Here is a 56,828-nt window from a genome sequence, read left to right on the forward strand (position 1 = left end):
GGGACTCGCGGGCGAGCGCGTGCAGCACCCGCGCGATCCACGCCGCGACCTGCCGCGTCTCCGCGTCCAGCGCCGGGTCGCCGGTGGCGATGCCGGCGGCGGCCTGGGACCACGGCCCGCTCTGTGCCTCCAACGGCGCGCCGAGCGCGGTGATGTCCGCTCCCAGCCGGTCCATCGCGGCCGGTTCCACCAGATATCCGTCGTGGTTCGCCATGCGCCCTCCCGGTCGGACTCCACACCCGGCCTCGACGGTAGGCGCGTTGCCGGAGGCCGGTAACGGCAGAAATACCGACAGCGGCCCTTGCCGGGCGCGACCGGGTGGGGTGGGATCGACTCCGTGCCGACCGGCTCCTGCGCGCGGCACCCGGTCGATACGCCACTGTTTCGGAGGTGCCCGTGAGGCGTCACAGGTGTCGCACTCCTCGCGGTGTCCCCGCGTGACCGGCGCGAACGGTCGAACCCTGAGGCTTGCCGCGTGTACGGCGATAGCGCTGTCCGCCGTGGCCGGTTGTGCGAGTCCGGAAGCGCAGACAGGGAAACAGTTCGAGAGTCTGGTCGTGCGCGACGGGGATGAGATCGAGGCCGACGGCGTCGTCAGGATCTCTCAGGACGGTACGGCTCGATTCTGTGCGCCGGCTCCGGTGCCCGTGAGCGGTAGGGCGTGCGCCTACTCCGTACCGGTGGACGGTGTTGACGAAAATGGTCTGGACAGCAGACACGTCGACTCGTCCGCGCGGGTGGCTGCGTCCCGCGGCCTGACCGTCACGCCGAGAGCCTGCGCGAGGGCGGCGAGCCGGTCGCGGTAGTTGCGGATGGCGCCCTCGTTCTCCAGGGTCCGGCCGGCCGCGGTCGCCCGTTCCCAGGCGCCACGGGCCTCCACGGTACGGCCGGCCGCCAGGTACGCCTCGGCCAGTCCGATGACGCCGCTGTAGAAGCTGAGCTCGTTGCCGGTCTCCTCGTCGAACCGGACCGCGAGCAGCAGGCAGTCGATGCTGTCCCGGATGCGGTCCGGGTGCGCGGCGAAGCCGCGGCCGAGCTGGTAGAAGACGAACGCGTTCTGGTATCCGCGCGGCGGCTCGCCGAGGATCGGCTCCACCCGGGTGAGCACGGCGATGCCCTCCTCGATCCGGCCCTGCCGGATCAGCCCGCCGGCGACCCCGGCCGTGCTCATCGCCTGCGGGACCCGGTTGCCGGCCTGCGCGTAGAGGCCGGCGGCGAGCCCGTAGTGCCGGGCGCTGGCCACACCGTCCCATTCGGCGGTCAGCGCGCTGTGCAGATGGCCCAGGTTCAGGTGGACGCCGGCCTGCTCGTTGGGCAGCCCCAGCCGGTCGAACAGGTCCAGCGCGGCCGCCAGGTGGAAGGCGGTGCCGTGCTCGTCGCCGGACTGGTGGAGCGCGCCGGCCAGCAGCCGGTGCAGATGCCCGGTGGCGAGGTCGTCGCCGGCCGCGACCGAGGCGGCCAGGGATTCCCGGGCGGTGGCCTCCCACTGGCGCATCCTGCCCGTCCACTGGAAGAACGGCATGGCGTGCGCGGCGACCTGCCACGGGTTGGCGCCCCGGGCGTAGGCGTGCCGCAGCACCGCCTGCAGGTTCGGCAGCTCGGCCAGGAACCAGGCGGCGGCCGCGGGGGCGTCCGGGAACTCCTCCGGCGTCACGTCCGGGCGGGGCGGCGCGTACTCCGGGGCGAACTGGATGGCGAGGTTGCGGGCGCTCGCGGTGCGCAGCGTCGCGCCGTAGTGGACGAGCACGCGCTCGAACGCGTCCGTCCGCGAGTCGTGTGCGACGGCCAGCTCCGCGGCGTACACCCGGATGAGGTCGTGCGGCGTGAAACGCCCGGCGGGACCCTCGGTGAGCAGGCCGGTGCGGGTCAGCTCGCGGACCAGGCGGGCGGTGTCGCGGCGCGGCGATCCGGCGAGGGCGGCCAGGACGGGCAGCGTGAGGTCCGGGCCGGGGAACGCGGCCAGCAGGCGGAACAGGCGGGCGGCGTCCGGGCCGAGCTGCCGGTACGACCACGACAGGGCGGTGCGGACGTCGCTGAGCGGGTCGTCGCCGTCGAACGCGTCCAGGGTGCCGTGCGTGTCACGCAGCTCCCGGATGACGTCACCGAGCCCGCCGGTGTGCCCGGCCGCGCGCGCCGCGACCACGGACAGGGCCAGCGGCAGCCGCCCGCAGTACGTCACGATCGTGTCCAGCTCCGCGTCGGTGCCGACGCCGAGCCGGTGGCGCAGCCCGGCACGGGCGTCCGCGGCCGACGGCAGCCCGAGCGCGATCAGCGCGGCGCCGGACACGGCCAGCCCGGTGAGCCGGGTGCGGGCGGTGACCAGTGTCAGGCAGCCGTCCCCGGCCGGCAGCAGCGGCCGGACCTGGGCGGCGTCACGCGCGTTGTCCAGCACGACGAGCAGCCGCCGGTCGGCGGTGAGCGTGCGCAGCAGGGCGCCGCGGGCGTCGGTGCCGGCCGGCACGTCCGGTTCGGCGACGCCGAGCGCCTGCAGGAAGTGCAGCAGCACGTCGTCCGGGTGGGCGGGGCCGGCCGGGCCGAAGCCGCGCAGGTCGGCGAAGAGCTGCCCGTCCGGGAACCGGTCCGTGACGCCGCGGGCCCAGCGCACGGCCAGCGTGGACTTCCCGGCGCCGGGCAGGCCGTCGACGGCGATGACGGCGGCGCCCCGGTCCGCGGCCTCGGTCAGCGCGTGCAGTTCGGCGTCGCGGCCGGTGAAGTGGCGCAGGTCCGGCGGCAGTTCGGCCGGGCGCCGCCCGGCCGGGGCAGGGTCGGCGCCGAGCTCGTCGCGGAGCCGCCCGTGGACGAGCGTGAGGTGCGCCCGCGCCTCGGCGGGCCGCCCGGCCGCCGCGAGCAGGCCGGCGACGCGGGCGGCGAGCGACTCGTCCAGCGGATCCAGGTCGGCGGCCGCGCGCACCAGCGGCAGCACACCGTCCGTGACGCCGCTGCGCAGCGCGGCGTCCGCGAGGTCGCGGGCCGCGTCCGCGCGTTCCCGGTCCGCGGCGGTGAACTCCGGGTGCCGGTCCGGGTCGCCGCCGTACGGGCCGGACCAGAGCGAGAGAGCGGCAACCAGGGAGGGTACGGCGTCGCCGGGCCGGTCGTCGGCGATCGCGTCACGGGCCCGGGTGACCAGGCCGCGGAACTCCAGCACGTCGGCGGTGCCGGCGTCGGCCTGCAGCAGATAGCCGCCGGGCGTGCCGGTCAGCCGGTCCCCGGTGGCGCGGGGCGGCAGGCCGGGCTCGATGACCCGGCGGATCAGGCCGATCTGCTGATGCAGGACGTTGACCGCGCTGTCCGGCGGGTCGTCGCCCCAGAGCAGCGCGAACAGGTCGTCCCGGCTGACGGTCTCGTTCGCGCGGGCCAGCAGCAGCGCGATCACCAGCTGGGTGCGGCCGGCGATCGTCACCTCGGCGCCGTCCCGGTGGGCGCGCACCGGCCCGAGCACGGTGAATCGTGTTGCCATGGTGCGGCGATCCTAGAACGGGCGCAAACCGTGCCGTACGGCGGCAGATCGGCCTGCCCGGCGCGGCTTCCCCGGTCGTACCCTCGGAGGATCTTCGCGGTGCGGACGCTCAGTGCATGCCGAGGCGGGCGATCGGCTCGACGAGTTCGTGCTCCTCGTAGGCGAGGTGGGACAGCAGGGTGTCGCTGAGCAGATCGACCGCGGCCCGCAGCCGGTCGACCGTGGACGGGTCACCGACGTAGCCGACCAGCGCCCGGTCGACCTCCTCCAGGACGCCGTGGATCGCGTGGTGCTCCTGCTCCAGCCGGGTGATCACCGGCGCCAGCCGGGGGTCGGCACGACGCAGGTGCGGGAACATAGAGGCGTCCTCGATGCCGTGGTGCATGGTGACCATGCGGCAGTAGTTCGCGCAGTACGTCGTCAGCGCCGGATCGGTCCGGCGCAGGGCCATCGCGTTGATCTCCGCCCTGGCGGCGCCGGCCTCGGTGGACCCGTCGGCGACCCGCTCGGCGAGCCGGTGGATGCGGGCCAGGTCGGCGCGCAGGTGATCGTGGATGTCGACGAGATGCCGGCCCGACATCAGCTCCCGGCGCGTGTAGGTGCGCTGCGGGTCACGTGCCGGGCCGGTGGGCCGGGTGGCCTCGTCGAGAACCCGGCGGTCGCTGCGCCGGCTCCCGTCATCGGTGGTGGCGACGACGGCGAACGGTGACATGATGAGCGCCTTCTCCCGGCGGTACGGCCCGCCCGGCACGATCGTAGTCGAGGCCGCATCGCGACGGCCCGCCCACTCAGCTCCCCGGCGCACGCCGGACGAACTCGCGCGGGGTGGCCCCGTACCGGTGCCGGAACAGGCGGGTGAAGTGGCTGGCGTCGGCGAACTGCCAGCGGGCGGCGGCCTCGGAGATGGTGAGGTCACCGCCGGTCAGCGCGTCCCGTGCCGCGTCCAGCCGCCGTCCGCGCAGCCACCCGGCCACCGACTCGCCCTCGGCCGCGAAGGCCCGCTGCAACGTGCGCACCGAGACGTTCAGCGACCGGGCCAGCAGCGCCGCGGAAAGCCCGGGATGGGTGAGTATCCGGTCCGCGAGGTCCCGGGCGGCCCTGGCCAGCGGCGGCGCGAACAGCGGTTCGACCGGATCCACACCGCCGGCCGTGACCGCGCGGACGAGCTCGACCAGGGTGTCCCGGGCGGCCAGCCGACCGGCCGGCCGCAGGTCGCCGGCCGACTCACGGACCGTCGCCGCGTGCGCGATCAGCACCCGCACCTCGGCCTGTGACACGGTCCCGGACGCGGTCCGCCACCGGGGCCCGAGCGCGGTCGCGGGCAGGACCAGCAGGTCCGTGCGAGTGCCGGGCTCCGCGGCGAAATGGGCCATCGGGCCGCCGCACACCAGCAGCCGGCCGGCGGCCACCCGGTGCTCGTCGCCGCGGGCGTCGCCGTGCGCCCACGCGCCCCGGCGGACGATCCACACCCGGACCAGGTCCCGTCTCGTGGCGAAACCGGTGGTCCGCAACCCGCTGGCCAGGTCGATGGTGTTGAAGATGATGTCGTGCAGCCGTACCGCGTCCATCCTCGCGTGGAAGCGGGACCGGGTCGCCGGGTCGAGCGCCGGCATGGCGAACCGGTCGCCGATCCGCTGCCGCCACGCCGACGCGATCTCGCCGAAACGGCCCGTCGCCCGGGTGTCCACGGAGAGGAGGCCCACGTCGTCCATCGTGTCGCGATTCTTCCATCCGGCCTGGCGCGCGCATGCAGGACCACCGGGCCCGGCCGTTCCTAGAGTCGCCGGTGATGAGTACACATACCTGGGCAGTGGTGACCGGTTCGTCGAGCGGGATCGGCCGGGCGGCGGCCCTGAAGCTCGCGGAGGACGGCCACGCGATCGTCGTGTGCGGCCGGGACCAGGACCGCGTCACGCAGACCGTGCGGCAGATCGAGGACAGCGGCGGGCGCGCGGCGGGATTCACCGCCGACCTCTCCTCGCCCGCCGCGGTGCTCGGGCTGGCGGGGCAGGTGCGGGCGGCCGTCGGCGAGGAACCGATCGAGGTCCTGGTCAACAACGCGGGCGGCGGCGGATTCTCCCCGACCGAGGACACGACCGCGGAGATGTTCGACGCCGTGTTCAACCTCAACGTCAAGGCCCCCTACCTGCTGACCGGCGCGTTCGCGCCCGCCATGGCCGCCCGCGGTCACGGCGTGATCGTCAACGTGGGCAGCCTGAGCAGCACCATGGCGGCGTCCGGCACCAGCGCGTTCCAGGCGGCGAAGGCCGCGCTGAACATGCTGACCAGATCCTGGACCGCCGAGTACGGGCCGCGCGGCGTACGGATCAACTCCGTCGATCCGGGCTACATCCTGACCAGGGTCAACGCGCACATGAGGGACATGTTCGGCGGATACCTCCAGAGCGTGCCGGCCGGCCGCGGAGGCGCACCCGAGGAGGTCGCCGAGGCGATCCGCTTCCTCGCCTCGCCGCGCGCCTCCTACATCCACGGCACCGTGCTGACCGTCGACGGCGGGAAGACGTCCGTGGTCGCGATGTGACGGCGTGCGAGGCGGCCCGGTCCGGCGGTGCCGGTACGGTCGTGAGGCGCATCGCGCCGGACCCGCCGGCCGCGGGTGCCGGATGAACACGGGGGAGCGGGATCGGTGGACGTGCGGCGGCTCGGGGAGGCGGGGGCAGGCGCTTGCCTACGCTGTCGGCGCCCGCGAGATTCTCCGGCTGCGCGAGCGGGCGCGGACGGAGCTCGGCCCGCGGTTCCGGGCAGCCGACTATCACGACCGGGTGCTGAACGCCGGCGCCGTACCGCTGCATGTTCTTGATCTTGTTGTTGACCTGTGGATCCGGGGAGATGACGCGGGCTGACCGTCAGGTGAGCACGCCGTCCAGACGGCCGGTCCAGCCGTGCAGAATCTGTGCCGGGTCGGTGCCGAGAACGCCGGTGAGCAGCGTCGCGTACACGTCGCGGAAGTCGAGGGTGTGCTTGAGGTCGCCGTCGTCGAGGTCGGTGAGGCTGGGCTGCTCGCCGTGCAGGCCGCCCCGGACACCGTCGCCGAGGAGGAAGACGTCGGAGGCGGTGCCGTGGTCGGTGCCGTCGGAGGCGTTGGCCCGCACCCGGCGGCCGAACTCCGAGTAGACCGCGACCACCACGTTCCGGCCGGTCATCCGTTCCACGAACGCGGCCAGCGGTCCGTCCAGCCGGGACAGCTGCGCCCGCTGGGTCTCCTTGCTGTCCGCGTGCAGGTCGAAACCGCCCAGCGACACGGAGTAGACGCGGGTCGCGGCGCCGGCCTCGATGCAGCGGGTGACCAGGGCGAGCTGCCGGTCGAGCGGCGGCGCGGCACCGCCGGTGCCCGTCGCGGGCGTGTCCGACTCGTCCTCGTCGTCCACCTCCGCGCCGGACTCGACCTCGGCCATCAGGTCCTGGACCCGCATCAGGTCGGCGAAGCAGGCGGCCGCGCGCGCCTGCGCCGGGGACTCGCCCGCCGCCGGGCTGCCGAAAGCCGTCATCAGGGCAGAGCCGGCGATCCTCGGCAGTGACAGCGTGCCGTCCGGCACGGTCGCGCCCGCGGAGGTGGCACCGGCCAGCAGCGGTGGCAGCACCGGTTCGAACGACACGGCCAGGCGCGGGTCACCGGAGGTGGTGTCCAGCCAGCGGCCGAGCCAGCCGGTGCTGCCGGGGCGGTCCGGCTGGGCGCTCTGCCAGATGTCCATCGACTGGAAGTGGCTGCGGTTGGGCTTCGGATAGCCGACGCCGCGGACGACGGCGAGCCGGCCGGCTCCGTACAGCCGGTGCAGTCCGGGCAGGCCGGGGTTGAGCGCGAGTCCTTCGCCGAGATCGAGGAGTTCCTCGGGCGGGTAGGTGAGGCCGGGGCGGGCGGCCTCGTAGGCCGGGTCCGTGTAGGGGATGACCGTGTTCAGTCCGTCGTTGCCGCCGTACAGCGTGATCAGGACCAGGGTCTTCGCCTGCGGGTCCCGGTCGGGTGCGGTGGCCAGGACGTCGCGCAGGCCGATCGCGGTCGCACCGGCGGCCAGGGCGGTGCCGCCGGTGATCCCGCCCGCGATCAGCAGGCGGCGTCGGGTGAGGGTGTTCATGTCCGGGCTCCTGTCAGTGGACGGCGTACTCGGGGCTGGCCAGGCCGAGCGCGAGCAGCCGGCGGGGATCCTTGACGTCGCGCAGCCCGGCGTGGGTGCGATCGGTCCAGCCGTCCACGGCCAGCAGCGTGGCCAGCGCGTCGAGGCGGTCGGCGCCGGTCAGGCGGTCCGCCGCGGCCGGGGCCAGGACGGCGAGTCGCTGGCCCGCTTGCAGCCGGGCCACGGTGGCGGAGGTGGTGAGCCAGGCCGGGCCCTCCGGCCAGCCGCCGACCGACGGCGGCGCGAAAGGCACCTGACCCAGCGATCGGAGTACGGCCTGCAGGCTGCGTTGTTCGGCTTCCGCCGAGGCGACGCCGAGCTGACGGAGTGCGCCGACGAGCCACTCCACCGGCTGCTTGACCAGGGTTCCGGCGGTGGCGGTGAACTCCGGGGACCGGCACACCGCCCGGATCATCGCGGTGGTGTTCCGCCCGGCCGCCGGCACCGACGCCGGGACCGCGGTGGGCCCGGCGTAACGGGCCCACAACCGGCCGGCCAGGAACGGCACGTGCGCGTGATGGCGGACGAGCAGGTCGGCGTACGCGTCGACGTCGAACGTGCCGGTGGCGCCGAGCAGGGTGACCGGGCGGTCGTCGTGCCGCTGCGGCACCAGCCGGGCCTCGCCGGTCCGGCGGTCGACCTGCCAGCCGGTGAGCACCTGGGCCGCGGCCTTGACGTCCGCCTCCGAGTACGCGTCCAGGCCCAGGGTGAACAGCTCCATCACCTCGCGGGCGAGGTTCTCGTTCGGTGCCTGGCGGGTGTTCTTCTGGCCGTCCAGCCAGATGATCAGGGCGGGGTCGCGGAGCATCGCCCTGACCAGCGGGGCGGTGTCGCCGGCGCCGTACCGCCGGAAGGTGCTCTGCTGGGCCAGCATCAGACGGGCGGATCGGACCTTGCGCGCGCTGGTCGCCCAGTGCCCGTGCCAGAAGAACGTGAGCTTCTCGGCGGCCCCGCCGGCGACCATCCGGGTCAGCCACCAGCGCGTCAGCGTCGAGAGCTGCTCCCGCTGCTCCTGGCGGGCGCGTTGCCGCTGCTCCCGGCCGGTGCCGGCGTCGAGCGCGGCGACCGGGTCGGGCCCGAGGTCCGGCAGCGGCACCGGGTCGGCCGGGCGGAGGAGGGCGTCGAGCGTGGCGTCGTAGCCGGCCGTCACCGCGGCGTCGATCTCGGCGGCGGTCGGCCCGAAGGTGAGCCGGCGGAGCAGGTGGGACAGCACACGACGGTCGGCCATGCCCGGCACGCTAGGCGGGCTTTGTAAGGATCAGGTAAGCGGCGGGTTCGGCTCAGACCCGGATCGCGGCAGCGTCACGGTGAACATGGCGCCGCCCTCGGGCGCGTGACCGGCCTCGATCGTGCCGTCCAGCCGGGCGACCAGGCGCGCGGCCAGCGCCAGGCCCAGCCCGCTGCCGGTCTTGCGTTCGTGCCGGTACCGCTGCTGAAGCGCCCCGCGCTGGAACGCCACCGCCAGATCCTCGTCGGTGAAGCCGGGCCCGCCGTCGCGGATCTCGACCACGCCGTCGCCGTCGCCCGGACCCGTGCGTACGGCGAGGATCAGCGGCGCCCCGGCCGGGAGCACCCGCAGCGCGTTCTCGCAGAGACCGTCGATCACCTGCCGGATCCGGGCCGGGTCGGTCCGCACCACGACCGGGCCGGCGGGCAGCTCCACCGACAGCAGCGGGCCGTCCGGGCCGCAGCGCGGCGCCCACGCCAGGCCGGTCGTCTCGACCAGCGCGACCAGGTCCACCGGTTCCGGATGCACCGGCAGATCGGCGGCCTCCAGCCGGGACAGGACCAGCAGATCCGAGATCAGCCGGTCCAGGCGGTCGGCCTCGACCCGCATGATCTCCCCGGCCGCGGGTGCGCCGTCGGCCGGCACCACCCCGTCGGCCAGCGCCTCGGCGTACCCGCGGATCGTGGCCAGCGGCGTCCGCAGCTCGTGCGAGACGGACAGCAGGAACTCGCGCTCCCGGCCCTCGCTGATCTGCAACGCGGCGCCGAGCTGGTTGAGCGCGGTCGCCAGCGCGGCGGCCTCCGCCGGTGGCCGGACCGCCAGCCGCACCGACCGGTCCCCGGCGGTCAGGCGCGCCGCCGCGAGCGCGGCCTGACGCAGCGGCCGGGCCACCACGAAGGCCAGCAGAGCCCCAGCGGCGACGCCACCGACCAGCCCGGCGAGCAACGCGATCCACACCCCGCCCAGCACACGCGGGTCGGTGGCGCGTGGTGCCGCGCGAGTCAGGACCACGCCGCTGTCGTTGCCGCTGAGCGGGCGCCCGGAGATCAGGACCGTCGTGCCCGCGACCACGCCGCGCGTGTCCACCGGGTCGTCGGCCGCGATCTGCGCGATCACCCGCTCGGGCAGTCCCGGCCGGTCCGCGACGCCACGCCGGACGAGGTAGACGTCGATGCCCTCGTCGCGCAGCCGGTCGACGATCCGGGCGCGGGCCGCCGGCCGCTCCGTGGCCAGCAGCTCGACCGCGAGCGCGGACTTCTCGGCCAGGTCCGTGCGGGCGGCCCGGTCGGCGGAGCGGATCGCGATCGGCAGCGCCACCAGCGCGGTGATGAGCACGGAGAGGACCGCGGTGGCCGCGGTGACCAGGATGGCGCGGCCGACGAACGTCCTAGGCATCGGCGGTGTATCCGACGCCGCGGACCGTCCGGATCAGGCCGGCGGCGTCACCGAGCTTCGCGCGGACCTGGGCGACGTGCACGTCGACCGTCCGGGTGCCCGCGTGCGACGACGCGTAACCCCACACGCCGGCCAGCAGCTCGTCGCGGGTGAACACCCGCCCCGGCCTGCGTAGCAGATGACCGAGCAGGTCGAACTCGGTCGACGTCAGGCTGAGCGTCCGGCCGGCCACGCTCGCCAGGCGGCGGCCCGGATCGAGCGTGACCGCCCCCAGCGTGAGCACCCGTTCGCCGTCGCCCGGACCGGCTGCGCGCCGGAGCAGCGCACGCACCCGGGCAACCAGCTCACGTGGGCTGAAGGGCTTGGTCATGTAGTCGTCGCCGCCGAGCTCGAGGCCGAGGATCCGGTCGACCTCGTCGTCCCGTGCCGTCAGGAACACCACGGGTGTCCAGTCGCCGTCCGCCCGCAACCGCCGGCAGATCTCGGTGCCGTCGATCCCGGGCAGCGCGATGTCCAGCACGCACGCGACCGGCCGCAACCGCCGGGCGGCGGCCAGCCCGGCCGCGCCGTCGTGCTCCACGTGCACCCCGAAACCGTCGCGGCTCAGGTAGAGGCGGACGAGGTCGGCGATCGGCCGCTCGTCCTCCACCACCAGGACCAGCCCCTTGTCGTTCACCGCCCCATTGTGCAGCCCTGGGGGCCGACCGGATCGGCTGAAGGCCCGCGAGCCCTGGGGTGCTGCTCGACCTCGGATGCGGCCGAGGCGTTCGCCGGGTTCCAGCCGTCCTGGCCGGAGCCCCCCGCAGTTCCGGCCGCCGGCAACCGATTCGCATAATCTGCTACATAGCCATGTAACTCTATGCGACCAATCGTCGATCATTGACACTCTAGGTAACGGTGATTGCCGCGGAGGGTTGCCGCCCGACGTGGCAGGAACCGTTGCCAGCCAACAGGCAGGGCCACCTCCAACCGAACCGCACGGTGTCGACACCTGCCGCCCCGACAGGCGAGAGGACAGCCGTGACCAGGTTCCGCCAGGGCCCCGAGGTCGTCGTGACCGACGAGGCGCTCCACGTCCGAACCCCACTCCGACGCACCTTTCCGGTGGCCGAGCTGGAAGACACGTACGTCCGGCGCGGTTCGCTGGGCGAGGAGTTCGAACGCACCCTCCACACCACGGTCAGCGCGATCGCGCTGGCGGGGTCGATATGGTCGGTCACCCAGTCGAACGCCGTGACGGTCGTCTGCCTGGCCGCCGTCGTCATCCCCTCGACAATCACATTGATCCGGAGCTACCGGTACGGTCGGCGATACGAGCTGTGGGCGATCATCCGCGACGAGGACGTGCTGCTGTATTGCAGCACCGACCGAAGGGCGTTTCACCAGGCGTTGCACGCCCTCGGGAAGGCCCGCAGCCGGGGCGCATCCTAGTGCCTTCCATCTCTTGGGACACCCATGGATCGCATACTGTCTGGAAGACCATATTCTACGATTTCTGCACCTCGCCAAGTGCGTTCACGCATTCTGCGAAGTAGCTGATCAACGCCGCCACACTCGGAGACCATAGGAGTCACGTTGCCGGTCGAACCGCCCGTCGTCGCGCGCCGTCGCGTGCGCGTGGCGCTGCGGGCGGCCCGGGAAGCCAGGGGGCTGACCCAGGGGCAAGTGGCCGAGGAGATGTCTTGGTCCGTCTCCAAGGTGGTCCGGATCGAGACCGGTGAAGTATCGATCGGTGTCAATGACCTTCGCGCGCTTCTTGCATTCCTGGGCGTAACGGACCCGTCACACGTCGCCGAACTGCTCGACGCGGCCAAACAGTCCCGCACCCGGCAGCAGTGGTCGAACCAGCCCGGCATGCAGAAGCTGCTCACCCCGGCGCTGCGCCGACTCATCGAATACGAGGCGGACGCGAAGTCCATCCACTGCTTCTACACGATCCTCGTGCCGGGCCGGCTTCAGACGAGGGCGTACGCCTACGCCTTGCTGAAGAAGTTCGCCGAGGACCTGTCTCCCGAGGAGATCGAGGCACGGCTCAGCGCCCGCATGCACCGCAGGCAGGCCCTGCTTCGGCAGACACCGCCGCCCCGCATGCGGATCATCCTCGACCAGTCGGTGCTCGATCGCGTGGTCGGCGGGCCGCAGGTGGCCGGTGAACAGTTCGACGACCTGGTGGGCACGATCCGGAGCAAGGGATTTCGGCTCAGGATCATGCCGTACGCGGTCGACGCGCCGCTGCCCTCCACCGGCTTCTACGAACTGCTCCACCTCGGCGGCCCGGACGACGAGGGCGACGGCTTCCTCTACCGCGAGCATCACACGACCGACGACATCATTGAGGATCAAGCGAAAGTCGCCGAGCATCGCAGGGTCTTCGACCAAATTTGGGATGTCTCGATCGCGGAGGACGAGTCGATAGCCCTGTTGAGACAGCGCGCCCGGGTGCTGCTGTCGACCTGACTCCGCGATGCTCCTCGGCGCACACGTCTGTCGGTGTGTGCCTTTCGCCGGTTGCGGGACAGTCCCGCGATCACGAAAGGGCAGAACCATGTCTGATGACATCTTCTCGGGTCACCGATCGATCAACCTGCCGGACGCCTTCGCCGGAACTGCGAATGCCGACTGGCGGCGGAGTACCCGGTGCGGCTCGAACGCCTGCGTCGAGATCGCCAAGGTCGGCAAGTCGTACCTGGTCCGGGACTCGAAGGACCTCGGACAAGCACCCCTGCGGTTCAGTCCGCGTGTGTGGCGGGCATTCGTCGCGGGTCTCAGCACGGGTGAGTTGAACTCCTGACGGCCGCGCGGGTGGTGGGCCCGTCGGGCCCACCACCCGCGAAGACAGACTCTTGCTGAACGGCCCGGCTCTCCGCCGGTAGGGGATCGACCGGGTCGTGCGACGACCGAGGATCATCGGGACATGACCGCACACGTCGAGGCTTTCACGCGGGCCTCCCGGGACGCTGATTCCGAGCTGGCCCTCTTCGCCGCCGTCTCGCGGCAGCTGCGCGGGCTGGTGCCGTTCGACGGGGCGGCGATGTTCGCCGCCGACCCGGCGACGCTGATGGGCACCAGCGCGGTACGCGTCGAGAACGTCGAGCACGACCTCTGCGACACGTACTGGGACCGGGAGTTCCTGGTCGAGGACGATCTGCTGTTCCGCGACGTCGCGCGCAGCACCCGCGGGGTGGGGACGCTCTACGAGAGCACCGGCGACCGGCCCGCCCGCAGCGCACGCTACCGGGAGTACCTGGCGCCGCAGGGCTACGGCGACCAGCTGCGGGCCGTCTTCCGGCTCGGCGGCACCACCTGGGGCCTGATGGACCTGTACCGGGACCGTTCCCGGGGCCCGTTCACCAGACGCGAGGGCGAACGGATCCGGCAGCTCGCCCCGGTCGTGGCGGGCGCGCTGCGCGGCTTCGCCACCAGGGCCGGGACGTCACCGGCGTCCGGCGGCCCCGGCACGGCCCTGTTCGACGACCGGGGCGTGCTGCTGTCCCTCGACGCCGGGGCCGAACGGCTGTTCGCGGAGATCGGCGGGCCGCACTGGGCGACCTTCCCCGTGGCGATGACGCCGGTGCGGTCCGTGGTCGCCCGTGCCAGGGCCGTGGCGCAGGGCGTGGACCGGGCGCCCGCGGTGCTGCGCCTACGGGCCGCGTCCGGGCGGTGGCTGGTGCTGCACGGGTCGTGCCTGCGCGGGCCGGACGGGTCGCCGGGCCCGATCGCGGTCACGGCCGCGCCGGCCCGGTCCGAGCAGATCGCGCCCATCCTGGTGCAGGCGTACTCCCTGACCCCGCGCGAGCAGCAGGTGACCCGGGCGGTGGCGCGCGGGCTGTCCAGCCAGGAGATCGCCGCCGACCTGGTCCTGTCGCCGCACACCGTCCGGGACTACCTCAAGACCATCTTCACGAAGGTCGGGGTGAGCAGCCGCGGCGAGCTCGTCGCCAAGCTGCAGGCGTCGCTGCCGCTGGAGAACGCGGAGATGGTCGAGTGGTGACCGGCCGATTCCCCGCAAACGAGGGGTACTGCGTGCGACGTGCCACCACCAGAGTGGAGGGATGAACATCGAGGACTGGACGCCGGGTCGCAGCGTGGTGCTGCGCGGCGCGAGCGTCATCACCATGGACCCCGGCACGGGCGACTTCGTCGGCGACGTGGTCATCACCGGCGACACGATCGGCGCCGTCGGCCCCGGGGCCGCCTCGACCGCGCCCGGCGACGCGCTGGTCGTCGACGCCACCGGCACCGTGATCATCCCGGGGCTGATCGACGCCCACGTGCACGCGTGGGAGGGCGCGCTGCGCGGCGTCTCCCCGGACAGCGACATCATGGCGTACCTGCACCTGACCCACACGACGCTGGCACCGCTCATGACGCCGGAGGACGTGGCGATCGGCGAGCGGGTCACCGCCGTACGCGCGCTGGAGCAGGGCGTCACGACCATCGTCGACAACAGCCACAACCTACGCAGCCTCGAACACGGCCAGGCCGTGCTCGCCACCCTGCGGGAGACCGGCCTGCGCGCGGTCCTCGCGGCCGGCACCGGGATGGGGCAACCGGACGCGCACCTGCGCGCCACCGTGCTCGCACTGCGCGACGCGGCGGCCGGCGACCCGCGCATCACCGTACGGCTGATGGAACTCGCCCCGACCGCGGACGGGCTGCGGTTCAGCGCGGAGAACGGCGTCGGGCTGGTCGCCGAGACGATCGCCGGCATGGGCGACCTGGACGCGGCCCTGACCCCGGAACTGCTCCACGACCAGGTCACCCTCGACCACGTCATCGGCCTGAGCGACGCGCACTGGCGGGCGATCGCCGAGACCGGCGCCGCGGTCGCGCTGGCACCACGCTCCGACCCGCACTACGCGCTCGCGGTCGCCAGCCCGGTCCTCTCCGCGAACCGCTTCGGCGTGCAGGAGGCGATCAGCACCGACAACGAGTTCGAGTACGGCAGCGACATCCTCGGCGAGATGCGCGCGCTGATGAGCACCCAGCGCGGCCAGGCGTTCACCGGCGGGCCGGACGCTCCCCGCCCGTACGGCGTCCGGGACGCCCTGCGCGCCGCCACGCTCGGCGGCGCCCGCGCCGCCGGCCTGACCGGCCGGATCGGCGTCCTCGCCGCCGGCGCGAAGGCGGACCTCGCCGTGATCTCCCTCGACCGGCTGCGTCCCATCGCGTCGCACCTCGGCGCGGTCGTCAGCTACGCCGAGTCCCAGGACGTCACCGCCGTCATCGTCGACGGCGTGCCCCGCAAGTGGGCCGGGAAGGTCCTCGGCGTGGACCGCGCGGACCTCGCGCACCGCGCCGAGGCCAGCCGCGACCGCATCCTCACCCAGGCCGGCGTCGACATCGACACCCTGCGCTTCGCCGGCGACCTGCGGCTGTAGACGCGGAGGACGGGACATCGCGCCGCCCGGGACGACCGTCGTCGACCCGGGCGGCGCGCCGGCGTTCGCGATCACGGTGCCGTCTCGGGCGGGGCCGGAAGCCGTCGGCCCCGCCCCGCGGCCGCCGGAAGCGTCGTCGCCGCCAGGGCGAGGGCGGCCGCGACCAGCACCACGTTCTTCACGATGTACTGGCCCTCCAGTGTCGGGGCGAAGGGCTCGTGCCACATCTCGGACGGGAAGAGCAGCAGCGGGGTGAACGTGCCGGCCATCTGGAACAGCAGCGCGGCGAGGGAGAGACGCGGGAGACGGCCGGTGAGCAGGGCGAGACCGATCGCGGTCTCCAGCAGCGCCAGCGACAGCCGGGCGACGTCGCCGTCGACGACGCCGAACGTCAGCACCGCGATCGTGCGCCCGGCCAGGTCGTCGGCGGGGCTCAGGCCGGGCGCGAACTTGAGCACACCGAACCAGAACAGCACCAGGCCGAGGCTCAGGCGCAGCAGGCGCGGGCCGTAGCGGCGGGAGATCTCGTTCATCGAATCGGTCCCTTCCGGACGGTCGGGCCGGTCTGTGCGAGCAGGGCCGTCCGTTCGGTCATCCCGGCGCGGGCGACCGCGTCCCACAACGCGTCGCGTTCGGGCGTGCCGACGCCGTGGCCGAGGCGGAGCAGCAGCGGCGTGCCGGTCGCGGACACGATCGGCAGCGCGCGGACCACCTCCGTCACGGTCAGCACGCCGTCGCGGCCGGCCAGCTCCGCGAAGCGGTCGGCGACCACCAGTAGATCGCTCATCGGATCCTCCCGAGTGAATGTCGTTCGTACCTCGATGGTCGCGGTCACAGGGCGTCAGCTCGACGGGCTGCGGCGGTATCCTCACGCTCCGCCCCGGGCGGGTGTTTCCCCTGGTCGTACCGCTGTGGTTGTAGGTCATGACGCCGCCGTGGGCGGACGCGCGCCGCCGTCTCCCGGACGACGATCAAAGGACCACACACCACACCGATCCGCCGGTACGCACGGCGGCCGCACCACACCGGGGGAAGACATGACGCAGCAGGAGACCGACCCGCACGCCACCGACCCGCACGCCACCGCCTCGCACGGGGCCACGGAGCCGCGTGGTCTGCGGCAGTTGCCGGGCTCGCGGCTCGCGCAGGGCCGGTTCGGCCGGATGTTCCCGCGCCTGCGTGCGCTGCACCTGGACGACGGGCGCCTGGCCGAGATCGCGGCCGCGATGGCGGAGACCGCACCCCGCGACGCGGACGGTGACAACGACCGGATCCCGGCCGGATACAGCTACCTCGGGCAGTTCATCGACCACGACCTGACGTTCGACCCGGTGTCCAGCCTGATCAAGAACAGTGACCCGGACGCGCTCACCGACTTCCGCACACCCCGGTTCGACCTGGACAACGTGTACGGCCGGGGACCCCGTGACCAGCCGTACCTCTACGACACCGGCGGGAGGATGCTCGTCGACCGGCACGACGACGAGCTGGACCTGCCCCGCAACTCGCGGGACGTGGCGCTGATCGGCGACCCGCGCAACGACGAGAACGTGTTCGTCAGCCAGATCCAGCTGACCATGCTGGAGTTCCACAACGCGGTGCTCGGCCGCCTGGCCGAGTTCCCGGGCGCGGTCAAGGCCGGCGAGGACGCGTTCACGGCGACGCAGCGGATCGTGCGCTGGCACTACCAGTGGATGGTGGTGCACGACTTCCTGCGCCGGATCGTCGGCGAGACCACGCTGCGCGACGTGCTGCGCCGCGAGCCGCTGGTGCCCGGCGGCGAGCCGGTCGAGCAGGTCCGGCCGCGGTTCTTCCGGTGGATGAACGAGGCGTTCATGCCGGTCGAGTTCTCGGTGGCCGCGTACCGGTTCGGGCACTCGATGATCAGGGCCGGCTACAAGCTCAACACCTTCGTGCCCGCCCGGCCGATCTTCACCTCGACACCGGCGCGGGAGGACCCGCTCGGGCACTTCGGCGGCTTCCGCAAGCTGCCGCCGTTCTGGCAGGTCGAGTGGGCGCGGTTCTTCCCGCTGCCGGGCGCGGACCCGGCCGTCCTGCAGCCGGCCCGGCGCATCGACACGCAGCTCGCGCCGCCGCTGCTGGACATGCCGCCGGAGCAGGTCGCCTCCGGCAGCCGCAACCTCGCACTGCGCAACCTCACCCGGGGGGTACGCCTCGGACTGCCGTCCGGCGAGGACGTGGCACGGGCGATGGGCGTACCCGTGCTGTCCGCCGTTGACCTGGGTCTTCCCGCGGCCGGCGGGACGCCGCTGTGGTTCTACCTGCTGCGAGAGTCGCGCGTGCGGGCCGACGGCAAGCACCTCGGCCCGACCGGCGGCCGGATCGTCGCCGAGGTCTTCCTCGGCCTGCTCGCCGCGGACCCGGGGTCCTACCTGCGCGCGGAGCCCGGCTGGCGCCCGTTCCTGCCGGCGGCGACGGCCGGCGACTTCACGATGCCGGACCTGATCGCGTTCTCCGGCTTCGGCCTCACGCCCGTCACTGGGCCGGCGTCCGCCAGCGGGCCGGTACCCGTCACCGGGCCGGCGTCCGCCAGCGGGCCGGCGCTCGTCACCGAGCCGGCGTTCGTTAGCGGGCCGGCGTCGTGACCCGCCTCGGGTGCGGCGTGGTGGGCCGCCACCCGCACGGCGTGGTGGCCCGGCGCCCGCGCGTGGGGTACTCGCGGTACCGGCGTCGCGGCGATGTCTCGCACGACGGTTTCCGGCCGCGGCGCTGGACCAGGCGGGAGCGGGAGGTGGTGGCGTTCATCGGCGCGACGACCTTGCTCTGCGGTGGTGTGATCTTCCTGCTCGGCGCGGCCGCCGGGCTTGGCTGACCTGCCTCGATCGCCCCCGGCACACCGGGCGGCACGGCTGCTGCCGTGCCGCCCGGCTCGGGTGTCCGGCTCGGGTGTCCGGTTCGGGTCAGGCGGCTTCGCCCGGGATCACCAGGCCGGCCTGGTAGGCGGCCACCACCGCCTGCGTACGGTCGCGGACCTCCAGCTTCATGATGATCCGGCAGACGTGCGTCTTGACGGTCGCGACGGCCAGGAACAGCCGGGCCGCGATCTCGTGGTTGTCCAGGCCGTGCGCCATGTGCACCAGGATCTCCCGCTCACGTGGCGTCAGCCGGTCCAGCACGCCGGCCGCCACGTGCGTCGTCGCCGGCCGGTTCACCACGTCCGCGATCACGCCGCGCGTCACGTTCGGCGCCAGGAACGCGTGCCCCTCCGCCACCGCCTCGATCGCGCGGACCAGGTCCGTCGGTGCCGCGTCCTTCAGCAGATAACCGGACGCGCCCGCGCGCAGTGCCGCACACACCTCCTCCGGCGACGACCCCAGCCCGGTCAGGATGATCACCTTGACCGTGTGGCTCGGGTCGCCCGCGAAGTCGTCGCCGGTCAGCTGCCGCGTCGCGGTCACGCCGTCCACATGCGGCATCCCCAGATCCATCACCACCACATCGGGCAGCAGCCGGCGGGCGAGCGTCACCGCCTCGCCGCCGTCGCCCGCCTCACCCACGACGGTGATGCCGGGCGCGGCGGACAGCAACATGATCAGGCCGCTGCGGATCAGCGACTGATCGTCGGCGAGCAGTACCCGGATCGGTTCGGTCATGACAAGACCCCTCTGCGGGTACGCCCGCCGCGCGCGTCTGAAGCGATTTGCCTGCTTTCTGACGATATTGTGCGGGCGGCGCGGCGGCGGGAGCGCCATCCCGGAGCGGTGGATTCCGGGGGTGCGTGTCATCCCGTAGCGGTACGCCGTTCGGCCCGCCTACCGCCGGAGCGGGCCGGGAGAAGTACCGCACCGGATGGTCGCGCGGACGATCTTGCGAACGGACAATTGGGGTATGACGACACAAACTCGATCTGTTACCCGTCCCTGTGCCGGTGTCTTCGAGATGGGCGCATCCGCGCGATGGCTCGGCAGCGCGGAGCTCCTCTTCCCGTCCGCTGTCCTGGCCCCGGCCACCGCGGCCGCGGCACGCCGCGCCGGCCTCGAGAAGTCGCCCGGCAGGTACTGGGTGGCCGCGAGACCGGCCGCCGACAAGGGCGCCTTCTTCTGCGCGCCGATCAGGGAGCTCTGCGTCGGCCAGGCGCCGGGCGCGAGCGGCGCCGGTCACCTTGCGGTCGGCCTCGACCTGGGCGGCTGGACATCACCGGACGGGCCGGTCGGTCGAAAGGCGGCGTTTAACGATCGAGTCTGCACGCCGGAGATCGCCGCCGAGATCGACGAGTGGTTCCGGACACTCGCCGACCCGGGCGACGCGTGGCGTGCCGCGGCCGTCAAGGCCATCCAGGAAGCGAGGTCCGCCACGGCCGCGCGGGCCGGGAAGGACGCACTCATCTCCGGTGTGACCCCGCGCGTCATTCCGCAGTGGGTGACACCGCCGCAGCTGGAAGCGATTGCACGGATCAAGATCAGTTGGCCGCTGGAGTTGTCGTGGCCGTGATGAGGGCCGCGTGGTTCTCCCGGCCGGATGCCGCGCGGCGCCCGGCCGGGAGCGGTCACTCGTCGTCTATGCGACCACGGCTGATCGACGGGTTGATCCTGCCCATCGGTCTGCTCTTCGAACTGCTCGCGCTCGCCGGTGCAAGGCCACCTGATCCTGTGCTGGGGTGGTCCACTCTGATCTGCGTCTTTCCTCTGTTCGGCGCGCTGTTGCTCCGCCGGCGCTGGCCCGGCCCGGTGCTGGTCGTCCACCTCTCGTGGGCGGTGGTGACGGCACTTCTGGTCGACTACAACTCGGTTGCCGGGGTGCTGATCGCCCTGTACGGGTACTCCGCGCGCAGCCGTCCACTGTGGTCAGGACTGGCGTTGTTCTCGTGCCTGACGGTCTTCGCGTTCCAGGTGATGAAGACGCGCGACGGGACCGATGCCGGCTCGTTGGTCGCCAGCATGACGCTCGCCGCCGTCGCCGCGGTCATGGCGCAGCAGTACGGTCGTGTGCGGCGGTCGAGGGAACGCGCCCACGTCCGTGCCGACCGTGAGCGTGAGCTGGCCGAACTCGAGCGCGGGAAGGCCGAGATCGAGCGGGTGAGAGCCGACCGTGAGCGTGAGAAGGCCGAACTGGCCGTCGCCGACGCGCTGCGACTGGAACGGCTCGGCATCGCGCGCGAGCTGCACGACATCGTCGCGCACTCGGTCAACGTCATGATGCTGCAGGCCGCCGGTGCCCGCGCCGTGCTGGACCTCGACCCCGCGCGCGCCAGGGACGCGCTCGGCACGGTGCTGGAGGCGGGCGCGCAGTCCATGGAGGAACTCCGGCGCCTGCTCGGCCTGCTGCGCTCGGCCGCCGGCGGCGAACTCTCCGCCGACGACCCGCATCCCGGCCTCGGCGACCTGCAACCGCTGCTGGACCGTTCCCGGGCGGCCGGTCTCGCCGTCGACCGCGAGATCGAGGGCGCCCCGCGCGATCTCGACCCGAGCGTCAGCCTCACCGCGTACCGCGTGATCCAGGAGGCCCTGACCAACGCGATGAAACACGCGGGCGACGACGCGGTGGTCCGCGTCCGCCTGGAGTGGGCGCCGGACCGCCTCATCATCACGGTTCGGAACCACGGCGAGCCCCCCGCTGCCCAGACCCACCCGCTCTCCACCGGCAACGGACTCCGGGGCCTGCGGGAGCGCGCCGTCATCGTCGGCGGCACCTTCGACGCCGCCCCGCTCCCGGACGGCTTCCGCGTCCGCTGCGAACTCCCGGTCTCCCGCCCTTCGTCGCGTTCCTGACCGGGCGGCACGTTGACTTGTCGCAAGCCTTGTCTCAAGATGATGAGACAAGGCTCGGGACAAGCTGGGAGGCTGTCATGTCGAGGAAAGTACGTCCGGCGGAGGTCGAGATCGCCCGTCTGTGGCTGGCCGCGCGTGGGCTGGCCGACGTCACGCCGACGCCGGGGCTGGCGGCGCGACTGACGGTCCGGCGACGGGCGCGGCTGGCCGCTGCCGTGCTGCCGGCCGCGTTTCTCGTCGCGATCGCGCTCGTCTACGTCTCCGCGCTGCCGATCCGGCCCTCGGATGCCGGGTTCGGCGCGGAGCGGGGCTGGGCGCTGGTGGTGCTGACGGCGCTGGTGGCCGGGCTGGTGCTGGGCCTGGCGCTGCTGGGCCGGTGGGTGCGGCGGGTCGATGCACAGGTCGGTGCGGAGTTGCCGCGCCGGGCGGCGCACTCCGTCCGGCCCGGCTGGCGGACCGTGATCGGCGTGCCGCGGGTCGTGCTGCTGGTGGTCACGTACGCGGGTGCGGCGGTGCTGGCGATCGCGGCCCTGATCGCGCGGGACGGCGCGGCGAGGTACGCGGCGGTCATCCTGCTCATCGGGCTGGGCGGGGTCGCGGTCGGCGCGGCCGTCCAGCTGCGTCACGTGCTCAGCCACTCGGTGGTGGCCGACGACGAGGGTTCGCTGAGGGCCGATTTCCTCATGCGTGTGGAGGACGCGCGCGAGGTGGCCACGCCGACCGTGGTGTGGTCGCTGCCGGTCGTGTCGGTGTTCGACTCCGGGCTCGATCCGTGGAACACGGGGTGGCTGGTCTTCATCGTCCTCAGCGTCGTCGCGCTCATGGCGATCACGGTCCGGGACGGGCGGATCGCCCTGGCGGCCCAGCGCGGCGCCGACGCCCGGTGACCCGCATGATCGTCATCGACCCGGGCTCGCCGGTCCCGCCGTTCGAGCAGCTCCGCGCCCAGCTCGCCGCGCAGATCCAGGAACGCGAGCTGGCCGTGGGCACCCGGCTGCCGACCATCCGCCGCCTGGCCGCGGATCTCGGGCTGGCGGTCAACACGGTCGGCCGCGCCTACCGGGAACTGGAGGAGGCGGGGCTGATCGAGACCCGAGGCTCGGCCGGCTCGTTCGTGTCCGCGGCCGGCGAGCAGGGGCGCGAACGGGCCCGGCGCGCCGCCGCGGAGTACGCCGCCGTCATCGCCAGCGTCGGCATCGACGCGGGCGAGGCCGTGCGCATCGTCCGGGCGGCGCTAGAGGCCGGCTGACGAGCGCCAGCCCTGGAGGATCGCGGTGAGTGCCTGCTCGGCGAGTCGTTCGGTGCGGTCGGGGGCGATCGAGCCGAGGCTGCCGAGCGAGGCGATGCCGTAGAGCGCACCCCAGGCGATCTCGCAGGCCTCCTCCGGCGCGGCCAGCGGCACGCCGTGCGTGCGTGACCAGGTGGTCAGCAGCTCCGTCACGAGGCCGATGGACGCCTCCGCGGCCTGCCGGCGGGCGTCCGCGCCGATCGTGGCGTCGTTCATGGCCTGGTAGAGGTGCGGGTGCTGGTTCGCGAACCGCACGTAGGCGCGCGCGACCCGTACCATGCGCTGGTCGATGTCGGGTTCGTCGGCGGGGCCGCCGAGCTCGGCCATCATCAGGCGGTACCCGTGCCCGACCAGCTCGAGGACGAGCGCGTCCTTGCCGGCGAAGTGCTGGTATACGACCGGCGCCGTGTAATCCACGTCGGCGGCGATGCGCCGGATCGTCAGCGCGGCGGCGCCCTCGTTCTCCAGGACGGTCAGCGCCGCCTCGATGATGCGGTCGCGGGTGCCCGCCCGCTCGCGGGCGCGTCGTGTGCTGCTCGGCATGTCTGGTCTTCTCGCCTCCCGGTTCCCCGGCGACCCTAACCGTCCCGCTTGACGGTGCCCGGCCGCGCCTCTAAGTTAACGGCGTTAGGAAATCTAACAACGTTAGAAACCGAGGAGCAAGAGATGATCTACCACGTCATTCGCGCCGCGCTGAAGAAGACCGCGTCACCCGCGCAGGCCGAGGCGGCGCTGGAGAGCTGGCGGGAGACGGGCCGGTCGGTGCCGTCCGTGCGCTCCTGGGTCGTCGGCCGCGACCACGGCGGCGAGTTCGAGTACGGCGCGACGTTCGTCTTCGACGACCTCGACGGCATGTTCGAGTTCCTGATCCACCCGGCCACGCTCCGCACCGACCTGATCGGCCTCGAGCTCATCGAGAACATGCAGATCTTCGACATCAGCGACGACGACGATCCCGCCCTGGCCGACAAGATCGCCGACCTGCACCGCCGCCGCAACGCCCACAGCCCGGAGGTCTCCGGCCTGCTCGCCGACGTGCCCACCTACCTCGGCGCGGGCGTCGACGAGCGACCGTAACGGGCCGCGGCACCGCGCGCCGCCGGATCACGCGCAAACCTTCCAGGATTTCCCGCTTCCGGCGTGGTCCGGCCCGCATGCTCCCGCGGGCAAACCTCGCGGCGGGCTCCGCCTGCGCTCCGCACGCCGCATCGGAGCCGGTTCCGCGGCGCAAGGGCCCACCGGCGCCGGTCGCGCGGCCCGCCGCCGGTCAGCGCACCGGGCCCGGCCGGGCGCAGGCCAGGACGCCTCCCGGCGGCGGGTCTATCGTCGGGGTCATGCTCACCACCACGGTGCCGCCGCCGGAGCGGGCCGACGAGTTCGCCGTGTTCCAGCGCCGCTGGGACGCGATGATGGGCGAGGGCTTCCGGCTGCCGGCCTTCGCCCCGGCGACCGTGGCGGGCTGGCGCGGGGCGGACCCGCTGGCCCGGCTCGACGACGTGGTGATCAGCCGGGTCGACCGCGCGCCCGTCATCACCACTGTGGGCATGCCCGACGCGACCGCGGGCCGGGCCCGGCTGTGGATCGTGCGGCGCGGCGGCTGGACGCTGCACGACCCGAGGCGCGGTACCGCGCTCACCGTACGGGCCGGGCAGTTCCTGCTGCACCACGGTGCGACGACGCGCTTCGTCTCCGAGCCGGGCACCAGTTCCCTGCACATCGCGATGCCGGCCGCCGAGCTCGACCCGGGCCCGGTGGCCGGCCCGGCGCTGACGCCGGAGGTCCGGCTGGCTGCGGCGCACGCCGAGATGCTGCACCTGACCCTCCCCGGCCTCGGGCCCGCCGGGCTCCGGGCCGCCCGTGACGCCCTGGTCGCACTCACGCGGGCCGTGCCCCGGGGCGGGTTCGACGACACGGAGCCCTCGCTGGCACCCGCGCTGGCCGAGGCCGCGAAGCGGCTGGCCGATGAACGGCTCGCCGACCGCGGCCTCACCCCGGCGATGCTCGCGCGGGAGTTCCACGTCTCCCTGCGTACCCTGCAGAGGGCTTTCGCCGGTACGGGCACGAGCGTGGCCACGTACATCCGGGACCGGCGCCTGGAACGGGCACGCCACGATGTCGCCGCCGGCGGCCTGAGCGTCACGGAGATCGCGGCACGCTGGCACTTCACCGACGGCAGCCATCTGACCAGGGCCTACAAGCGGCGCTACGGTCACGTGCCGAGCGCCACCCGCCGGTGACGCGGCACCGGTGCGATCGCGCGGCTCAGCCGGCGGTGTACCGGTCCGAGAGCTGCACCGGGCCGTCGTCGAGATCCTGGTAGAAGAGGTCGGACTCGGCGTGGGTGACGTGCAGCCTCCAGTACTCCTCGGCGATGACGTCCGGCTCGGAGCCGGGCCGGCCCTGGCCGATGTTGGCCGCGATCGACACGTGCGCCGCGTGCACGCCCGTCCCGGCCAGCCCGGCGTGCAGGTTCAGCGCGTAGTTGCGCAGTGCGGAGACGGCGATGCTGACGTTGGCGATCTGCGGGACGATCATCCGGCTCGACACCGCGCCGGCCGTCAGCAGGATCGTGCCGGAGCCCCGCGCGATCATGCCGGGCAGCACCTGCCGGACGGCCGCGACGCTGCCGTAGAGGTGCAGCTCGATGTGCGGTGCCAGCGCCTCCACGGAGGTGTCCGCCGCGTCGGTGAACGGCGCGACGGCGAGGTCCGCCGGGCGTGGCGTCGGCGAGAACTCCAGCACCTCGATCGGCCCGAGCCGCTCCTCGGCCTCGGCCAGCGCACCGGTCAGCGCCGCCCGGTCGGTGATGTCCGCCGGGAAGACCCCCACCCGGACGCCGTCGATGCCGGCGGCGATGTCGTCGAGCGCGCCCCGGCCCCGGGCGATCAGCGCGACGTCGAAGCCCTCCGCGGCGAAGCGCGTGGCGATGGCGCGGCCCATCAGGGAACCCGCGCCGACAATGGCGATAACACTCATGGCGGCAACCGTAGGAGCGCACCTGGCCGCGGACTTGGACGTCCGCGTCACGCTGCCCGGGACATTTGCGACAATGCCGCTACCTCCACGTCCAGTTGAAGTCGGCCGTCTTCGCGCAGGACATGGTGTGGATCGGGGTTCCCGCGGCGGTGCCGAGGTCTTTCAGGGTCAGGCACGTGGTCGAGTGGCGGCCGAGCAGGCGGCCGGAGGCGAGCACCTGCCACAGCTGCCCCGCCCCGCCGTCGCAGGCCGTGACCTGCATCGGCGCCCGCTCGTCGGTGGATCCGCCGACCGCGCCGAGGCAGAGGCCGGACGTCCGGAGCGTGCCGTCCTTCTGCTGGTCCCAGTGCTGGGTGACGGCGGCGGGGTCGCAGGGCTGGACCGTGATTCTGTCGCCGGCGGTGAGGCAGAGGCCGGTGAGCGCGTTGACCAGCAGCCGGCCCGGGATGGCGGGTGCGGAGGGCGACGGCGGCGCGGCGACGGCGGCGGGCTCGGCGTCGCGGTGGACGGCGAGCGTCGCGCCGGTGGCGGCCACCGTGACGAGCAGGGCGGCGCCGAGTACGGACCAGACGCGCGGGCCGGGCAGGAACGGGCGGCGCGGGGTGCCCGGGTGCCGGGCGAAGGTGTCGGCGAATGCGGGCATCAGTGGCTCCCGGTGCGGTGCGGTGGCAGGTCGGCGAGGTCGAGGACGACGAGTTCGGCGGCACTGACGTCGGCCAGTTCGGCGACGCGCTGGGCCTGGCGTTCGGTCATCTCCTGGAAGACCTGGCGGGCCAGGCGGCCGTTGCCGAAACCGGCGCCGCGCGGCATCGCGTCGAACATGCCGGTCAGCGCGGTACGGGCGTCCGCGGTCATCTCGTAGCGGTGGCCGGCGGCCTGGTGCTCGACGATGGACACGAGTTCTTCCGCCACGTAGTCGTCGAACTCGAGGGTGCGGGTGAAGCGGGAGGCGAGGCCGGGGTTCGCGCCGATGAAGCGGCCCATCTCGTCGGGGTAGCCGGCCGCGATGACCACGACGTCGTCGCGGTGGTCCTCCATCAGCTTGACCAGGGTCGCGATCGCCTCCTGGGCGAAGTCGTTGCCGCCGTTCTGCGGGACGAGCGAGTACGCCTCGTCGATGAACAGCACGCCGCCGAGCGCGCGGGTGACGGCCGCGGTGGTCTTCGGGCCGGTGTGGCCGACGTACTCGCCGACGAGCGCGCTGCGGTCGACCTCGACCAGGTGGCCGCGGCGCAGCAGGCCGAGCGCCTTGAGCAGCCGGCCGTAGAGGCGGGCGACCGTGGTCTTGCCGGTGCCGGGGTTCCCGGCGAAGACGAGGTGGCGGCTGAGCGGCGGCGCGGGCAGGCCGGCCTCCTCGCGCAGCCGGACCGTCTGCATCAGCTTGACCATGGTGTGCACGTCGCGTTTGACGCGTTCCAGGCCGACGAGTTCGCCGAGTTCGCCGAGCAGGTCCTCCAGGTTCTCCTCGGCGGGCTCCGGGTCGAGCGGGGCGCCCGGGACCGGGGGAGGAGCGGGCAGGCCGGGCGACACGGGCGCCGGGGCCGGGGAACCCGACATGCGCGGTGCCGCGCCCTCGTCGACCGTCATCTCGGCCGGCACGTCCAGCAGGCGGCAGCCGTCGAAGACGGGCTGGGCCCGCGCGCCGACGTGCACGGCCGCGTACCCGGACGCGCGCACCTCGCAGCGGGTGTACGTGCCGCCGCCGCCCTCCGCGACGTACACGCCGTTCTTCCTGGCCCCGTCGATGCGCAGCCCGGTCACGTCCGGTCGCGCGTCGGTCCAGCAGACCAGCCCGGACCCGGCGCTGTCGCTGATGCTGCCGCCCTCGACCCGGATCGGCTCGGCGCTGTCCAGGACCATCCCGGCCACGCCCGGCGCGTCCACCCGCACCTGGATCAGCGTGGCCGCCGCGCCGGTGGCCACCTCGACGCCGACCCGCCGGGGGCGCTGCACCACGCACTCGGTGATCTCCGCGGGCACGGACGAGGCCAGCCGCAGGCCGACCTCGGTCTCGCTGACCCGGCAGCCCTGCGCCGCGACCGCGGCCCGCGCCTCGGAGTGCACGCCGTTCATGGCGAGTTCGCGCAGGTCGCAGTCGACCATCTCGACGCGGGACCCCTCGACCGCGTGCACGCCGTGCTCGGCGCCGCCCCGGACCCGGACCCTGGCCAGCTGCACCACCGCGGACGCGGCCGCGTGCACCGCGGAGTAGCGGGCGTCGTCGAGGCGGCAGTCGGTGAGCACGGCCCGGCCGGTGCCGGTGGCCAGCAGCGCGTTCGCGCCGGCCCGCCGGATCACGCAGTCCACGGCGGACAGCTGGGCACGGTCCGCGACCACGATCGCGCTGGCCGAGGCGCCGTCGATGCGGCACCCCTCCAGCTGCACCGAGGCGGCGTCGGACAGCTGCAGGCCGACCGCGCCCGCGTGGATCACGGTGTCGGTGGCGGTGGCGACGCCGTCGTCCTCGACGCGCAGCCCGGCCCGGCTGGAGCCGTCCAGGCGGGCGTCGACCAGGCGCAGCCGGGCACGGCCGCGGACCCGGACCGCAGAGCCGCGGGTGGCGTGCGTGCGCAGCCGGTGCGCGGTGAACACGGCGTCGTCGGCGATCAGCACCGCGCTGCCGGCGACCGGGCCGATGCGCAGGTCGTCGGCCTCGGCGCGGGCCTCGCCGTACACCCGGATCGCGTACGGGACCGGGCCGGACAGCTCGCAGCGCTCGAGCAGCAGCACGGCCGCGCCGGACGCCTCCACGTGCCCGTCACGGACCGTGCAGCCGCGCAGCGCCAGGCCGCCGTCCGCGCCGACGGACACGACCGGGCGGGACGGGTCCTCCCCGCGTACCGTCACGTCCTGAAGAACGCAGTCCGCGGCGCGGACGGTGACGGCGGCGGTGAGGCGCACGCTGCCCGGACCGTGTTCGGCGCGCAGCGTGACCGGCCGGTCGAGGACCAGGCTCTCGTGGTACTCGCCGGGCGGGATCAGGATCGTCTCGCCGGGCTTGGCGGCCCGGATCGCGTCGGCCAGCCTGGCCTTGCGCTTGAGGGTGGTGACCGCGCTCATGCCGCGTAGTACCAGGGGTTGTCGTGCATGCGGAACTCCTTGAGCAGGGTCGACGTGAGCGTCTTCTCGGCGATGCGCCACGGCAGCTGGAACGCGAACTCGGCGACGCCCTGGCGGTGGAACGCGCGCCCGCCGAGACCGGAGAAGAAGCCGGCCTTGAGGATGCCGCTGGTCACCGCGCCGGTGACGCCCGCGGCGGCGGCCAGCCCGCCCTCGTGGACCGCGGCCATCCCGGTCAGGTAGACCGTCTCGCCGTTCGCGGTGGTGATGCCGAAGACGTTGGCGTTCATCGCGCCGTTGACGAAACCGGTCAGGGCCGTGACCGGGATGTTGAAGCCGAAGTCGTAGGTGCCGCCGCGCCACCGGGTGGCCACCTCGTTACCGGCCCATTCGTTGCCCCAGTGTTTGTCGTGGTTGAGCGGCTTGCGGTACCACGACTTGCCGCCGTCGATGTTCGCCAGGCCGGACTTCAGGTCGCCGGTACGCTGCAGCGGCCCGAACCGGTTGTCGTGCACGAGCGCGCCGGCCGAGGTCTTGATGCCGGCGCCGACCGCCGCGTTCGCGAACGCCTTCAGCACGTCCTTGCCGTTGAACTGGGTGCCGTTGATCGCGTCGACGATCGCGTTGACGCCGATGTTCGCGGCGAATTCCAGCAGGAATTCCTGCGTGAACTCCATACCGAACTTCTGCATCGCCAGCTTCCAGTACGGCGTGTAGAGCGCCTCCGCGGTCGCGCCGATCCCGGCCGTGCCGCCGAACGGCATCCGCTGGGCCTCGCGGATGCGCCGGTTCCAGCCGCGGATCTCGGTGACCGGGCCGCGGTAGTCCAGCTCCCGGCCGACGATCCGGTCCCCCTGGTACACGTAGCCGTTGTCGGTGCGCCGGGCCACGACGATGCCGTTCACGTCGTACTGCCGCCACTGGCTGCGCCACGCCTCGGACTCCAGGAACCCGGTGCCGAACCGCTTGCGTTCCCGGACGATCGTGCCGAGGTCGAACTCCTTCCACACGCCCTGGGTGACCGTGAGGTTGGTGTCGCCGGCGGCGTACTCGCGGACCCGGCCGGAGATCGAGTGCTCCGGGATCTCCCGGACCGTGGCCCCGTTCGGGGCGACGTCGCGCCACCGGGAGGCGCCTGCGGCCCAGTCCGCCTGCCAGGTGCCGGTGCCCGGGTCAAGCCACTGGCGGGTGGTCTGACCGGCACCGTAGTCGACGATCCGGCCGTGCTTGTCGATCTTGCGCCACTCCCAGTGGTGGCCGCCGCCGGCCGCGTCCGCGGTGCGCCACGAGTCGACGTAGCCGCCGCCGTCGAGCATCCGGCGCTCGCGCACCGGGTGATCCAGGTCGCCGATCCGGGCCGTGTCGCGGAACGAGTCGTCGAACGTGGTGTGCGGGCCGTTGAAGCCGCGGCCGTACTCCCGGATGCCGTTCGCGGGCTGCCCGGGGCCGGCATTGTGGTCGGTCCAGGTCCAGCGGCGGCTGTCGGTCCGGGCGTCGTAGCCGGACCAGTTCCACTTGCCTTCGGAGGAAGGGCCGTTCGCTTCGATACGATGCCCGCCCGGCCACCGGTCGGAGCGGCCGACGATCTGCCCGTGCATGTCCTTGCGGGTCCAGGCGCCGGTGCCCTCGAACGCCTGCGACCGGGTGGCGATGTCGTCGGACGCGGCGCCCACGGCGGGCGGCCGCTCGTAGTGGATGACCGTCCCGTCGTCCATGCCGGCGCGCGCGACCCGCCACTGCCCGCCGGCGGCCTGGAACCGGTCCTCCCACACGCGGCCGGGGTGCGGACCGCCCGGCGGCACGTCGACCCGGTAGCCGGAGAGCTTGCCGTTTCCCTCGGTCCACGGCAGCCGGCCGCCCGGTGGCCGGGCCGGCGGCGCCGCGAACAGGTTGTCGCCGACCTTCAGCGTGTTCCCGTTGTCCAGCTTCCCCTCGTACCGAATCAGGCGCCCGACGCTGTTGAAGTCGTAGAAGCTGTCGTTCATCCCGACGAACCGCAAGCCGTTCGCGGACACGCCGCCCGGCGTGGTCTCGGTCCACTTGAAGATCTGGAACTTCGTGTCGGTACGCAGGAAGCGGTGCGTGTCGAAGACCGTGTTGCCCTCTTTGATCATGTTCCGCACCCACTGCGGCGGCCGCTGCTCGGTCCACCGGCTGGTCTCCAGCCGGTTGCCGTTGGACAGCGTGTCGACCTTGCCCATGTCCTTGCCGTGCGGCGACTGGCTCTTCCACGTGTTCTGCGGGACGCCGGCGCCGTCGAGGTCGAACTGCTTGTAGAGGCCCGCCGTGTCCGGCCCGTGCAGCATGCTGTGCTGCCGCTGGGCGATGCCGCCGCCGGTGACCTTGTCGGTCCAGCCGCCGCCGGTCTGCAGCTCGCGCGTGCCGTGGCCGACGCGGGCGCCGTGCTCGTCGAACCGGTTCCAGGTCCAGTGGCCGATCGGGCCGCGGATGCCGACCACGTCGCCCTTGCCGATCGCGGTCCGGATCTCGTGCTTGACCGCGCCGTCGTGGCTGATGTTCCGCCAGCCGGCCGCGTCCGTGTCGAATCGCCGCACGCCGTGGTCGACGACCGTGCCCTGGGTGGAGATCTCCGTCCAGTGCGGGCGCTGGCCGGTCTTGCCGAAGTCGTCACCGAACCGGCGGACCATGTCGAGCGTGGAGCCGCCCGGGATCATCCGCCGGTCGAACACCTCGACCCTGTTCTCCGTGGTCAGCCGGATCCGGCCGTGGTCCGCGCCGGCCGTGTCGATCTTCCCGTGCGTGAAGTGGTGGCCGCCGTTGACCGGCGTCCCGCCCTGATGCAGCCGCCAGCTGCCGTTGCCGACGTCGACCACGAACGCGTCGCCGGTCGCCCGGCCGTTACGGACCAGGTTGTACGACTGGTGTTCCAGCGCCCCGGCCGCGTCGAAGTCCCGCCACTCACCGTTGCGCACGCCGAGCGTGTCCCCGACCCGGAACCCGCCGCCGGCCCGCGGCGTCACGGTCAGGCCGGGCAGGTTGTCGCCGAGGCGCGTCTCCACCCGGCTCGCGCCCGCCCCGGCCACCACGAAGTCGCCGCCGGACCGGCCGGCCGCGTTGCCCAGCGGGACGCCGTGCGCGACGTGGGCACCGTTGGCGTCGAAGCGGTGGAACGCGGTCGTGGCCGTGTCCGTGACCTGGAAGCCGCCGCCGGCGCGCGGGTCGATCCTGAATCCGGCTCCGGCCTCGAGGTGCACCGGCCCGCCGCCCTCGGCCCGGACCGCGAACCGGCCGGGGAGCGGGTTGCCGCCGGCGTCGCGCAGCACCGTGCCGTTCGCGGTCGCGGTGCCGTCCGCGCCGAACCGGCGGAACTGCGCCGCGTCACCGACCTGGTAGGCACCGCCGTGCGGCGTGACCGTGAGGCCGGGCGCGGGCTCCAGGTGCCGGTCGCCGTTGGCGGCGGTGACCAGGTGGCCGTCGCCCGCGGGGGAGCCGTCGCCGTTGCGCAGCGGGGCGCCGGTGGACACGTGCACGCCGTTGTCGTCGTAGCGCCGGAAACCGGTCGCGTCGCCGACCTGGTGGCTGTCGTCGACGCGGGTGAGCGTGAGACCGGGGCCGGCCTCGACGGTGCGGACCCCGGCGGCATTGGTGACCAGGTGGCCGTCGCCGGCGTGCGGCAGCGGACGCCCGGTCGAGGCCAGGCCCCCGTTGGCGTCGAAGCGGTGGAACCCGGTCGTGGCCGTGTCCGTGACCTGGAAGCCGCCGCCGTGCGGTGCGGTCCGGAACCCGGCTCCGGTCTCGATCCGGACCGGGCCGCCGCCCTCGGGCCGGACCGCGAACCGGCCGGGGAGCGGGTTGCCGCCGGCGTCGCGCAGCACCGTGCCGGTCGCGGTCGCGGTGCCGTCCGCGCCGAACCGGCGGAACTGTGCCGCGTCACCGATGTCGAAACCGTCGGCCCGCATCGTCACCGTCAGGCCGGGCGGCGCCTCGACGTGGCCCGGCCCGCTGACCGGCGTGACCAGGTGCGAGGTGCTGCCGTCGGCGTTGCGCAGCGGCGAGCCGGTCGAGAGGTGGGCGCCGTCGGTGTCGTACCGGCGGAAGCCGGTCGCGTCCCCGACCTGGTAGCCGTTGTCGAGCCGGGTCACGGTCAGGCCCGGCGGCGTCTCCAGCGTGCGGACGCCGGTCGTGGTGGTGACCAGCGTGCCGTCCGCCGCGACACCGAGCGGGCGGCCGGTCTCCAGCAGCGCGCCGTCGGCACCGAAGCGGCGGAAGCCGTCCACGCCGTTGAGCTGGAACCGGCCGTTGCCGAGATCGATCGCCTGGAAACCGGCCGGGGTCTCGAAACCGCGCGCGCCGGTGCCCGCCTGGGTGACGATCGTGCCCTCCGGGGCCAGGCCGCCGTCCAGCTCGCGGAACGGCACGCCGGTCGCGGTGACGTTGCCGTCCACGTCGTACCGGCGGAACCCGCCGCCGCTCTCGATCACCTGGAAGCCGTTGCCGTGCGGCATCGCGGTCAGGCCGGGCACCGGGTCGCCGTCCCCGTCCACGACGCGCAGCGTGACCGCGCCGTCCGTGCCGGTCACCTCGACCCGGCGCCCGGTGTCCGCCAGCTGCACCGTGACGGCCGGAGCCTCCGCGGCGACCTTCGACGTGTTGCCACCGCCGCCGAGCAGGCGCGGACGTTCCTTGAGCGAGTCCATCGTGATCCGGGTCAGCCTCGCGTCCATCGAGGACGGATTGATGCCGAGCTTGTGCAGGTCACGTTCGATCCGGTCGACGCGCAGCACCGCGGCGTCGTAGGCCTTGCCGACCGCGATCTCGTACGGCCCCGGGCCCTTCGACGACTCGCCGACGCGGTCGCGCAGCGCGTTCCACTCGCCTTCGAGCCGGCCGAGGTCGCCGCGGGCCTTCTCGTACCCGGCCCAGGTCTCCAGCTTGTGCTGCCGCGAGGGGTCGTCGGCCTTGCCGAACAGATCGGCCCGCAGGTCGGAGTCGCGCCGCCACGCCGCGTCCAGCTCCGCCCCGGTCGGCCGCTGACCGGACCGGACCACCCCGAGATCATTCGAGGGTACGGCGGAGGAGTGCGCGACCGGCGCGGGCCCGGCGGGGGAGTGCGTGACCGGCCCGGACACGACGAGCTGGTGCACGGACGCAGGCGGCGGCCCGGCCTGGACCAGCGCGGCCGACGGCGGCGGGGCCTGGGTGAGCGCCGTCGGGGGCGGGCCCGCGTGCGTGGTCATCCCGCCCGGCGACACGATCATCGACTGCACGGTCGGCGGCGGCCCGCTCGTCGTCCGGGTGACCGGGGAGGGTGACGGCGCCGCCCGTACCCCCGTGGATGTGAGGTCGTCCACCGTGGACAGCGGGCCGGTGTGCCCGGTCGCGGTGACCGCGGGCGTCGACGCGGACGGCGCCGGGGCCTGCCGGACCGTGGCCGCGCCCAGGTCGAGCGCGACGTGCTGCGCGCCGGCCACGCCGGACGTGGCGTCCGCGATCCGGCCCGCCGTCGGCGTGCTGATGCTGCCGAGCGCGTGCGCCGACGTGGTGTCCGCGCCCTTGACCAGGTCCAGCGCATGGAACTGCGCGGACGGCGACGGCCCGGCGAGCTTCCCGGCGGTGGAGAACGAGCCCAGGTCCACCAGGTTGTCGGCCGTGCCGGTCGCGTGCACGACCGGGGCCGGGGCCGCGTGGATCGCGGTGACGCCGAGCGGCGGCGGCGCGGTCAGCTGCTTGATCGTGGAACTGCCCAGGTCCATCGAGATGTGCTGGGCGCCGACCGCGGACCCGGTGAAGTCCGTCAGGTGCGCGCCCACGCCGGTCGGTGCCGTGAACGAGTGGCTGACCGCGGGCCCGGTCGCGAGGTCCAGGCCCCGGAACGAGGTGGACGGGATGTGCACGGTCGAGCTGACGCCGAGCGCCCGGTCCGTGCCGGCCAGCGAGGAACCGCCGCGGTCCGCCCATTCCCCGATCCGTAGCTGCGACAGGTTGCCGACCGGGGAGTCGACCAGCGCGTCGAAGCCGCGGACCGCGTCCCCGGAGTACGTGAACGAGTCCCCGAAGGCGGTGAAGACGTTGAGCGACGGCGGGTCGAAGGAGCCGAGCCGGTCCAGCGAGCCGAGCTGCGGCATGCTCAGGTGCGACGGCGCGGCCAGGCCGCCGGAGCGCAGCTCGGTCATCCGCAGCGACACCGGGTCGACCGACTGCTCCGGCAGGAAGACGTGCGGCTTGGGCAGGCCGAAGATGTGCTTGCCCTGGAAGCCGCGGTCGACCACGGCCAGCCTCGTCGCCTTCCACACGCCCATGTAGAGCTCGTCCGCCTCGGCCGGCAGGAACAGCCGCAGCCAGCGGTTCCCGCCGAACTCCCGGTTCAGGAACGTCACGGTCGACGAGCCGAACGAGCGCATCGCCGGCGGGATCGTCGCGGCGAACGCGGGGATCCCCTTGATGCCGTTGACGACGGTCAGCCCGGCCTTGGAGACGAACGTGCCGGCCAGCGCGGGCAGCTGTCCCAGGCCGCCGCGCACCCAGAGGCCGCCGCCCTTGACCCAGCTGCCGCTGACGTGCACGAGGTCGCGCAGGCCGGGGAACAGGACGAACGGGTGGCTGATCACCTGCCGGAAGCCGTTCTTGAAGAACTGGAAGACCGCGAACGCGCCCTTCTGGATGCCCTTCCAGGTCGCCTGCGCGCCCGCCTTGATCAGCTGGAAGACCGGCACCGCGCGGGTGGTCGGGGCCAGGATGCCGAGCGCGGACAGGAAGAACTCCAGCGCGCTGGCCTTGCCGTTGGCGAAGTCGACCGCGGTCTTGATGAACAGCACCAGGTTGACACCGATCGCGAGCAGCGCGACCGGGCCGCCGAAGATGAGCGCGGGCAGGATCAGCGCGATCGCGATCCACTTGAAGATCTCCCAGAACTCCTCGCACGCGTCGACCGGCTGCTTGATGTTGTTGTACGCCCGCCGGATCTCGGCCGTGGCCGTGGTCGCCGCCCGTGACTGGGCCTCACCGGCCGCCTTCGCGGTGGCCTTCAGCGAGTCCTTCTGCGCGTCGCCGTCCGGCAGGCCGCGCGCCTGGTTGAGCGCGTTGTCCGCCCGCCACTGCTCGTCGCGCATCACGCCGACGTAGGTGTTGAGTGCCGCGGACGACCACTCGAACGCCTCCGCGATGCTCTGCACGAACCCGCGCAGCCGGCCGGAGATCTTCTCCCGGAGCGCGTCCGCGGTCGCGCCGACGAACGCGTCCTCGCCGTTCTTCTCCAGCACGGCCGCGAGCCCGTTGTCGACCTCGCGCGCGGTCTGGCCGAGGTTCCTGATGGACGTGACGACCTCGTCGATGCGGGCCGGGTCGCCCGCGGTCGGGTCGCCGCCGAGGCCGAGCACGTTCCAGTCGGTGGGGCGAGGCATGGCGTCGCGCTCCTCTGCTCGGCGGACTCGTGATGTCCACGTGCGAGCGCCGATTCCGGTTCGCCCGTCGGCGAGCGCGAACCGGAACCGGCGCTCGCACGTGGACAGGGCATGCCGGACTTCGCGATCGACTACGGACTTCTGCACGAGGCGCGCAAGGACCTGCACGCGCTCGCCGACCGGATCGGACCCCAACTCAAGGACTCCGCGTTCGCGGCCGTGGGCAGCTCCTACGGCGACGCGGACACCGTCTTCGGGAACGCGACGCTGGGCAGCGCGTTCCGCAGCCTCTACCTGCGGTCGAAGTCACCGATGGGCAAGGCCGAGGAGGATCTGCGCCAGCTCGGCGACATCTTCGGCGCGGTCGCGGACGGCTACTTCGACGTGGACGCGCAGATCGCCAACGGCATGGGCATGATGGGCGCCAGCCTCGGCCTCGACGAGTGGCGCAGCGACAAGGAGGCCTGGGACTACCTGCAGGGCCACCGGTCGGAGTGCGTGCCGGACGCCGAGGGGAAGATGCCCGACTTCTGCTCCGCCACCGACCCGGGCGCGCCGCCCACGCACTACACGGTGGAGACCGCGAACGGCTCGGTCACCACGGACCTGACGCTGGACGCGAACAACAACGTCGTCAAGGAGCAGACCACGGTCGTCGCCGGCGACCAGCGCTACACGTCCACGACCAGCTACAGCGGCAACGTCCAGACCACCGACACGGTGTACGGGGACGGCAGCACCACGCACTCGGTCACCACCACCGGCGAGCACGGCTCCTCGGTCACGGACACGACCGCCGGCGACGGCAGCACCACGCACACCGTGATCACGCTCAACGAGTCCGGCGGCGGCACCATGACCTCCACCGACGCCGAGGGCACGGTCACGACGCACACCCGCCCCGACCGCTACGCCTCCTGGCAAGAGGTCGAGGACTGACCCACCCCTACCCGCAAGGAGCGACCATGCCCAACATCTCCCTCGACTACGAGAAGATCGAGGCGACGTCCGGCCGCCTCGACGGCGCCGTGCGCGACATCCTCCCGATGCTCGAGTCGCTGCGTAGCGACGTGGGGAACCTGCTCGAGGACGGCCTGGTCTTCCAGCAGTCCAGCCCCGCGATGAAGGAGTCGTACGACAAGTTCAACACCAGCCTGCTCGCGGCGATGAAGGGCATCAACGACTTCGCCAAGCAGTTCCGCGACATCAAGAACTCGATGCAGGAGATGGACACCGAGATGGCCGGCAAGATCAAGTCCGCCGGCAGCTGACCGTCCGGTGCGGTGCCCTCGTCCGTGCGGCGGGGGCACCACTGTGGATTCGCCCTTTGGGTACCAAAACGCCCAAACATAACGTCTAGAAGTAAGCGTCTGTTCACCTTCCGTAGAGTTTTGTTCGTGGCGCCGACCTTACTGTGTGCCTGACCGTCCGCCGGGCGGCACAGCACCACAGTGGAGAGGCTGGCCGTGGACGGCGAGATCGTGGCCCTGCACCTGGTAGACCAGCGGGTGGCGCTGCACCGATACGTGGCGCGGCTGCTCGGCCCGCAGGCCCCGCACATCGAGGACGTCGTCCAGGAGACGCTGCTGCGCGCCTGGCAGCACCGCGACGCGCTGGACTGGCGCGAACGGCCGATCCGCCAATGGCTGTTCCGCATCGCGCGCAACATCGTGATCGACGAGTGGCGCAAGGACCGCACGGTCCCGGTCGGGCTCGCGGCGGACGCGTTCCCGGAACGCGCCGGCGGCGACCCGGCCGACGTGGTGCCCGACCGGGTACAACTACTCGCCGGCCTGCGCGACCTCCCCCCGGGACACCGCGAGATCCTCGGCCACGTGCACCTGATGGGCCGCTCCGGCGACGACGTGGCCGGACGGCTGCGCATCCCGGCCGGCACGGTCAAATCCCGGACCCACGGCGCCGTGCGCGCGCTTCGCCGCGCACTCGGCGACGACGAGACCCGATACAGCGGAGTGGCGGCGTGAGCGGCATCCTGAGCTGGCTCAGTACACATCGGACCCTGATCACCACGGTCCTGCTCGGCGTCGGACTGCTCGTCCTCGCGCTGGTCCTGCTGTCCCGGCTGGTCCGGCGCGCGGGCGGAGCCGCGGTGGTCCGGCGCCGGATCGGCCGCGAGATCACGCTCACCGTCCGGGCGTTCATCGACCCGGTCCGCCGGCTGCTGCGCCACCGGCGCCGGCTGCGGCACCTGGCCCGGCTGCTCGGCGACGCGCGCTCCTGGCGGGACGCGGAACGCGCGCTGGACCTGGCCCGGAGCACGGGCGCCCACCCGTACGCCGTACTGCTCGGCCACGCCACCGTCGGCGTCCTCGTCGCGGGCGGCCCGGCACCCGGCTCGTGGCACGCCGACCCGGACGACCCCCGCCTCTGGTGGTGCCCGCGCGCCGACCTCGGCGACCTCACCGGCCTCGCCGCGCCCATGCTCACCGCCGTCGGCCTGGACGACACCGGCCCCGAACCGTTCGCCGTACTGCTGGACCTGTGCGCCGGCCCGGCCTCGCTGGTCCTCGGCGGCGACCCCGCGACAGCGCGTCTCCTGCAGCGGTCGGTCGCGGCCCAGCTGGACACGCGCCTGCCCGGCGGCGTCACCGTCGGCGAGGGCGTGCACCCGCGGTTCGACGGCCCGCCCGCGGCCGAGGTCTGGTCCGCGGTGCGCCACCGGGCCGCCGGCGGCCGGCTGTCGTTCGCGGTCACGGCGGACTCCCCGGCAGCGCTGGCCACGTCCCCGGCGGACGGCCCGGCCCGGCTGATCACGACCGGCCGCGCGCACGGCCACGCCTGGCTGGTCACCACCGAACGCCTCGGCGCCGCCACGCTCGCCGGCACGCCGCTCGCCTGGGACGTGCTCTCGCTCGCGCCCGCGGTGGCCCGCACGGCCGGCGGCCTCCCACCGGTCATCGCGCCCGCCTTCTACCGCACCGCACAGGCGGACGGGCCGGTCGCGGTCTCCTCCGTGGCCCTCCCGCCGCTGCCCGCACCCCCGCCGCCGCCCTCACCGCACGTCCCCGCGGAAGCCGAGCCGGACCTGACCACGCTCGGCCGTTCCGCACACGCGCCCCAGCCGTCCCCGGCGGCCACCCGCACACCCAAGATCAAAACCGAGAGGCAGGCCGGAGGGTACGCCGGAAGCCGCGCGGAACCGACGGCCACGCACGCGGACGGACACGTCGAGGCCCGCGCCGACACGCCTGCCGCCGCGTCCCACGGCACCGCGAGCGGTGACGGGGAGCCGGTCGACGGCGCGCGGGCCGGCGGCGGACGGCGCGGCGAGCAGGCCAGGGGCGAACAAAGCGGCGGACGGCGCGGAAAGCGGTCCGGCGGGGAGCGAAGCGGTGAACGAGGCGGCGGGCAGCCCGGCGGCGAGCGAAGCGGCGTGCGGGCCGGTGACGAACGAGCCGGTGACGCGCGAGGCGGCGGCCGGGGTCGCGACGGTGAACGCCGTCCCGGGGGTGTGCTCAGCGGCGAGTCCGGCTGGGACGAGGCGCACCCCGCCCCGGTCCCGGTCCGCGAGTCCGATGAGGAGGAAGCGCCGCTCGACGACACCGCCCGGTGGGGCGTCTCCGCCGCGGGCGGCCGCGCAGAGGAACAGCACCGCTGATGGGCCGCCCACGAACACCGGCGAGCGCGCCACGCCGGCCGACTGCGGGCCGGCCGCGGGCCGGAGATCCGTCGAGCCGGCCGTGGGCCGGACCTCCGCTGGGCCGGCTGTGGGCCGGCCGCCCGCCCGGCCGGCTGCGGGCCGGACGTTCGCCGGGTCGGCTGTGGGCCGGACGTTCGCCGAGCTGGCTGTGGCCGGACGTTCGCCGAGCTGGCTGTGGGCCGGCCGCCCGCCCAGCCGGCAGTGGGCCGGACGTTCGCCGAGCTGGCTGCGGGCCTGACCTCCGCCGGGCCGGCCGCCAGCGACCGGACGCCGTCGACGTCGTCAGCACGACGTGACCGACGCCCGGAGCACGGCCGTGACGCGCACTGATCAACCCGGTATGACGACCGCCGGCACCACCGGCGGGACGGATCGGAACTACGGAACGGATCTGGCCGATGCGGCTGACGGTGACGTCGGTGGAGACCGCGCGCGGAGTGCGCCGGGACCACCTGGTCGAACTGCCCGAGAACGGCACGGTCGGCGACCTGGTCGCGGCCGTGGCGAGCCCGGTCGATCCGGGCAGGGGCGGGCTGGACGGGTTCCTGGCAGACGGTGCCGCGCGGACCGCGTACCTCGGCGAGACGGCCCTGGACCCCGAGGCGCCGGTGCGCGGCAGCGGCATCCGTCCCGGCGCGGTGATCGGCATCGGCGGCCCGGTCGTGGAGCCGGACCCGGTGCGCGCGCCCGCGCCGCTGGCCGGCCCGGCCCTGACCGAACTGCACCTGGTCTCCGGCCCGGACGCGGGCCGCACCTGGCTGCTCGGCATCGGCTCCTACGAGGTCGGCGCGGATCCGCGCTGCGCTGTCCCGCTGGCCGGCCCCGGCGTGCCGGACGGCGGCGTGTGGCTGACCGTGGCGCCGGACGGCGCGGTGACCTGGCACCGGGAGCCGGGCTTCGAGGACGAGGACGCGGTACGCCCGGCCGGTCTGCTCCCGCCGCCGGAGGTCGACCCGATCCTCGGACTGCCGCTGGACCGGACGCCGCCGGAGAGTCGCGGCGCTGACGTCGTACCCCCGGATGATGTTGATCTTGACCTTGGCGACCCGCACGCGCTGCCGGACGGCGGTGAGCTGGTCGTCGGGTCCGCGCTGCTGCGGGTGCGGCGCCTGTTCGAGCCGGACGCGGCCGTGGAGGCGGCGGCGGACGGGATCGGGGTGGACTACAACCGGCCGCCGCGGATGGTGCCGCACGTCGAGGCCGAACGGGTACGGCTGCCGAACCCGCCGACCCGGCTGTCCCGGCTGCCGTTCCCGCTGCTCATGCTCGCCGCGCCGGTGGTCATGGGCCTGGTCATGGTCGGCCTGTTCAAGTCCTACTTCTACCTCGCGTTCATCGCGTTCACACCCGCGATGGCGATCGGCAACTGGATGGCCGGCAAACGCACGAACCGGCGGCAGCAGCTGGAGGCGTGGCGGCAGTACCGGCTGCGGCGGCGCACGCTGGAGGACGAGGTCCGCACCGCCGTGCACCACGAGCGCGCGGTCCGGCAACGCAGCAGCCCGGACCCGGCCACCGCCGGCCTGGCCGCCACCGGCCCCGGCGGACTGCTCTGGGAACGCCGCCGCCGCGACCCCGACCACCTGCTGCTGCGCCTCGGCACGGTCGACCTGCCGTCGGTGACCGAGATCGACGACCCGGCCCGCGACGAGAACCACCGCCAGGTCCGCTGGACCGTGCGGGACGCGCCGGCCGGCACCGAACTGACCGAGGTCGGCGTGCTCGGCGTCGCCGGCACCGGCGAGTCCGTGCAGGCGCTCGCCCGCTGGCTGATCACCCAGACCGCGGTGCTGCACAGCCCGCGCGACGTCCGCGTGGTGGTGCTGACCGTGCCGCAGCGCGCCGCCGGCTGGGCCTGGACACGCTGGCTGCCGCACGCCCGCCCGCTGGCCGCGAACGGCCCGGTCGCCGGCATCGGCGCCGACCCGGAGAGCGTCGCCAGCCGGGTCGCGGAACTCGTCGCCGCCGTGCAGGCCCGGCAGCGGATCCTCGGCTCGTCGATGGGCCGCGCCATGTTCACCGACCCGGACATCGTGGTGATCGCGGACGGCGCGCGCCGGCTGCGCGACGTGCCCGGCATGGTGCAGATCCTCGCGGACGGCCCGCGGGTACGGATCTTCAGCATCTGCCTGGACGAGCAGGAACGGCTGCTGCCGGAGGAGTGCGGCGCGGTCGTGTCGCTGACCGGCCCGTCACTCACGCTGCGCCGCACCGGCCTGCCGGACGTGACCGGCATCCGCGCGGACCTGGTGCGCGCGGACTGGTGCGAGCCGGTCGCCCGCGCGCTCGCACCGATCCGGGACGTCAGCCCGGACAACGACTCCGGCCTGCCCGGCCAGGTCAAACTGCTGGACCTGCTCGACCAGGAACCGCCGGACCCGGCGAAGCTCGTGGCCCGCTGGCAGAAACGCCCGGCCAGCACCAGCTTCCTGGTCGGCACCGGATACGACGGCCCGCTCGCACTGGACCTGGTCCGCGACGGGCCGCACGGCCTGGTCGCCGGCACCACCGGCTCCGGCAAGTCCGAGCTGCTGCAGTCCATGGTGGTGTCGCTGGCCGCGGCGAACCGGCCCGACGAGCTCGCGTTCGTGCTGGTCGACTACAAGGGCGGCAGCGCGTTCCGGGAGTGCGCCGGGCTGCCGCACACGCTCGGCATGGTCACCGACCTGGACGCGCACCTGGTCGGGCGCGCGCTCGACTCGCTCGGCGCGGAACTACGACGCCGGGAACGGATCCTCGCGCAGGTCGAGGCGAAGGACCACCCGGCGTACCGGCAGAAACGCGCCGCCGACCCGGCCCTGCCCCGGCTGCCGCGACTGCTGCTGGTCATCGACGAGTTCGCCACGCTCGTCCGCGAGGTGCCGGACTTCGTACCCGGCCTGATCAGCATCGCGCAACGCGGCCGGTCGCTCGGCATCCACCTGATCCTCGCCACCCAGCGCCCGGCCGGCGCGGTCACCCCGGACATCAAGGCGAACACGAACCTGCGCATCGCGCTGCGCGTCACCGACGCGGTGGAGAGCCAGGACATCATCGACACCGCCGAGGCGGTGCACATCTCGCCGTCCACACCGGGCCGCGCGCTGGTCCGCTACGGGCACCGCAACGCGGCACCGTTCCAGTCCGCCTGGGTCGGCGCCTCCCGCCCGGGTACCGCCGAGGTGTCGAGAACCGCGACGGTACGGGCCGTGGAACTGCCGATGGCCCGGCTGGGCCGGCCCGCGGAACTGCCGTCGGCCCCGGACGACGACGAGGAGACCGTCGGCGAACCCGCCCCCACCGACCTGCAGGCGCTGGTCGCCGCGATCGGCGAGGCCGCGGACACGCTGACCGACTACGAGCGGCAGCCCAGCCCGTGGCTGCCCGCGCTGGACGACGTGGTGCTGCTGGACGACCTGCCGCCGGTCGGGGGCAGCAGCGTGCCGCCGCCGATCCCGTACGCGCTGGAGGACATCCCCGCGCTGCAGGAACGCCGGGTCGCCACCGTCGACCTGACCACGTTCGGCCACCTCTACGTGATCGGCGCACCGCGGACCGGACGCTCCCAGGTGCTGCGCACCATCGCCGCCTCCGCCGCCGCCCGGTGCGCCGTCCGGGACGTGCACCTCTACGGCATCGACGCCGCCGGTGGCGCGCTCGCCGCACTGGAGGCGCTGCCGCACTGCGGCGCGATCGTCTCCCGGCACGACATGGAACGGATGGAACGCCTGCTGCGCCGCCTCATCCGCGAACTCACCACCCGGCAGGAGGCGGCCGCGGCCGCGGGCTGCGCCGGCCTCGTCGAGCTGCGCCGTCAGCTGCCGGTCGACAAACGCCCGCCGCACCTGCTGCTGCTCATCGACGGCTGGGACGCGCTCTCCCCGATCCTGGACGAGCACGACCACGGCCAGCTCGTCGGCGACATCACCCGCCTGGTACGCGAGGGCGCCGCCGCCGGTATCCACGTGATCGCCTCGTCCGAGCGCGCGCTGCTCGGCGGCCGGCTCGCCGCGCACAACGACCACAAGCTGCTGCTGCGCCAGGCCGACCGCAACGACTACCAGCTGGTCGGCATCCTGCCCAGCAAGGTACCGGACCACATCCCGGCCGGGCGCGGCTGGCACGTGCTGTCGCGCACCGAGACTCAGGTGGCGCTGCTGTCCGCGGACGAGAGCGGCCAGGGCCAGGCCGAAGCGGTCCGGAAGATCGCCGCTCGCACGGTGAGGACCGGCCCCGGGCCGTTCACGGTCGCGGGCATCCCGGCCCGCGTCGACTTCACCGCCGCCTACGACCTGGTGCCGGCGGAGCACCGCCGTCCGATGTGGGCACTGCTCGGCGTCGGCGGCGACGAGGGCGGCGTGCTCGGCGTGGACCTGACCACCACGTCCGCGTTCCTGATCGGCGGCGCCTCCGGCAGCGGCCGCAGCAACGCGCTCGCGTCCGCGGCCGTGTCACTGCTGGCCGGCGGCACCTCGCTGATCGTGCTGACCCCGCGCGAGTCACCGCTGCGCGCGCTCGCCCGGCACCCGCAGGTCCGCCTGCTCACCGCCGCCGACCCGTCCGCGGACGAGGTGCAGGAGGCGCTGAAGGCGTTCGACGGCCCGCGCGTGGTGATCGTCGACGACGCCGATCTGCTCGGCAACCCGGCCGCGGACCGGGTGCTCAAGGAGGTCGCCGCGTCCGGCCGGGACCGGGGGATGGCGATCGTGTACGCGGGGGCGCTGGACGCGCTCAACCTGGCACTGGCCTCCTGGCTGCACTCGGCCAAGCGGGCCCGGCAGGGCGTGCTGCTCGCGCCCCGGTCCACGACGGAGGGCGACATCATCGGCGTACGGCTCACCACCAGCCAGGTCCGCACCGCGTTCCCGATCGGCCGCGGCTTCACCACCGCGCCGGGCGGGGCGGCCGCGTCGGTGCAGGTACCGTTCACCGAGCTGCGCTCCTGAACCGCGTCGCCACCGCTCGCGTACCGTCGGGCGGGGCCGAGGTGAAGGAGACCGTGGAGTGAAGGTTCTCGTTGCGGGCGGGAGCGGGCTGATCGGCGCGCACGTCGTGGACGTGCTGCGCGAACGTGGGCACACGGTGACCACGGTGGCCAGGGCACACGCCGATCACGTCGTGGACCTCGGGCGGGCCACCGACGCGCAGCTGCGGGGCATGACGGCCGGGCAGGACGGCGTCGTCTACGCGGCCCGGACCGACGAGCAGCGGCCGCTGCCGAAGCCGGCCTACCCGGTGATGCATGCCGCGATGGTCGGCCCGGTGACCCGGCTCTTCGCGGCCGCACGGGAGGAGGGCGTGGTCAGCGGCGTGCTGATGGGCTCGTACTACACGTACTTCGACCGGCTCCGTCCGGAGTGGAGGCTGACCGACCGGCACCCGTACATCCGTGGCCGGGTCGCGCAGGCGCGGGAGGCGCGTTCGACCGGGCTGCCGGTCGCGGTGATCGAGCTGCCGTTCGTGTTCGGCCGCGCCGGTGACCGCCTGCCGAACTGGTCGCCGCCGCTGGCCCGCTGGGCGAGATCGGGCGCGCCGCTGTTCGCGCCCGGCGGCGGGACCGCGGCGGTCTCCGCGCGCGGCGTGGCCGAGACCGCCGTGGACGCGCTGGACCGGGCGAGCAGCGAGGATCTGCCCGTCTCGGACGAGAACCTGAGCTGGCGGGACCTGCTCACCCGGATGGCCGTCGCGGTCGGCCGCCCCCGCACGGTGCACCGCCTGCCGGCCCCGGCGGTCCGGCTCCCGCTGGCCCTGGGCAAGGCGCTGCTCTCCGCCCGCAGGCTGGAGTCCGGCACCGACCCGCGCCACTTCGCCCGGCTCGCGCTCACCGGCCTCTACATCGAGCCGCTCTCCGGCCGATCCCTGGGCCCCGCGTTCGCGCAGACCTTCCAACCCTGACCACGGGGGTACGGCCCGGCGGCGCGGAGGAGCAGCCATGGCTGACGCCGGGCCCGTGCCGTCCGGGCCGAAGGCCGGTCAGGCCAGCCGGGCCGCCAGGGTCCGGGCCCGGTGCAGCTGACCGGCGCGCGCCTGCCTGCGGGCGTACGCCCGTACCGGCGCGGCGGCGGTCAGCGTGATCGTGTCGTCCGCCAGCGACCCCTCGGGCGCGGGCGCGACGCTGGTCTCGATGTGGACCGCCACCCCTCCCCGGGTGCCGACCTCCATGACGAACCGGGTGCCGTCCTCCTCCCGCCGGACACGGACCCTGAGCTGACTGTGGAAGTGGAACCCGAGCAGCGGCAGCCGCTCGATCGCCGTGTAGGCGACGGTGCCCCCGTCCTCCTCGCGGATGTCCCGGACGGCGATCACCAGGCCGTTGAGCCCGACGTAGCTCTCCGGCTCCATCAGGTGCGAGACCACCACGTCGGGCGCCGCCGGGACGATGAACCGATGGCGCAGCACGTCACTCTTCACATCGACATGCTTTCATGGCGGCGTTCGCGCCTGCGGCGCCGCGGGCCCGGCGTCACGACGCGGGATCCGGCGGTGGTGCAGGCGGCGCCGCGGGAGTCGGGCGGGCGTCCGAGGCCTGGCCGCCGATCGTGACGGTGACCTGGCCTCGAACCCCTGGGTATCGCCATCAGTGGTGTTCGGGCTGTCCGGCAACGGATCAGCTACCCGGCGTACGACCTGGGACCGCTCATGGACGGCCGCAGGGGCGGCCGTCGGAGCTGTTGGCGTTGCTGAACTTGAACCCGAAGTTGCCGTAGGTGTCAGGGCCGTAGCCACCGTCAGCGATCGCGCCGATGCGCCCCTGCACGGTCTTCAGTGCCGCCTTGGTTTTCGGGCCGAATTGCCAGTCCTCGCTCAGCCCCATGGAGAAGCAGGCGTTCAGGGCGCGCTGCAGCGCCCAGACGCCCCGGCTGACGTTGCCCTCCAGCATCCAGCAGGGCGAAACCGATCCGGGGCCGACCGGAACCCAGACCAGGGGGCCGGCTCCGCTGTTGATCATCTGAACGGCGTCGGTGCACTGCGGTGTGGCGAGCGTCGACGGTGTGGTTGCCGCCTGGGCCGTGGACGGGGCGGCGGACATGGTGGCGATGGTGAGGATGGCCACCGCAGCGATTGCCGCACGTCGGCCGAATGCGCTGGTGAAGCGCGAACTCAGTCTCATTACTTCATCATGGACATCGATGCCTTTCGTGCTGTCCACTGTCCGACGTTTCGCGGAGTCTGCACGGTGTCCGGGTGCCGTTGCGGCCGGGGCGCACCGTCCCGCGAGAATGCCACGGCCCTGGGGGGAAGACGGCAGCAGGTCAGGCCGCCGGCTCCACCACCACTATCTCGATGTTGCGCTCGCGGAAGCGGTCCAGCTCGTGCTCCGGCGCGGACGTGTCGGTGACCAGCGTCCAGCGGGGCGGCATGACCGCCCAGGCGTGGAACGGGGCCTGTCCGATCTTCGCGCCGTGCGCCAGCACGTAGACGTGCGTCGCGCGGCTCATCATCAGCTCCTTGAGCCGCGTCTGCTCCAGGTCCTTCTCGTTGATGCCGCGGTCCGCGCGCACACCGTCCGCGCCCATGAACGCCCGGTCGAACGACATCCGTTCCAGCGCGACCTCGGTGACCGGGCCGATGAAGCTCTGGCTGATCGGGCGCAGCCGGCCGCCGAGCAGCACGATCTCGATGGTGTCGCACTCGGCGAGCACGTCGAGCGCGGTGAGGCCGATCAGGGAGACCGACAGGTTCCGGAACGTGGTCAGCGGCTCGGCGAGCGCGGCGGTGGTGGAGCCGGCGTCGAGCAGGATGCTCTCGCCGTCGACGATCTGGCGGGCCGCCCAGGCCGCGATCGCGCGTTTCGCCTCGAACTCGTCGCCGAGCCGCTGGCGGAGCGACGCCTCGGGGTGGGGTTCGAGGCTGAGCGCGCCACCGTACGTCCGGGCGAGTTTGCCCTGTGCGGTGAGCAGCTGGAGGTCGCGCCGGATGGTGGACGGTGTCACGCCGAACGTCGACGAGAGCTCCTCGACGCTGGTCAGCCCGTTGGAGGCGGCCAGTTCCACGATCCGGTCGCGCCGGGACGCCGAGTGCTGCCGGCTCATGCCGGAGCTCCGCGCCTGCTGCGGTCGCGCCGTGGCCGGTGCTGAGCCGGTTGCTCGCTCATTGCGTTGCTCGCCTCGTTCTGACGGGATGAGGGGACAGGTTATCCGGCGACGGGTTGTGGTGCCATCGTCGCGGCGAGTCGCAGGGCCTCGACCATCGACCGGTGGTCGGCGGTGCCGGTGCCCGCGATGTCGAACGCGGTGCCGTGGTCGACGGAGGTCCGGATGACCGGGAGGCCGACCGTGATGTTCACGCCCGCCTCCAGGCCGAGCACCTTCACCGGCCCGTGGCCCTGGTCGTGGAACATGGCCACGACCAGGTCGTAGTCGCCGCGCCCGGCGAGGAAGAACAGCGTGTCCGCGGGGAGCGGCCCGACCGCGTCGATGCCGTCGGCCTGGCAGGCCCGTACCCCCGGAATGATCTTGGTTTCTTCCTCGCCGCGGCCGAACAGGCCGTTCTCCCCGGCGTGCGGGTTGATGCCGCAGACGCCGATCTTCGGGTGGGGGCGGCCGGCGTCGACCATCGCCCGGTGGCCGCGCCGGATCGTGCGCTCGACCAGGCCGGGCTCGATCCGGTCGACGGCGTCGATCAGGCCGATGTGCGTGGTCACGTGGATGACGTTGACCCGGTGGGTGGAGAGCATCATCGACACCTCGGGCGTGCCGGTCAGGAACGCGAGCAGCTCGGTGTGCCCGGGGTAGCGGTGCCCGCCGGCGTGCAGCGCCTCCTTGTTCAGCGGCGCGGTGCAGATGGCCTGCACGGCGCCGCTGACCGCGAGCTCGCTGGCGACGCGCACGTAGTGGTAGGCGGCGTCGCCGGCGACCGGGGAGATCTGCCCGAACGGGAGGTCCTCCGGCAGCAGGCCGAGGTCGATGACGTTGATCCGCCCGGGGGTGAACACGGCGTCGCCCGGCGTGTCGACGGTGACGATGTCCGCGTCCGCGCCGACGATCTTCGCGGCGGTGCGCAGCCGGGCGGCGTCGCCGACGACCACGCACCGGCTGATCTCCGCGATCGCGGGGTCGAGCAGGGCCCGGACCGTGACCTCGGGTCCGACTCCGGCGCCGTCACCCATGGTCACGGCGATGCGGGGGCTGGTCATGCGGGCTCCTTAGAGGTGAGGGCGCGGGCCAGCGCGGCGAGCGAGCCCGGTGTGCCGAAGCTGCCGGGACGGGTCACGACGACCTGTCCCGTGTCGGTGCTGCTGACCACCGCGCCGCCGTCGGTGTGTGACGGCCGGAGCCGGTCGATGCCGAGCAGGTCGAGCACGGTGCGGGCGGTCTCGCCGCCGGTCAGGATCAGGGCCCGGCCGTCGGCGGCGGACGGCGCGACCGCGCGGGCCAGCGCGTCGACCAGCGGCCCGGACAGATCAGGGTCGACGGGGGTACGGCGCAGCGTGACGACCCCGTGCCGGGTGTGCCGGAGCAGGCCGGTCGTCTCGCGGGCGGCGCCCGCGGGGTCACGCAGCAGCGCGTGCGGGTCGAGCCGGAGGAGCGCGTCGGTGTCCGCGGCCAGTGCGAGCAGCTGCGCGTCGAGCGAGGGCGCGGCACTGCCGGCGACGATCAGCACCGCGTCCGCGCAGGTCAAAGGCGTGACAGGCACATCACCGCGGGGGTACGCACGGGCCGCGGCCGCGCACAGTCCGGCCGAGCCGACGAGCGGCGCGCCGGGCGCCAGGCGGGTCGCGGCGGCGTGGATCGCGTCGAGGTCGTCGTCGGTCTCCGCGTCGCAGACGGCCACGGTGCCGGACGCCTGCGCGTCGCGGAGGCAGGTGGCGAGCGCGCCGGTGCCGCCCCGGACCGTGCCGAGCGGGATCGTCGCAGTGGGCAGCGGGTGCAGCGCGGCGGCCACGGTGTGCGGCGGCGGGTTGCGCTCGGCGTCCCAGAGCGTCGTGGCGTGCAGCGGCACGCCGTGCACGTGCGGCACGCCGTCGACGACGGTGCGCCCGGCGGCCGGCAGCGCGGTGGCGACGACGGGCGCGACACCGTGCGCACCCGGCCGGGCCGCGTCCAGCGCGGCGGTCAGCGCGCCGACCTCCGCGGCGATGTTCCCGCGCAGCAGCGAGTCGACCTTCTTGATGATCGGTACCCCCGCGAGCCCGGCCACGGCCGCGGTGGCCAGCCGTGCCGCGTCGCGCGGGTCCCGCCGCCGCGAGTGCGTGTCGACGGCGACGATCCCCGGCATGAGATGCGTGTCCGCCATCACATCGAGCGAGATCGTTATGCGCGTTGTGCGCAACAGAAACGTGGCGGCGGCCTCGGCGGCGCCGGACAGGTCGTCCGCGACGATCACCAGATCTGGCATGGTTCACCTCCTCGTACTGCTGGGGATGCGAACGGTATCGGAAAATTGAGTTACGTGAAAGACGCTATCGGTGTTGCGCACAACGCGCAACTATGCCATTGTGACCGGCACACCAGTGGCGCCGGTCACAACCACCGACATGCCGGACCCACTGCCGCCCGCCTTCATAGGAGGAAGCCATGGCCGAAGCAGCCATCACGGCCGGCCCGGGAGGGGCGTTCTCGCGCCGGGCACTGCTTCAGTTCGCCGGTCTGCTGGGCGCCGGCTCGGTGCTCGGTCCGGCGCTGGCCGCGTGCGCCGGCCCGCAGACCGCCGCCGGCACCGGCAAGACGCTGACCATCGTGCTCAACCGCAACCTCGTGAGTCTCGACAACAAGCTCAACCAATACGACGCCGCCGTCACCGTCCAGCGGGCCGTGCGGCAGGCGCTCACCGCCATCGGCAGCGACCTGCGCCCGCACCTCGTGCTCGCCGAGTCGTTCGAGGCCACCTCGCCGACCAGCTGGCGGGTGAAGCTGCGCGACGACATCTGCTACTCGGACAAGTCACCCGTCACGGTCGAGGACGTGGAGACCGCGATCCGGCTCTACTTCCAGGTCCAGGCCGGCTACGTCGCCTCGCAGTTCCCCGAGCAGCCGGCGTTCGCCAAGGTCGACGACCGGTCCTTCACGCTGACCACCACCAAGCCGCTGGTCACGCTCGACTCGCTGATGTCCAACATCCTGATCACCCCCGCGGCCGCGAACAAGGCGGAGGAGCTGCGCGAAGGGCTCGGCACCGGGCCGTTCACCGTCGCCTCCGCGGACTCCGGCACCGGCACGTACAAGCTGGTCCGCAACGACAACTACTGGGGCGAGAAGGCCCTGCTCGACGAGGTCAGCATCTCCTACCAGGAGGAGGAGGGCGCGCGGCTGATCGCGATCACCTCCGGCGCCGCCGACGTCATCGACACCATCACCCCCGAGTCCGCCGCGTCGCTGAAGAAGAACGCGGACATCGACCTGATCCAGGGGCCGGGCACCCGGCTCATCCACCTGTTCTACAACTTCCGCAAGCCGGCCGGGCACCCGCTGGCCAACCCGAAGGTGCGCGAGGCGCTGACGTACGCCGTCGACCACGACTCGCTCATCTCCAGCCTGATGAACGGCCTGGTCAGCTCCGCCGAGGGCGTCGTCCCGAAGACGCTCGCCGGATTCGCCGCCACCGGGAAGTACACGTTCGACCCGGCCAAGGCCAAGCAGATGCTCGTCGCCGAGGGCGTCTCCGGCCTGAACCTCACCGTCATCTGGGAGGACTCCGAGTTCGCCGGCGCCGCCCGGGTGATGGAGGCGCTGGTCACCATGCTCGGCGACGTCGGCGTCACGCTCACGCTCACGCAGATACCCAAGGGCGGCGAGATCAACAGCTGGCGGCGGGGCGAGGCCGGGGACTGGGACATCCTCGGCAACGGCTACGGCAACCAGACCGGCCTGGCACTCACCAACCTCGTCGGCCAGTACGGCGGCACGGCCGAGAAGGAGAAGACCCGCGACACGTACCACGGGTTCGTCGTCCCCGAGGTCACCGCGCTGCTCGACCAGGCCGCCGCCGAGGCCGACGGCACGAAACGGGACGCGCTGCTCACCCAGGCCCAGCAGAAGATCTGGGCACTCTGGCCCGCGATGTGGGCCTGGACCCCGGACAACGTGCTCGCCAAGCGCAAGCGGGTCGCCGCGCTCGACCTGTCGGCGGCGAACTCGTACGAGCTGTCCAAGGTCCAGATCTCCGGCTGAGACGATGCGACGTTATCTGATCACGCGACTCGCGCAGAGCCTGCTGACCGTCTGGTTCACGGTCACGGCCGTGTTCGTGCTGCTCCGGCTCGCGCCCGGCGACCCGGCGGTCAACTACGCCCCGCCGAACCCGACGAGCGCGCAGCTGGACGCGGTCCGGGCGCAGTTCGGCCTCGACCAGCCGATGGCGCAGCAGTACCTCACGTTCCTCGGCCACCTGCTGCGCGGCGACATCGGCGAGTCGTTCCAGTTCCGGCGCCCGGCGCTGGACGTCGTGCTCGACCGGCTGCCCTACACCATCACGCTCGCGATGGCGGCGATCGTGGTCACCGCGCTGATCTCCGTACCCCTCGGTGTCTGGATGGCCCGCAGGGCCGACACGGCCAAGGAGCTCGGCGTCAACATCGGCACCATCGCCGGCCAGTCCATGCCGGACTTCTGGATCGGCTTCGTCCTCCTGATCATCTTCGCGGTGAACCTCGGCTGGTTCCCGCCGTCCGGGTTCACCTCCGGCGCCTCGATCGTCCTGCCCTGCCTGACGATCGTCGTGCTCCAGATCGCGCTCATCTCCCGGCTCGTCCGGCGGGAGATGACCGTCAACCTGGCCGCCCCCTACATCGGCGTCGCCCGCGCCCGCGGCGTCTCCGAACGGCGACTCACCTGGGGGTACGCGTTCGGCAACTCGGCCATCCCGGTGGTGACCGCGCTCGGCACCCGCTTCGCCGCCATGCTCAACGGCGTCGTCATCGTCGAGGTGGTGTTCCGCTGGCCCGGCGTCGGCGAACTCGTCGTCGACGCGCTCAAACGCCGCGACTTCCCGCTCATCCAGGCGACCGTCCTGGTCACCGTGGTCCTGGCGCTGATCGTCCAGCTCCTCGTCGACCTGCTCTACCCGCTCATGGACCCCCGAGTGCGCCTCGGTCAGGAGGCCCGCAGATGAACGACCTCGCCATCCCCGCGCGCGTCCTGCGCGGATCGGCCGCGGCCCGCCGGGCCCGGTACAGCACGATCAAGATGTGGGTCGGCGGCGTCTGCGCCGGCATCGTCGTGCTCCCGGTCGTGTTCGCCCGCGTGCTGCCGCTGCCCGACCCGGTCCGCGGCGCGCTGCGCGAGACGTCGCTGCCGCCGCTGAGCGCCGGGCACCTGCTCGGCACCGACCCCAACGGCCGCGACCTGCTCTCCCGGATCCTGCACGGCGGGCAGACGTCGCTGCTCATCGGCGTGCTCGCGATCATCGTCTCCGGGCTGATCGGCGTGCTCGCCGGCGCCGCCGCCGGATACTTCGGCGGCTGGGTCGACGCGGCCGTATCCCGCCTCCAGGAGGCGCAGATGTCGCTGCCGCTGCTGCTGATGCTCCTGCTGGTGGTGGCGCTGTTCGGCTCGTCCGTCCCGATCATCACGCTGGTCATCGCCGTCGCACAGTGGCCGGAACCGGCCCGGCTCACCCGCGCCCTCGTGCTCGTCGAACGCGAGAAACCCTACGTGGCCGCGGCCCGGGTGCTCGGGCTGCGCCGCGTCGAGATCCTCGCCCGGCACATCATCCCGAACGTCCTCTCCCAGGTGCTCGTCGTCGTGCTCCTGCTGCTGGCCCAGGCGGTCCTGCTGGAGAGCGCGCTGAGCTTCCTCGGCGCCGGCGTCCAGCGTCCCTACCCGACCTGGGGCGGGATCATCGCCGACGGCCGCGAGCTGTTCGTGACCGGCGAATGGTGGCTGGTCACGCTGCCCGGCGCCGCGATCGCGCTGCTCGTGCTCGGCGTCAACCTGTTCGGCGACGGACTCCGCGACCGGGTCCGGCGGGCGAAGGCGGTGCAGGCATGAGCTTGCGCGCGAATCATCGGATCAACCTCATCGTCAAGGGAGGCCCGGCATGAGCGTCCTCTCGGTACGGGATCTCGCGGTCGACCTGATGACCGGCGCCGGCGTCATCCGGGCCGTCGACGGGATCAGCTTCGACATCGACGCCGGCGAGACCGTCACGATCATCGGCGAGTCCGGCTCCGGCAAGTCGACCACCGCGATGGCCCTGCTCCGGCTGCTGCCCGACGACCTCGCCGTCATCACCGGGCACGCCGAGATCGCCGGGCGGGACGTGGCCGGCACCCGCAAGCACATCGGCGCGCTCCGCGGCCGGACCGTGGCCCTGATCCCGCAGGACCCGATGACCGCGCTCAACCCGATCGCGACGATCGGCCGGCAGATGGTCGAGGCGATCAGGATCAGCAACCGTGGCCTGTCCAGGACGGACGCGACCCGCAAGGCCGTCGGACTGCTGCGCGACGTGCACATCAAGGAGCCCGAACGGCGGCTCAAGGCGTACCCCCATCAGCTCTCCGGCGGCCAGCTGCAACGCGTGCTGATCGCGATGGCGCTGTCCACCGGCGCCGAGCTGATCGTCGCGGACGAGCCGACGTCCGCGCTCGACGTGACCGTGCAGGCCGGGATCCTCGACCTGCTGCTGGAGATCCAGGAGACGACCGGCGCCGCGCTGCTGCTGATCACGCACGACCTCGGCGTGGCCCGGCTGATGAGCGACCGGATCCACGTGATGAAGGCCGGACAGTTCGTGGAGAGCGGCGACGTGGAGGACGTGATCGGGAACCCGGCCCACGAGTACACCCGCACGCTGCTCGACGCGCTGCCGTCGGTCGGGCCCTGGGAAGAGGTGCCGGTGTGAACACGCTGCTGGACGTGAACGGGCTCACCGTCGACTACGGCCCGCACCGGGTCGTCGACGACGTGTCCTTCAGCATCCCGGCCGGCGGCGCGCTGGCCATCGTCGGCGAGTCCGGCTCCGGCAAGTCCACCATCGCCCGCGCGCTGGTCCGCCTGGTCCGCCCGTCCGCCGGCTCCATCACCTTCGACGGCACGGACCTGGCCCAGCTCCCCGAACGCAAGATCCGCCCGATGCGGCACCGCATGCAGATGGTGTTCCAGGACCCGTACGGATCGCTCGACCCGCACCTGACCGCCCGGCAGATCGTCGCCGAACCGCTGCGGCGCCTCGGTCAGGGCAGCCGCCGCGACCGTGAGAAGGAGGCGACCGTCCTGCTGGAACGCGTCGGCCTGCCCGCGTCGTCGGCCGACCGCAAACCGGTCGAGTTCTCCGGCGGCCAGCGGCAGCGGATCGGCATCGCCCGCGCGCTCGCCGCCGCACCCGACCTGCTCATCTGCGACGAGGCGACCAGCGCGCTGGACGTCTCCGTGCAGGCGAACATCCTGCGCATCCTCGCCGACCTGCGGCGCGAGCGCGGGCTGACGTTCCTGTTCATCTCGCACAGCCTCGGCGTGGTCCGCGCGGTCAGCGACCGGGTGCTGGTCCTCAACGGAGGGAAGATCGTGGAAGAGGGCGTCACCGACGAGGTGCTGCGCCGGCCGCGGCACGAGTACACCCGGCGGCTGCGCCGATCCGTCCTCGAACCGGCCCTGATCACCGGCCGCAAGCCGAGGCGTACCGCATGAACCTGATCCTCGGCACCATGACGTTCGGCGACACGGCCACACCCGAGGCCGCCCGCGAGATGGTCGAGATCGCGCTCGCCCGCGGCATCACCACCTTCGACACCGCCAACGGGTACGCCGGCACCCGCAGCGAGGTGCTGCTCGGCGAGATCCTGCGCGGCCGGCGGGACGAGGTGTCGATCGCCACCAAGGTCGGCATCTACCCCGGCGACAGCGACGGCCACCCGCTGCTGTCCGCCCCGGCGATCCACGCCTCCGTCCGGGCCAGCCTCCGCCGGCTCGGCACCGACCGGGTCGACCTGCTCTACCTGCACCAGCCGGACCGGTCGGTGCCGCTGGACGAGACCGCCACCGCGCTCGCCGACCTGGTCAAGGACGGGCTGGTCGGCGCGGTCGGCGTCTCCAACTACGCCGCCTGGCAGATCACCGACGTCGCCGCCGCCTGCCGGGCCGCGGGCGCACCGGCACCGGTCATCGCACAGCAGCTCTACAACCTGGTCGCGCGGCGCATCGAGGCCGAGTACACCGAGTACGCGCTCACGCACGGGCTGACCACGGTCGTCTACAACCCGCTCGGCGGCGGCCTGCTCACCGGCCGGCACACGCTCGACACGCCACCCACGGACGGCCGCTTCGGCTCCTCACCGCTCGCCGCCATGTACCGCGAACGCTACTGGAACCGGCCGCTGTTCGACGCCGTCGACGCGCTCGGCCGGATCGCCGCCGACGCCGGTCTCGCGCTGCCCGCGCTCGCGCTGCGCTGGCTGCTGGCCCGGGACGTGGTCGGCGCCGTGCTGCTCGGCGGCTCCAAGCCCGCCCAGCTGACCGCGAACCTGGACGCCGCCGCCGACGGCCCGCTCCCCGCCGACCTGGTCGCCGCCTGCGACGAGGCCGGCGCCACCCTGTCCGGCCCGATGCCCGCGTACAACCGCTGAGAGGGACCGCATGACCATCACGGAACGCCTGCGCCGTCGCGACACCGTCCTCGGCTACTGGGTCACCCTCGACTCGCCGATCTCCACCGAACGGATCGGGCGGCTCGGCTACGACTACGTCTGCCTCGACCTGCAGCACGGGCTGATCGGCTACGAGGGCATGGTCCGCGGCCTGATGGCGATCGACGCGGGCGGGAGCGCGGCCGGGCTGGTCCGCGTCGGCGCCAACGACCCGGGGCTGATCGGCCGGGCACTGGACGCGGGCGCGTACGGCGTGATCGTGCCCTTGATCGACACGGCCGACGACGCGGCCCGCGCGGTCGCCGCGGCCACCTATCCGCCGGGCGGGATCCGCTCCTACGGGCCGATGCGCTCCGCGCTGCGGATCGGGCCGGTCCCGGCCGACGCGGACCGGGCCGTCGCCACACTCGCCATGATCGAGACGGCCGGCGGGCTCGCGAACGTCGAGGCCATCTGCGCGGTCCCGGGCCTGACCGGTGTCTACGTCGGACCGTCCGACCTGCGGATCGCGATCGGCGGCGCACATCCCGCGGACCCGGCCGTCGACGACGAGTTCGAAGCGGCCGTCGCCCGGGTCGCCGCCGCGGCGGCCGCGGCCGGGATCGCCGCCGGCATCCACACCCCGAGCGGCGCCGAGGCCGCCCGGCGGCTCGCC

At 73.3% G+C, this 56,828-nt stretch carries 49 protein-coding genes (2 of these 49 running past the window's edge); 28 read left to right on the top strand and 21 right to left on the bottom strand.

Annotation, left to right across the window (positions count from 1 at the left end; genetic code table 11):
- From OP04_RS18230 to OP04_RS54670, 4 genes are all read right to left on the bottom strand, one after another.
- Nucleotides 1-214 carry the 5' portion of a hypothetical protein gene (locus OP04_RS18230; protein ID WP_033340924.1) on the bottom strand. Its footprint begins 110 nt before the window's first position, so 214 of the gene's 324 nt are visible here — the first part of the coding sequence; its start codon is at nt 212-214; the stop codon falls past the left edge of the window.
- A gap of 453 nt (nt 215-667) precedes the next feature.
- Nucleotides 668-3,457, bottom strand: a complete 2,790-nt coding sequence (locus OP04_RS49790; RefSeq protein WP_085066559.1) for an AfsR/SARP family transcriptional regulator — start codon at nt 3,455-3,457, stop codon at nt 668-670.
- A gap of 109 nt (nt 3,458-3,566) precedes the next feature.
- The gene (locus OP04_RS18240) at nt 3,567-4,169 is read right to left on the bottom strand and encodes a hemerythrin domain-containing protein (protein ID WP_085066568.1); all 603 of its coding nucleotides are present in this window, start codon (nt 4,167-4,169) and stop codon (nt 3,567-3,569) included.
- A gap of 76 nt (nt 4,170-4,245) precedes the next feature.
- Nucleotides 4,246-5,169: a helix-turn-helix transcriptional regulator gene (locus OP04_RS54670; protein ID WP_198153880.1), complete on the bottom strand. Its 924-nt coding sequence runs from the start codon at nt 5,167-5,169 to the stop codon at nt 4,246-4,248.
- A 77-nt stretch (nt 5,170-5,246) separates the two neighbouring features.
- Between OP04_RS54670 and OP04_RS18250 the strand changes: the two genes are divergently transcribed.
- A complete protein-coding gene (locus OP04_RS18250; protein ID WP_033341000.1) occupies nt 5,247-5,999 on the top strand; it encodes an SDR family NAD(P)-dependent oxidoreductase in 753 nt (250 codons plus the stop codon).
- Between the two features lie 82 nt (nt 6,000-6,081).
- Nucleotides 6,082-6,321 carry a DUF885 family protein gene (locus tag OP04_RS56805; protein ID WP_033340925.1) on the top strand — a complete coding sequence of 80 codons (240 nt, stop codon included), beginning with the start codon at nt 6,082-6,084 and terminating at the stop codon, nt 6,319-6,321.
- Between the two features lie 3 nt (nt 6,322-6,324).
- On the opposite strand, the gene OP04_RS18260 is transcribed toward OP04_RS56805, so the two are convergent.
- The 4 genes from OP04_RS18260 to OP04_RS18275 are packed head-to-tail and all read right to left on the bottom strand — an operon-like array spanning nt 6,325 to nt 10,889.
- Complete coding sequence (locus tag OP04_RS18260; RefSeq protein ID WP_033340926.1) at nt 6,325-7,551, bottom strand: DUF1501 domain-containing protein; 1,227 nt, start codon at nt 7,549-7,551, stop codon at nt 6,325-6,327.
- A 13-nt stretch (nt 7,552-7,564) separates the two neighbouring features.
- The gene (locus OP04_RS18265; RefSeq protein ID WP_033340927.1) at nt 7,565-8,818 is read right to left on the bottom strand and encodes a DUF1800 domain-containing protein; all 1,254 of its coding nucleotides are present in this window, start codon (nt 8,816-8,818) and stop codon (nt 7,565-7,567) included.
- Nucleotides 8,819-8,848: 30 nt separating this feature from the next.
- A complete protein-coding gene (locus tag OP04_RS18270; RefSeq protein WP_051798249.1) occupies nt 8,849-10,213 on the bottom strand; it encodes a sensor histidine kinase in 1,365 nt (454 codons plus the stop codon).
- Nucleotides 10,206-10,889, bottom strand: a complete 684-nt coding sequence (locus OP04_RS18275) for a response regulator transcription factor (protein ID WP_033340928.1) — start codon at nt 10,887-10,889, stop codon at nt 10,206-10,208. The genes OP04_RS18270 and OP04_RS18275 overlap by 8 nt, the downstream gene beginning before the upstream one ends.
- Before the next feature lie 344 nt (nt 10,890-11,233).
- Between OP04_RS18275 and OP04_RS18280 the strand changes: the two genes are divergently transcribed.
- The 5 genes from OP04_RS18280 (at nt 11,234) to OP04_RS18300 (ending at nt 15,594) form a co-directional block, all read left to right on the top strand.
- The gene (locus tag OP04_RS18280) at nt 11,234-11,644 is read left to right on the top strand and encodes a DUF6232 family protein (protein WP_033340929.1); all 411 of its coding nucleotides are present in this window, start codon (nt 11,234-11,236) and stop codon (nt 11,642-11,644) included.
- A gap of 144 nt (nt 11,645-11,788) precedes the next feature.
- On the top strand, nt 11,789-12,670 hold the full coding sequence (locus tag OP04_RS18285; RefSeq protein ID WP_033340930.1) for a helix-turn-helix domain-containing protein: 882 nt from the start codon (nt 11,789-11,791) through the stop codon (nt 12,668-12,670).
- A gap of 88 nt (nt 12,671-12,758) precedes the next feature.
- On the top strand, nt 12,759-13,004 hold the full coding sequence (locus OP04_RS18290; protein ID WP_033340931.1) for a DUF397 domain-containing protein: 246 nt from the start codon (nt 12,759-12,761) through the stop codon (nt 13,002-13,004).
- A 123-nt stretch (nt 13,005-13,127) separates the two neighbouring features.
- Nucleotides 13,128-14,204: a helix-turn-helix transcriptional regulator gene (locus tag OP04_RS18295; protein WP_033340932.1), complete on the top strand. Its 1,077-nt coding sequence runs from the start codon at nt 13,128-13,130 to the stop codon at nt 14,202-14,204.
- Between the two features lie 61 nt (nt 14,205-14,265).
- Complete coding sequence (locus tag OP04_RS18300) at nt 14,266-15,594, top strand: amidohydrolase family protein (RefSeq protein WP_033340933.1); 1,329 nt, start codon at nt 14,266-14,268, stop codon at nt 15,592-15,594.
- Between the two features lie 71 nt (nt 15,595-15,665).
- On the opposite strand, the gene OP04_RS18305 is transcribed toward OP04_RS18300, so the two are convergent.
- Nucleotides 15,666-16,127: a hypothetical protein gene (locus OP04_RS18305; RefSeq protein WP_063746629.1), complete on the bottom strand. Its 462-nt coding sequence runs from the start codon at nt 16,125-16,127 to the stop codon at nt 15,666-15,668.
- On the bottom strand, nt 16,124-16,381 hold the full coding sequence (locus OP04_RS18310) for a hypothetical protein (protein WP_033340934.1): 258 nt from the start codon (nt 16,379-16,381) through the stop codon (nt 16,124-16,126). The genes OP04_RS18305 and OP04_RS18310 overlap by 4 nt, the downstream gene beginning before the upstream one ends.
- A gap of 250 nt (nt 16,382-16,631) precedes the next feature.
- On the opposite strand from OP04_RS18310, the gene OP04_RS18315 reads away from it, so the two are divergent.
- Nucleotides 16,632-18,200 carry a peroxidase family protein gene (locus tag OP04_RS18315; RefSeq protein ID WP_051798253.1) on the top strand — a complete coding sequence of 523 codons (1,569 nt, stop codon included), beginning with the start codon at nt 16,632-16,634 and terminating at the stop codon, nt 18,198-18,200.
- Nucleotides 18,197-18,427: a hypothetical protein gene (locus OP04_RS18320; protein ID WP_033340935.1), complete on the top strand. Its 231-nt coding sequence runs from the start codon at nt 18,197-18,199 to the stop codon at nt 18,425-18,427. Before OP04_RS18315 ends, OP04_RS18320 begins: the two co-directional genes overlap by 4 nt.
- Nucleotides 18,428-18,515: 88 nt before the next feature.
- Here OP04_RS18320 and OP04_RS18325 read toward each other — a convergent pair whose 3' ends face one another.
- Nucleotides 18,516-19,208, bottom strand: coding sequence for a response regulator (locus tag OP04_RS18325; RefSeq protein ID WP_033340936.1), 693 nt, complete (start codon nt 19,206-19,208; stop codon nt 18,516-18,518).
- A gap of 286 nt (nt 19,209-19,494) precedes the next feature.
- Here OP04_RS18325 and OP04_RS49795 point away from each other — a divergent pair, with 286 nt between their 5' ends.
- The 4 genes from OP04_RS49795 to OP04_RS18345 all read left to right on the top strand — a co-directional run bounded on the left by OP04_RS49795 (nt 19,495) and on the right by OP04_RS18345 (nt 22,572).
- On the top strand, nt 19,495-20,046 hold the full coding sequence (locus OP04_RS49795) for a hypothetical protein (protein ID WP_051798255.1): 552 nt from the start codon (nt 19,495-19,497) through the stop codon (nt 20,044-20,046).
- A 68-nt stretch (nt 20,047-20,114) separates the two neighbouring features.
- Complete coding sequence (locus OP04_RS18335; protein ID WP_198153881.1) at nt 20,115-21,323, top strand: sensor histidine kinase; 1,209 nt, start codon at nt 20,115-20,117, stop codon at nt 21,321-21,323.
- A 77-nt stretch (nt 21,324-21,400) separates the two neighbouring features.
- Complete coding sequence (locus tag OP04_RS18340) at nt 21,401-22,210, top strand: hypothetical protein (RefSeq protein ID WP_033340938.1); 810 nt, start codon at nt 21,401-21,403, stop codon at nt 22,208-22,210.
- A 5-nt stretch (nt 22,211-22,215) separates the two neighbouring features.
- Entirely contained in the window at nt 22,216-22,572 is a 357-nt protein-coding gene (locus tag OP04_RS18345) for a GntR family transcriptional regulator (RefSeq protein WP_033341005.1), read from the top strand.
- Here the strand turns inward: OP04_RS18345 and OP04_RS18350 are convergent.
- Complete coding sequence (locus tag OP04_RS18350; protein ID WP_033340939.1) at nt 22,558-23,154, bottom strand: TetR/AcrR family transcriptional regulator; 597 nt, start codon at nt 23,152-23,154, stop codon at nt 22,558-22,560. The genes OP04_RS18345 and OP04_RS18350 overlap by 15 nt on opposite strands.
- A 123-nt stretch (nt 23,155-23,277) precedes the next feature.
- Here OP04_RS18350 and OP04_RS18355 point away from each other — a divergent pair, with 123 nt between their 5' ends.
- Together OP04_RS18355 and OP04_RS54675 are read left to right on the top strand one after the other, a co-directional pair.
- The gene (locus OP04_RS18355; RefSeq protein ID WP_033340940.1) at nt 23,278-23,688 is read left to right on the top strand and encodes a Dabb family protein; all 411 of its coding nucleotides are present in this window, start codon (nt 23,278-23,280) and stop codon (nt 23,686-23,688) included.
- A gap of 257 nt (nt 23,689-23,945) precedes the next feature.
- Nucleotides 23,946-24,848, top strand: a complete 903-nt coding sequence (locus OP04_RS54675; RefSeq protein WP_033340941.1) for a helix-turn-helix domain-containing protein — start codon at nt 23,946-23,948, stop codon at nt 24,846-24,848.
- A 25-nt stretch (nt 24,849-24,873) separates the two neighbouring features.
- Here OP04_RS54675 and OP04_RS18365 read toward each other — a convergent pair whose 3' ends face one another.
- The 4 genes from OP04_RS18365 to OP04_RS18380 form a co-directional block, all read right to left on the bottom strand.
- The gene (locus OP04_RS18365) at nt 24,874-25,587 is read right to left on the bottom strand and encodes an SDR family NAD(P)-dependent oxidoreductase (protein WP_033340942.1); all 714 of its coding nucleotides are present in this window, start codon (nt 25,585-25,587) and stop codon (nt 24,874-24,876) included.
- A 79-nt stretch (nt 25,588-25,666) separates the two neighbouring features.
- Nucleotides 25,667-26,230 carry an RICIN domain-containing protein gene (locus tag OP04_RS18370; RefSeq protein WP_033340943.1) on the bottom strand — a complete coding sequence of 188 codons (564 nt, stop codon included), beginning with the start codon at nt 26,228-26,230 and terminating at the stop codon, nt 25,667-25,669.
- Complete coding sequence (locus OP04_RS18375) at nt 26,230-28,647, bottom strand: right-handed parallel beta-helix repeat-containing protein (protein ID WP_033340944.1); 2,418 nt, start codon at nt 28,645-28,647, stop codon at nt 26,230-26,232. The genes OP04_RS18370 and OP04_RS18375 overlap by 1 nt, the downstream gene beginning before the upstream one ends.
- Entirely contained in the window at nt 28,644-36,008 is a 7,365-nt protein-coding gene (locus tag OP04_RS18380) for a hypothetical protein (RefSeq protein WP_033340945.1), read from the bottom strand. Before OP04_RS18380 ends, OP04_RS18375 begins: the two co-directional genes overlap by 4 nt.
- Before the next feature lie 111 nt (nt 36,009-36,119).
- Between OP04_RS18380 and OP04_RS18385 the strand changes: the two genes are divergently transcribed.
- The 6 genes from OP04_RS18385 to OP04_RS18410 all read left to right on the top strand — a co-directional run bounded on the left by OP04_RS18385 (nt 36,120) and on the right by OP04_RS18410 (nt 45,543).
- The gene (locus OP04_RS18385) at nt 36,120-36,947 is read left to right on the top strand and encodes a hypothetical protein (protein WP_033340946.1); all 828 of its coding nucleotides are present in this window, start codon (nt 36,120-36,122) and stop codon (nt 36,945-36,947) included.
- A gap of 26 nt (nt 36,948-36,973) precedes the next feature.
- Nucleotides 36,974-37,279, top strand: a complete 306-nt coding sequence (locus tag OP04_RS18390; RefSeq protein WP_033340947.1) for a WXG100 family type VII secretion target — start codon at nt 36,974-36,976, stop codon at nt 37,277-37,279.
- 180 nt (nt 37,280-37,459) lie between these two features.
- The gene (locus tag OP04_RS18395) at nt 37,460-37,993 is read left to right on the top strand and encodes a sigma-70 family RNA polymerase sigma factor (RefSeq protein ID WP_051798259.1); all 534 of its coding nucleotides are present in this window, start codon (nt 37,460-37,462) and stop codon (nt 37,991-37,993) included.
- Complete coding sequence (locus OP04_RS49805) at nt 37,990-39,627, top strand: hypothetical protein (RefSeq protein WP_051798261.1); 1,638 nt, start codon at nt 37,990-37,992, stop codon at nt 39,625-39,627. The genes OP04_RS18395 and OP04_RS49805 overlap by 4 nt, the downstream gene beginning before the upstream one ends.
- Before the next feature lie 440 nt (nt 39,628-40,067).
- Entirely contained in the window at nt 40,068-44,594 is a 4,527-nt protein-coding gene (locus OP04_RS18405) for an FtsK/SpoIIIE domain-containing protein (RefSeq protein ID WP_033340948.1), read from the top strand.
- 58 nt (nt 44,595-44,652) lie between these two features.
- The gene (locus OP04_RS18410) at nt 44,653-45,543 is read left to right on the top strand and encodes an NAD-dependent epimerase/dehydratase family protein (protein WP_033340949.1); all 891 of its coding nucleotides are present in this window, start codon (nt 44,653-44,655) and stop codon (nt 45,541-45,543) included.
- Nucleotides 45,544-45,621: 78 nt separating this feature from the next.
- Here the strand turns inward: OP04_RS18410 and OP04_RS18415 are convergent, their stop codons facing one another.
- The 5 genes from OP04_RS18415 to OP04_RS18435 all read right to left on the bottom strand — a co-directional run bounded on the left by OP04_RS18415 (nt 45,622) and on the right by OP04_RS18435 (nt 49,986).
- The gene (locus OP04_RS18415) at nt 45,622-46,059 is read right to left on the bottom strand and encodes a hypothetical protein (RefSeq protein ID WP_033340950.1); all 438 of its coding nucleotides are present in this window, start codon (nt 46,057-46,059) and stop codon (nt 45,622-45,624) included.
- 226 nt (nt 46,060-46,285) lie between these two features.
- Nucleotides 46,286-46,759 carry a peptidoglycan-binding domain-containing protein gene (locus tag OP04_RS18420; protein WP_085066563.1) on the bottom strand — a complete coding sequence of 158 codons (474 nt, stop codon included), beginning with the start codon at nt 46,757-46,759 and terminating at the stop codon, nt 46,286-46,288.
- A 142-nt stretch (nt 46,760-46,901) separates the two neighbouring features.
- Complete coding sequence (locus tag OP04_RS18425) at nt 46,902-47,681, bottom strand: DeoR/GlpR family DNA-binding transcription regulator (protein WP_033340952.1); 780 nt, start codon at nt 47,679-47,681, stop codon at nt 46,902-46,904.
- 101 nt (nt 47,682-47,782) lie between these two features.
- The gene (pdxA, locus tag OP04_RS18430; protein ID WP_033340953.1) at nt 47,783-48,784 is read right to left on the bottom strand and encodes a 4-hydroxythreonine-4-phosphate dehydrogenase PdxA; all 1,002 of its coding nucleotides are present in this window, start codon (nt 48,782-48,784) and stop codon (nt 47,783-47,785) included.
- Complete coding sequence (locus tag OP04_RS18435; RefSeq protein WP_051798262.1) at nt 48,781-49,986, bottom strand: four-carbon acid sugar kinase family protein; 1,206 nt, start codon at nt 49,984-49,986, stop codon at nt 48,781-48,783. Before OP04_RS18435 ends, pdxA begins: the two co-directional genes overlap by 4 nt.
- Before the next feature lie 179 nt (nt 49,987-50,165).
- Here OP04_RS18435 and OP04_RS18440 point away from each other — a divergent pair, with 179 nt between their 5' ends.
- The 7 genes in view from OP04_RS18440 to OP04_RS18470 are tightly spaced (at most 49 nt apart) and all read left to right on the top strand, a layout consistent with a single transcriptional unit that may run on beyond the window.
- The gene (locus tag OP04_RS18440; protein ID WP_157239992.1) at nt 50,166-51,758 is read left to right on the top strand and encodes an ABC transporter substrate-binding protein; all 1,593 of its coding nucleotides are present in this window, start codon (nt 50,166-50,168) and stop codon (nt 51,756-51,758) included.
- A gap of 4 nt (nt 51,759-51,762) precedes the next feature.
- Entirely contained in the window at nt 51,763-52,698 is a 936-nt protein-coding gene (locus OP04_RS18445) for an ABC transporter permease (protein WP_033340954.1), read from the top strand.
- Nucleotides 52,695-53,576, top strand: coding sequence for an ABC transporter permease (locus OP04_RS18450; protein ID WP_033340955.1), 882 nt, complete (start codon nt 52,695-52,697; stop codon nt 53,574-53,576). Before OP04_RS18445 ends, OP04_RS18450 begins: the two co-directional genes overlap by 4 nt.
- Nucleotides 53,577-53,625: 49 nt before the next feature.
- Nucleotides 53,626-54,432: an ABC transporter ATP-binding protein gene (locus OP04_RS54680; RefSeq protein ID WP_051798264.1), complete on the top strand. Its 807-nt coding sequence runs from the start codon at nt 53,626-53,628 to the stop codon at nt 54,430-54,432.
- Nucleotides 54,429-55,217 (top strand): ABC transporter ATP-binding protein, encoded by a 789-nt coding sequence (locus OP04_RS54685; RefSeq protein ID WP_051798266.1) that lies wholly within the window; start codon nt 54,429-54,431, stop codon nt 55,215-55,217. Before OP04_RS54680 ends, OP04_RS54685 begins: the two co-directional genes overlap by 4 nt.
- A complete protein-coding gene (locus OP04_RS18465; protein WP_051798267.1) occupies nt 55,214-56,152 on the top strand; it encodes an aldo/keto reductase in 939 nt (312 codons plus the stop codon). Before OP04_RS54685 ends, OP04_RS18465 begins: the two co-directional genes overlap by 4 nt.
- A gap of 10 nt (nt 56,153-56,162) precedes the next feature.
- A protein-coding gene (locus OP04_RS18470) for an HpcH/HpaI aldolase family protein (RefSeq protein WP_033340956.1) crosses the window boundary here: on the top strand, nt 56,163-56,828 show its 5' portion. 84 nt of this gene lie beyond the right edge of the window; 666 of the gene's 750 nt are visible here — the first part of the coding sequence; its start codon is at nt 56,163-56,165; the stop codon falls past the right edge of the window.

Source organism: Catenuloplanes japonicus (genome assembly GCF_000717135.1).
Lineage (GTDB): Bacteria > Actinomycetota > Actinomycetes > Mycobacteriales > Micromonosporaceae > Catenuloplanes > Catenuloplanes japonicus.

What these genes read in the sequence shown, in the direction of transcription:
- OP04_RS49790 (WP_085066559.1), bottom strand. Translation starts at nt 3,457, where the DNA reads ATGGCAACACGATTCACCGTGCTCGGGCCGGTGCGCGCCCACCGGGAC.
- OP04_RS18240 (WP_085066568.1), bottom strand. Translation starts at nt 4,169, where the DNA reads ATGTCACCGTTCGCCGTCGTCGCCACCACCGATGACGGGAGCCGGCGC.
- OP04_RS54670 (WP_198153880.1), bottom strand. Translation starts at nt 5,169, where the DNA reads ATGGACGACGTGGGCCTCCTCTCCGTGGACACCCGGGCGACGGGCCGT.
- OP04_RS18250 (WP_033341000.1), top strand. Translation starts at nt 5,247, where the DNA reads ATGAGTACACATACCTGGGCAGTGGTGACCGGTTCGTCGAGCGGGATC.
- OP04_RS56805 (WP_033340925.1), top strand. Translation starts at nt 6,082, where the DNA reads ATGAACACGGGGGAGCGGGATCGGTGGACGTGCGGCGGCTCGGGGAGG.
- OP04_RS18260 (WP_033340926.1), bottom strand. Translation starts at nt 7,551, where the DNA reads ATGAACACCCTCACCCGACGCCGCCTGCTGATCGCGGGCGGGATCACC.
- OP04_RS18265 (WP_033340927.1), bottom strand. Translation starts at nt 8,818, where the DNA reads ATGGCCGACCGTCGTGTGCTGTCCCACCTGCTCCGCCGGCTCACCTTC.
- OP04_RS18270 (WP_051798249.1), bottom strand. Translation starts at nt 10,213, where the DNA reads ATGCCTAGGACGTTCGTCGGCCGCGCCATCCTGGTCACCGCGGCCACC.
- OP04_RS18290 (WP_033340931.1), top strand. Translation starts at nt 12,759, where the DNA reads ATGTCTGATGACATCTTCTCGGGTCACCGATCGATCAACCTGCCGGAC.
- OP04_RS18295 (WP_033340932.1), top strand. Translation starts at nt 13,128, where the DNA reads ATGACCGCACACGTCGAGGCTTTCACGCGGGCCTCCCGGGACGCTGAT.
- OP04_RS18300 (WP_033340933.1), top strand. Translation starts at nt 14,266, where the DNA reads ATGAACATCGAGGACTGGACGCCGGGTCGCAGCGTGGTGCTGCGCGGC.
- OP04_RS18305 (WP_063746629.1), bottom strand. Translation starts at nt 16,127, where the DNA reads ATGAACGAGATCTCCCGCCGCTACGGCCCGCGCCTGCTGCGCCTGAGC.
- OP04_RS18310 (WP_033340934.1), bottom strand. Translation starts at nt 16,381, where the DNA reads ATGAGCGATCTACTGGTGGTCGCCGACCGCTTCGCGGAGCTGGCCGGC.
- OP04_RS18315 (WP_051798253.1), top strand. Translation starts at nt 16,632, where the DNA reads ATGACGCAGCAGGAGACCGACCCGCACGCCACCGACCCGCACGCCACC.
- OP04_RS18325 (WP_033340936.1), bottom strand. Translation starts at nt 19,208, where the DNA reads ATGACCGAACCGATCCGGGTACTGCTCGCCGACGATCAGTCGCTGATC.
- OP04_RS49795 (WP_051798255.1), top strand. Translation starts at nt 19,495, where the DNA reads ATGGGCGCATCCGCGCGATGGCTCGGCAGCGCGGAGCTCCTCTTCCCG.
- OP04_RS18335 (WP_198153881.1), top strand. Translation starts at nt 20,115, where the DNA reads ATGCGACCACGGCTGATCGACGGGTTGATCCTGCCCATCGGTCTGCTC.
- OP04_RS18340 (WP_033340938.1), top strand. Translation starts at nt 21,401, where the DNA reads ATGTCGAGGAAAGTACGTCCGGCGGAGGTCGAGATCGCCCGTCTGTGG.
- OP04_RS18345 (WP_033341005.1), top strand. Translation starts at nt 22,216, where the DNA reads ATGATCGTCATCGACCCGGGCTCGCCGGTCCCGCCGTTCGAGCAGCTC.
- OP04_RS18350 (WP_033340939.1), bottom strand. Translation starts at nt 23,154, where the DNA reads ATGCCGAGCAGCACACGACGCGCCCGCGAGCGGGCGGGCACCCGCGAC.
- OP04_RS18355 (WP_033340940.1), top strand. Translation starts at nt 23,278, where the DNA reads ATGATCTACCACGTCATTCGCGCCGCGCTGAAGAAGACCGCGTCACCC.
- OP04_RS54675 (WP_033340941.1), top strand. Translation starts at nt 23,946, where the DNA reads ATGCTCACCACCACGGTGCCGCCGCCGGAGCGGGCCGACGAGTTCGCC.
- OP04_RS18365 (WP_033340942.1), bottom strand. Translation starts at nt 25,587, where the DNA reads ATGAGTGTTATCGCCATTGTCGGCGCGGGTTCCCTGATGGGCCGCGCC.
- OP04_RS18370 (WP_033340943.1), bottom strand. Translation starts at nt 26,230, where the DNA reads ATGCCCGCATTCGCCGACACCTTCGCCCGGCACCCGGGCACCCCGCGC.
- OP04_RS18375 (WP_033340944.1), bottom strand. Translation starts at nt 28,647, where the DNA reads ATGAGCGCGGTCACCACCCTCAAGCGCAAGGCCAGGCTGGCCGACGCG.
- OP04_RS18380 (WP_033340945.1), bottom strand. Translation starts at nt 36,008, where the DNA reads ATGCCTCGCCCCACCGACTGGAACGTGCTCGGCCTCGGCGGCGACCCG.
- OP04_RS18385 (WP_033340946.1), top strand. Translation starts at nt 36,120, where the DNA reads ATGCCGGACTTCGCGATCGACTACGGACTTCTGCACGAGGCGCGCAAG.
- OP04_RS18390 (WP_033340947.1), top strand. Translation starts at nt 36,974, where the DNA reads ATGCCCAACATCTCCCTCGACTACGAGAAGATCGAGGCGACGTCCGGC.
- OP04_RS18405 (WP_033340948.1), top strand. Translation starts at nt 40,068, where the DNA reads ATGCGGCTGACGGTGACGTCGGTGGAGACCGCGCGCGGAGTGCGCCGG.
- OP04_RS18420 (WP_085066563.1), bottom strand. Translation starts at nt 46,759, where the DNA reads ATGAGACTGAGTTCGCGCTTCACCAGCGCATTCGGCCGACGTGCGGCA.
- OP04_RS18425 (WP_033340952.1), bottom strand. Translation starts at nt 47,681, where the DNA reads ATGAGCCGGCAGCACTCGGCGTCCCGGCGCGACCGGATCGTGGAACTG.
- pdxA (WP_033340953.1), bottom strand. Translation starts at nt 48,784, where the DNA reads ATGACCAGCCCCCGCATCGCCGTGACCATGGGTGACGGCGCCGGAGTC.
- OP04_RS18435 (WP_051798262.1), bottom strand. Translation starts at nt 49,986, where the DNA reads ATGCCAGATCTGGTGATCGTCGCGGACGACCTGTCCGGCGCCGCCGAG.
- OP04_RS18440 (WP_157239992.1), top strand. Translation starts at nt 50,166, where the DNA reads ATGGCCGAAGCAGCCATCACGGCCGGCCCGGGAGGGGCGTTCTCGCGC.
- OP04_RS18445 (WP_033340954.1), top strand. Translation starts at nt 51,763, where the DNA reads ATGCGACGTTATCTGATCACGCGACTCGCGCAGAGCCTGCTGACCGTC.
- OP04_RS18450 (WP_033340955.1), top strand. Translation starts at nt 52,695, where the DNA reads ATGAACGACCTCGCCATCCCCGCGCGCGTCCTGCGCGGATCGGCCGCG.
- OP04_RS54680 (WP_051798264.1), top strand. Translation starts at nt 53,626, where the DNA reads ATGAGCGTCCTCTCGGTACGGGATCTCGCGGTCGACCTGATGACCGGC.
- OP04_RS18465 (WP_051798267.1), top strand. Translation starts at nt 55,214, where the DNA reads ATGAACCTGATCCTCGGCACCATGACGTTCGGCGACACGGCCACACCC.